At 58.4% G+C, this 57,671-nt stretch carries 44 protein-coding genes and 1 pseudogene (1 of these 45 cut by a window edge); 16 read left to right on the top strand and 29 right to left on the bottom strand.

The features are described from left to right. From A4R35_RS00515 to A4R35_RS00500, 3 genes are all read left to right on the top strand, one after another. Positions 1 to 567: the 3' portion of a TetR/AcrR family transcriptional regulator gene (locus A4R35_RS00515; RefSeq protein WP_112425511.1), read on the top strand. Its footprint begins 93 nt before the window's first position; 567 of the gene's 660 nt are visible here — the last part of the coding sequence; its start codon lies beyond the left edge, outside the window; it ends in the stop codon at positions 565 to 567. A gap of 318 nt (positions 568 to 885) precedes the next feature. After that, positions 886 to 1,836: an ABC transporter ATP-binding protein gene (locus tag A4R35_RS00505; RefSeq protein WP_112425507.1), complete on the top strand. Its 951-nt coding sequence runs from the start codon at positions 886 to 888 to the stop codon at positions 1,834 to 1,836. 63 nt (positions 1,837 to 1,899) lie between these two features. Then, on the top strand, positions 1,900 to 2,646 hold the full coding sequence (locus A4R35_RS00500; RefSeq protein WP_189361176.1) for an ABC transporter permease: 747 nt from the start codon (positions 1,900 to 1,902) through the stop codon (positions 2,644 to 2,646). A 347-nt stretch (positions 2,647 to 2,993) separates the two neighbouring features. Here A4R35_RS00500 and A4R35_RS00495 read toward each other — a convergent pair whose 3' ends face one another. Next, a complete protein-coding gene (locus A4R35_RS00495; RefSeq protein ID WP_112425503.1) occupies positions 2,994 to 3,953 on the bottom strand; it encodes a DUF6585 family protein in 960 nt (319 codons plus the stop codon). A gap of 1,008 nt (positions 3,954 to 4,961) precedes the next feature. Here A4R35_RS00495 and A4R35_RS24065 point away from each other — a divergent pair. Further along, entirely contained in the window at positions 4,962 to 5,129 is a 168-nt protein-coding gene (locus A4R35_RS24065; RefSeq protein ID WP_189361174.1) for a nucleotidyltransferase family protein, read from the top strand. A 167-nt stretch (positions 5,130 to 5,296) separates the two neighbouring features. On the opposite strand, the gene A4R35_RS00490 is transcribed toward A4R35_RS24065, so the two are convergent. The 4 genes from A4R35_RS00490 to A4R35_RS00475 all read right to left on the bottom strand — a co-directional run bounded on the left by A4R35_RS00490 (position 5,297) and on the right by A4R35_RS00475 (position 8,535). Continuing rightward, on the bottom strand, positions 5,297 to 5,695 hold the full coding sequence (locus A4R35_RS00490) for a tetratricopeptide repeat protein (protein ID WP_189361172.1): 399 nt from the start codon (positions 5,693 to 5,695) through the stop codon (positions 5,297 to 5,299). A 110-nt stretch (positions 5,696 to 5,805) separates the two neighbouring features. Then, complete coding sequence (locus tag A4R35_RS00485; RefSeq protein ID WP_223258125.1) at positions 5,806 to 6,396, bottom strand: serine/threonine-protein kinase; 591 nt, start codon at positions 6,394 to 6,396, stop codon at positions 5,806 to 5,808. Between the two features lie 265 nt (positions 6,397 to 6,661). Beyond that, positions 6,662 to 7,585, bottom strand: a complete 924-nt coding sequence (locus A4R35_RS00480; protein ID WP_189361169.1) for an alpha/beta fold hydrolase — start codon at positions 7,583 to 7,585, stop codon at positions 6,662 to 6,664. A 143-nt stretch (positions 7,586 to 7,728) separates the two neighbouring features. Next, positions 7,729 to 8,535, bottom strand: coding sequence for an MFS transporter (locus tag A4R35_RS00475; RefSeq protein WP_399355921.1), 807 nt, complete (start codon positions 8,533 to 8,535; stop codon positions 7,729 to 7,731). Between the two features lie 388 nt (positions 8,536 to 8,923). Between A4R35_RS00475 and A4R35_RS24515 the strand changes: the two genes are divergently transcribed. Next, positions 8,924 to 9,040: a tetratricopeptide repeat protein gene (locus A4R35_RS24515; protein ID WP_223258124.1), complete on the top strand. Its 117-nt coding sequence runs from the start codon at positions 8,924 to 8,926 to the stop codon at positions 9,038 to 9,040. Positions 9,041 to 9,807: 767 nt separating this feature from the next. Here A4R35_RS24515 and A4R35_RS00470 read toward each other — a convergent pair. From A4R35_RS00470 to A4R35_RS00455, 3 genes are all read right to left on the bottom strand, one after another. Then, positions 9,808 to 10,659 carry an FAD-dependent monooxygenase gene (locus A4R35_RS00470; protein WP_112425496.1) on the bottom strand — a complete coding sequence of 284 codons (852 nt, stop codon included), beginning with the start codon at positions 10,657 to 10,659 and terminating at the stop codon, positions 9,808 to 9,810. Between the two features lie 650 nt (positions 10,660 to 11,309). Then, positions 11,310 to 11,513 (bottom strand): hypothetical protein, encoded by a 204-nt coding sequence (locus A4R35_RS23790; RefSeq protein WP_146747054.1) that lies wholly within the window; start codon positions 11,511 to 11,513, stop codon positions 11,310 to 11,312. A 417-nt stretch (positions 11,514 to 11,930) separates the two neighbouring features. Then, a complete protein-coding gene (locus A4R35_RS00455) occupies positions 11,931 to 12,236 on the bottom strand; it encodes a MarR family winged helix-turn-helix transcriptional regulator (protein ID WP_112425490.1) in 306 nt (101 codons plus the stop codon). Positions 12,237 to 12,541: 305 nt separating this feature from the next. Here A4R35_RS00455 and A4R35_RS00450 point away from each other — a divergent pair, with 305 nt between their 5' ends. Both A4R35_RS00450 and A4R35_RS00445 read left to right on the top strand, forming a co-directional pair. Beyond that, positions 12,542 to 13,030: a quercetin 2,3-dioxygenase gene (locus A4R35_RS00450; protein WP_112425488.1), complete on the top strand. Its 489-nt coding sequence runs from the start codon at positions 12,542 to 12,544 to the stop codon at positions 13,028 to 13,030. A gap of 755 nt (positions 13,031 to 13,785) precedes the next feature. Continuing rightward, positions 13,786 to 14,328 carry a dihydrofolate reductase family protein gene (locus tag A4R35_RS00445; RefSeq protein WP_112425486.1) on the top strand — a complete coding sequence of 181 codons (543 nt, stop codon included), beginning with the start codon at positions 13,786 to 13,788 and terminating at the stop codon, positions 14,326 to 14,328. Between the two features lie 194 nt (positions 14,329 to 14,522). Here the strand turns inward: A4R35_RS00445 and A4R35_RS00440 are convergent, their stop codons facing one another. From A4R35_RS00440 to A4R35_RS00390, 11 genes are all read right to left on the bottom strand, one after another. Further along, a complete protein-coding gene (locus tag A4R35_RS00440) occupies positions 14,523 to 15,677 on the bottom strand; it encodes a Wadjet anti-phage system protein JetD domain-containing protein (RefSeq protein WP_112425484.1) in 1,155 nt (384 codons plus the stop codon). Continuing rightward, the gene (locus tag A4R35_RS00435; protein ID WP_189361165.1) at positions 15,674 to 19,024 is read right to left on the bottom strand and encodes an ATP-binding protein; all 3,351 of its coding nucleotides are present in this window, start codon (positions 19,022 to 19,024) and stop codon (positions 15,674 to 15,676) included. Before A4R35_RS00435 ends, A4R35_RS00440 begins: the two co-directional genes overlap by 4 nt. A gap of 82 nt (positions 19,025 to 19,106) precedes the next feature. Beyond that, a complete protein-coding gene (locus A4R35_RS00430) occupies positions 19,107 to 19,721 on the bottom strand; it encodes a DUF4194 domain-containing protein (protein ID WP_189361163.1) in 615 nt (204 codons plus the stop codon). A 2-nt stretch (positions 19,722 to 19,723) separates the two neighbouring features. Next, complete coding sequence (locus A4R35_RS00425) at positions 19,724 to 21,208, bottom strand: DUF3375 domain-containing protein (protein ID WP_112425478.1); 1,485 nt, start codon at positions 21,206 to 21,208, stop codon at positions 19,724 to 19,726. Between the two features lie 44 nt (positions 21,209 to 21,252). After that, the gene (locus tag A4R35_RS00420; protein ID WP_112425476.1) at positions 21,253 to 23,991 is read right to left on the bottom strand and encodes an AAA family ATPase; all 2,739 of its coding nucleotides are present in this window, start codon (positions 23,989 to 23,991) and stop codon (positions 21,253 to 21,255) included. Next, entirely contained in the window at positions 23,988 to 25,223 is a 1,236-nt protein-coding gene (locus tag A4R35_RS00415) for a metallophosphoesterase family protein (RefSeq protein WP_112425474.1), read from the bottom strand. The genes A4R35_RS00420 and A4R35_RS00415 overlap by 4 nt, the downstream gene beginning before the upstream one ends. Before the next feature lie 24 nt (positions 25,224 to 25,247). Next, positions 25,248 to 27,083: an ATP-binding protein gene (locus tag A4R35_RS00410; RefSeq protein ID WP_112425472.1), complete on the bottom strand. Its 1,836-nt coding sequence runs from the start codon at positions 27,081 to 27,083 to the stop codon at positions 25,248 to 25,250. Between the two features lie 48 nt (positions 27,084 to 27,131). Then, entirely contained in the window at positions 27,132 to 28,178 is a 1,047-nt protein-coding gene (locus A4R35_RS00405; protein WP_112425470.1) for a hypothetical protein, read from the bottom strand. Positions 28,179 to 28,197: 19 nt separating this feature from the next. After that, a complete protein-coding gene (locus A4R35_RS00400) occupies positions 28,198 to 28,920 on the bottom strand; it encodes an ImmA/IrrE family metallo-endopeptidase (protein WP_112425468.1) in 723 nt (240 codons plus the stop codon). A gap of 2 nt (positions 28,921 to 28,922) precedes the next feature. Continuing rightward, the gene (locus A4R35_RS00395; protein WP_112425466.1) at positions 28,923 to 29,543 is read right to left on the bottom strand and encodes a hypothetical protein; all 621 of its coding nucleotides are present in this window, start codon (positions 29,541 to 29,543) and stop codon (positions 28,923 to 28,925) included. After that, a complete protein-coding gene (locus A4R35_RS00390; protein ID WP_112425464.1) occupies positions 29,536 to 30,189 on the bottom strand; it encodes an RNA polymerase sigma factor in 654 nt (217 codons plus the stop codon). Before A4R35_RS00390 ends, A4R35_RS00395 begins: the two co-directional genes overlap by 8 nt. A gap of 541 nt (positions 30,190 to 30,730) precedes the next feature. Here A4R35_RS00390 and A4R35_RS00385 point away from each other — a divergent pair. Further along, positions 30,731 to 30,976, top strand: coding sequence for a hypothetical protein (locus A4R35_RS00385; protein WP_112425462.1), 246 nt, complete (start codon positions 30,731 to 30,733; stop codon positions 30,974 to 30,976). Between the two features lie 1,027 nt (positions 30,977 to 32,003). On the opposite strand, the gene A4R35_RS24890 is transcribed toward A4R35_RS00385, so the two are convergent. After that, a complete protein-coding gene (locus A4R35_RS24890; protein ID WP_262982306.1) occupies positions 32,004 to 32,135 on the bottom strand; it encodes a hypothetical protein in 132 nt (43 codons plus the stop codon). A 220-nt stretch (positions 32,136 to 32,355) separates the two neighbouring features. Between A4R35_RS24890 and A4R35_RS00380 the strand changes: the two genes are divergently transcribed. Further along, on the top strand, positions 32,356 to 33,858 hold the full coding sequence (locus A4R35_RS00380; protein ID WP_112425460.1) for an MDR family MFS transporter: 1,503 nt from the start codon (positions 32,356 to 32,358) through the stop codon (positions 33,856 to 33,858). A 267-nt stretch (positions 33,859 to 34,125) separates the two neighbouring features. Here the strand turns inward: A4R35_RS00380 and A4R35_RS00375 are convergent, their stop codons facing one another. From A4R35_RS00375 to A4R35_RS00345, 7 genes are all read right to left on the bottom strand, one after another. Continuing rightward, positions 34,126 to 35,958 carry a hypothetical protein gene (locus tag A4R35_RS00375; protein WP_112425458.1) on the bottom strand — a complete coding sequence of 611 codons (1,833 nt, stop codon included), beginning with the start codon at positions 35,956 to 35,958 and terminating at the stop codon, positions 34,126 to 34,128. 70 nt (positions 35,959 to 36,028) lie between these two features. After that, positions 36,029 to 36,877, bottom strand: a complete 849-nt coding sequence (locus A4R35_RS00370; RefSeq protein WP_112425456.1) for a thioesterase II family protein — start codon at positions 36,875 to 36,877, stop codon at positions 36,029 to 36,031. Continuing rightward, complete coding sequence (locus A4R35_RS00365) at positions 36,874 to 38,826, bottom strand: cytochrome P450 (protein WP_112425454.1); 1,953 nt, start codon at positions 38,824 to 38,826, stop codon at positions 36,874 to 36,876. Before A4R35_RS00365 ends, A4R35_RS00370 begins: the two co-directional genes overlap by 4 nt. 514 nt (positions 38,827 to 39,340) lie before the next feature. Further along, positions 39,341 to 41,737 carry a glycosyltransferase gene (locus A4R35_RS00360; RefSeq protein WP_189361161.1) on the bottom strand — a complete coding sequence of 799 codons (2,397 nt, stop codon included), beginning with the start codon at positions 41,735 to 41,737 and terminating at the stop codon, positions 39,341 to 39,343. Positions 41,738 to 41,917: 180 nt separating this feature from the next. Beyond that, complete coding sequence (locus A4R35_RS00355; RefSeq protein ID WP_146747053.1) at positions 41,918 to 43,141, bottom strand: hypothetical protein; 1,224 nt, start codon at positions 43,139 to 43,141, stop codon at positions 41,918 to 41,920. A gap of 616 nt (positions 43,142 to 43,757) precedes the next feature. Then, a complete protein-coding gene (locus A4R35_RS00350; RefSeq protein WP_112425448.1) occupies positions 43,758 to 45,830 on the bottom strand; it encodes an AAA family ATPase in 2,073 nt (690 codons plus the stop codon). 658 nt (positions 45,831 to 46,488) lie between these two features. Continuing rightward, positions 46,489 to 47,070, bottom strand: coding sequence for a hypothetical protein (locus tag A4R35_RS00345; protein WP_146747052.1), 582 nt, complete (start codon positions 47,068 to 47,070; stop codon positions 46,489 to 46,491). Between the two features lie 628 nt (positions 47,071 to 47,698). On the opposite strand from A4R35_RS00345, the gene A4R35_RS00340 reads away from it, so the two are divergent. The 6 genes from A4R35_RS00340 (at position 47,699) to A4R35_RS25145 (ending at position 55,250) form a co-directional block, all read left to right on the top strand. After that, complete coding sequence (locus A4R35_RS00340; protein WP_112433913.1) at positions 47,699 to 48,838, top strand: Druantia anti-phage system protein DruA; 1,140 nt, start codon at positions 47,699 to 47,701, stop codon at positions 48,836 to 48,838. Next, the gene (locus A4R35_RS24510; RefSeq protein WP_223258123.1) at positions 48,813 to 49,169 is read left to right on the top strand and encodes a hypothetical protein; all 357 of its coding nucleotides are present in this window, start codon (positions 48,813 to 48,815) and stop codon (positions 49,167 to 49,169) included. Before A4R35_RS00340 ends, A4R35_RS24510 begins: the two co-directional genes overlap by 26 nt. A 46-nt stretch (positions 49,170 to 49,215) precedes the next feature. Further along, positions 49,216 to 49,980 (top strand): DNA double-strand break repair nuclease NurA, encoded by a 765-nt coding sequence (locus A4R35_RS00335; RefSeq protein ID WP_223258122.1) that lies wholly within the window; start codon positions 49,216 to 49,218, stop codon positions 49,978 to 49,980. Positions 49,981 to 49,984: 4 nt separating this feature from the next. Next, the gene (locus tag A4R35_RS00330; protein WP_112425444.1) at positions 49,985 to 51,913 is read left to right on the top strand and encodes an ATP-binding protein; all 1,929 of its coding nucleotides are present in this window, start codon (positions 49,985 to 49,987) and stop codon (positions 51,911 to 51,913) included. A 927-nt stretch (positions 51,914 to 52,840) separates the two neighbouring features. Continuing rightward, positions 52,841 to 53,386: a hypothetical protein gene (locus A4R35_RS00325; RefSeq protein ID WP_112425442.1), complete on the top strand. Its 546-nt coding sequence runs from the start codon at positions 52,841 to 52,843 to the stop codon at positions 53,384 to 53,386. 1,360 nt (positions 53,387 to 54,746) lie between these two features. Further along, positions 54,747 to 55,250, top strand: a complete 504-nt coding sequence (locus A4R35_RS25145; protein WP_223258477.1) for a zinc ribbon domain-containing protein — start codon at positions 54,747 to 54,749, stop codon at positions 55,248 to 55,250. A 7-nt stretch (positions 55,251 to 55,257) separates the two neighbouring features. Here A4R35_RS25145 and A4R35_RS24505 read toward each other — a convergent pair whose 3' ends face one another. Continuing rightward, positions 55,258 to 55,659 (bottom strand): hypothetical protein, encoded by a 402-nt coding sequence (locus A4R35_RS24505; protein WP_223258518.1) that lies wholly within the window; start codon positions 55,657 to 55,659, stop codon positions 55,258 to 55,260. A gap of 172 nt (positions 55,660 to 55,831) precedes the next feature. Beyond that, a pseudogene (locus tag A4R35_RS25140) lies at positions 55,832 to 56,164 on the bottom strand (MauE/DoxX family redox-associated membrane protein); the annotation flags it as partial. 138 nt (positions 56,165 to 56,302) lie between these two features. Between A4R35_RS25140 and A4R35_RS00305 the strand changes: the two are divergent. Then, positions 56,303 to 57,671, top strand: a 1,369-nt coding sequence (locus A4R35_RS00305) for a CHAT domain-containing protein (RefSeq protein ID WP_146747323.1), incomplete at its 3' end; no start/stop codon positions are given.

Genomic DNA, 57,671 nt, shown 5'->3' with positions numbered 1-57,671 from the left:
GCGACTAATAAGGCCATTGCCGAACGCGCCGGTGTAAATCAGGGGTTGATCTACTTCTACTTTGCCAGTAAGGCCGATGTCTACTTTGCCACTGCCGCCTATTATACTGACCAGGTGATCGCTCAGCTTGATGCTATTTTTGCGCAGGTAGATGAAGCTGACTTGGCCAGTGGCCTGACTCAGCTACTGAAAGAGACTGTGCGACTTTTGTCGACCCCTCCTGCCAGCCATCTACTCCGCGTCATGTATCAAGTCGCCGGCAGTCGCATCCCTGATGGGGAGTTGAGCAATGAGGAGGAGCGGCGAGCCGTTAGCGGCCTGGCCAGACACCTGGCACAGCGATTTCGTGAATACCTGGAGAGGCAAATAGCGCAGAGGCAGATGAATACTATCAATCCTGCGCTCGTATCGTATATTCTGACGCGCACCCTGATCGCGACAGTCAGCATGCGTGGACCCGGTAATACGCCGTCGTCCAGCCTGGAGGGCTTAGCCGAAGCGCTGGTCGGGCTCTACGTCTATGGCCTGCTGCCTCGCCAAAACACACCTGGCCGGAGTAGTACCTGAAAGGCTGTGGCAGTCCAGATGGATGCATATTTTTGCCCAGTATTAGTTAGCTAAATAACTAATTAAGAGGTACACTCTGCATGACAGGCCTCCTACGCTTACCTCCACTGCTCTCAATGGGCATAATCGTAGCCCTTGCGGCTTACCTGGTGTATCGCCTTGTGCATGCTGGCACACTTCAACCACTGACGATCATCTTGCTCGCTCTTCTGGCCTTCATCTTCGTGCGCCTTCTCTTCAGGCTGAGGAGTCGAGGAAATGAGAGCGAGAGCAATGACTAACCTGAGCTTACAAAGAGGCACCTGAGAGGTACTCACTATGTTCACTTCAGCCACTCATAGAGCGCAAACAGTCGAAGAGGTCTCCCAGAGGCCAGCTATTGAGCTGGAAGATGTCTCACGGTCTTTCGGCACGGTGGAAGCGTTGCAACACGTCAGCTTTGCCATTCCTGAGGGCCAGGCTGTGGCGCTACTTGGGCCTAACGGTGCAGGAAAGACCACTGCCATCGGCCTGATGCTTGGCCTGCGTCGCCCCTCTCACGGTCAGGTGCGCTTGTTTGGCCTTGATCCCCGCGACCGCCGGGCACGGAGTCGCTGCGGGTGCATGTTGCAGGAATCTGGCGTGCCACTCAACCTCACGGTGCGCGAAATCATTACGCTTTTTCGCAGCTATTATCCCCATCCTTTGCCTCTGGCTCAGGTGCTTGAAATGGCTGGTCTACAGAAGAAGGCCATGACTCACGTGGGATCATTATCTGGCGGGCAGCGCCAGCGGCTCTACTTCGCACTGGCTATCTGCGGTGATCCTGATGTCTTTTTTCTAGATGAACCCACAACTGGGCTGGATGTAGAGGCCCGCCGCCATTTCTGGGAGCAGCTGCGCGCCTTTCGTCAGCTGGGGAAGACCATCGTGCTGACCACTCACTACCTGGAAGAAGCCGATACCCTGGCCGACCGTATCATTCTTCTTGATCATGGCCGGGTGCGTGCCGATGCCCCTCCAGCTCTCCTGAAAGCGCAGGTTACGAACAGGCGTATCGCTTTCGAGGTGAACGAGCCGCTGCCAGCCGGCTTCTTTGACCAGCTCCCGGTCTCCCAACTTGAAATACAGGGGCATCGTGTGAGTTTGCTGACGCCGCAGCTGGAAACGGTGCTGCGAGCTCTACTCACCCAGCCTGGTGAAATCACAAATCTCACGATCACTGAGGCCAGCCTGGAGGAGGCTTTTCTCCAGCTCACTCGTGCTGAATCTGAAGCGAAAGGAGGTTGAAGTATGCCCGCCAGAGTAACGCCAGGGTCCTCTACCCGCAGACTCGTTGCGCCTTGGAGGGCAATGCTCTGGCCGCAGGTGCAGGCGGAGGGATTGCGCCTGTGGCGCACCCCCAGTTTTCTGGTACCCGGCTTGCTGCTTCCGCTCGTCCTCTACAGCCTGCTGGGAGGATTGGGCAAAGCAAACAGCCTGGAGGGCGGGATCAGTCGGCACGCCTATGCTCTTGCCTCTGTTGCCACCTATAGTATCATCAATGTGGTGCTCTATTCCTTTGGGGTGAGCATTGCCAATGAGCGAGGACAGCGCTTGAACCTCCTGATGCGAGCTACTCCTTTGCCAGCTTCGATCTACCTGCTGGCCAAAGTGGTGACAGCTCTGCTCTCTGCTCTGATCATCTTACTTGTCCTCTGTGGCTTTGCTCTGATGGTAGGTGGTGTGCAGCTCAGTGCTATCTCGTGGGTCACATTGATCGCTTCTCTGCTGCTGGGTGTGTTGCCCTTTATCCTGCTCGGCTTTGCCATTGGCAATCTTGTCAACCCGGCGGGAGCGACCCCCATTATCAACCTATCATTTTTCATCCTGGCGTTTGCCTCGGGGGTGTTTGTCCCGCTAACGCAGCTTCCCGCCGCCCTACAAAACATAGCCCCCTACTCACCATTCTATCTCCTGGCCCTTCTGGCCTGGAATGCGGTCGGTGTGCACATCGGCACGATCGGCAATACTGTATGGCTGCTTGTTCTTTACAGCGTGATCTTCTTGAGTCTGGCAGTCTGGGCCTATCGTCGTGAAGAGCGGTACTCTTTTGGATAAACGCTCCTGACGCCTCTTTCTGTCCTCGACGCCTGCTCAGGCTGCTCGACCCGCCAGGCTTCCTCATTGCCGCCGCGGCGGCAATCTGCCTCTTGCTCGGACTAAGCTGGGGAGGAGAGACCTGCCCCTGGGCCTCTGTTCAGGTGGCAGAGCTGCTAATGGCCACGGCCCTGCTCTTTATGCAAGCCAAGCTATGCCTGGTCAGGCCTCCCTCAGCTCTAGTGCTGCCTCACTCATCTCGCTCTTGTTGGAGGCGACCGTGGGCTCGATCGCCGATTGCCTGCTGGTCTCCAAGCTCAGGCGCTATCGCATCGTCCCGCTGGCAGGAGCACTGATGCTGCTGGCGGCTAGGGAGCAGCCTGGTCGGGCGGCTTCCCCAGCTGGATCTCCTTGATTGCCAGCAGTACACTGACATTGGTCACAGTAGGCACATCCCAGCGCATGCGCGTCTGGTCACGTTTTTCTACCACGACGCAATAGTGGTCGGTCGGTCTGGGAGCCAGCGGATCATCCACAAAAGTAGGGAGTCCAAGACCGCCTCTCCTGATCTTGATCTTGAGATCGCCTATATCTGACCACGGCACCGTGGCTGAAGCCTTGCCGCCCAGCTCCGGCCTCAGGAGGCTCACACCGTTCTGATTCACCTGGAGGTCGCCGAAATCCAGGGTTTCGCCCGCGTTGAGTGCGTTGAGCGCGCGAGGCAGGAGACGGGCGCTGATCTGGCGATCCAGGAACGCGAAGAGCTCCCCGAAATGGCTCCACAGGTGAGGCTCCAAGACCACCTGTCTTCCACCGGCTCCCCGGATGTGCACGTCACAGGTATCCGGTCGCTGCCAGAGGACGAGGATGCCATGCCGTAAGAGGTCGTGCTCTGCAGGCTTCTGCCAGAGCGCATCGATCTGCTCCCAACGAAAGGCGTTGACTCGGCCTTTCTTGACGAGCAGTCCCTCAGTGCAGACATAGATTCGCCACGAATGAATCCTTCCCTTGATGATTAGAGCCATCAAGATCAGGAGGGGGAGCAACAGGAAAGCAATTCCCAGAAGGGCACTTCCTCCCAGGATCAACGCGAAGTAGAGCCATCCCAGCCATTCCTCGCGGACTCGCTCCCAGGCCCCGGTCACGAGGAAGACACCCAGTAGTACGATCGCAAACATTCCTCCGAGAGAGAGTCCACCCAGCATCAGGCAGCTGAGGGTGCCAAACCAGGCGCGTCCGACCAGCTGGGGGAACGAGCGAGTCCTATACTCGCGGAGGATGGGGCCCAGCTGGTAGCGCGTTACCAGAGCGGAAGCATCTTGAGACATGATGCGCGACCTCCACATGCAGCAAGGCAAACAGCGGCTGTTCTCGTTTCCGCCTCGGGCCTGGAGACGCCGCAAGGTGGACTGGTCTTTAGCTATGCCGGGCCAATGTGGAAGCGTTTCCCCTCCTGGGGAAACGGCAACGAGAGGCGCCTGAGTACCTCTGATCGCGCTGTGCCGGCTGAAGCTGGACAGGGGGCCTCGTTTCCGGAGCATCCTCTGGTTCAGCTCGCGCCCTGCCCACCCGGTCGGCCACTGCCCGCAATAGGGGATGCTCCTCGCCTTGCTCGACGAAGCAATCGTGTGCCTCAGATACTGTGGCATACTTACCTCCCTGTATCCAGAACGTCGGTGTAGGGTGCTTGGGGCGGCTCAGCGTGGCCGCTCTGATAGACGTTTCGGAAACGGAGAGGTCATCATCCCGGTCGCTCACTGGCTCCAGGGAGTGGAGCAGGAAGGAAAGGGAGAATCGTGAGGAATCGTTCACCAGAGGTGACAGAGGTGAGTCGGTCATTTGCCTGTGCTCCAGCCAGACGAGCGCCTGGCATCAGGAGAACACCTGAGCCTGAGCCGGGGCAGGGGCTGGTCGACCGCCAGCCTGTCCCCGCGTGTAGCATCATCTAAGAAAAAACAGGTATGCATGATAAGTATAGCTACACCTGACTTTTCTGTCAAGAGATGTCTCTTAAAGAAAGCAGGCGGATGGTGCCCGACGAGATCCCTGCGACATCTCTGGCTGACAGTCGAGGCGGGAGGCAAGAGAGGTGCGCCGTTCCCTCTGCTCCTTGGACGCCTGGATGGGGCAGCGAGATCTGTGGCGTTGTCTCCTCCTCCTTCTAATTGAGTGAAGGGGAGCTGCATGAGCCTTTCTCTCATCTGGCCTCTGACTGGCCCTGCTGCCGCCCGCGATGCGCCGCTGCGATCGCGGCACGCAGCCTGAGGGGAGCAACGGCGGTCAGAAGGACCATGAATGCAATCAAGGAGTGAACAGATGATGGTGAATCAGACCCTTTGAGCCATGAGCAGCGCCTGCTAATCGTAGAGCAGCTGCGCGATCGCCTGCTGGCGCGCTACGGTGAGCAAGTCAAGGCCATCGGCCTCTATGGCTCCCTGGCACGCGGTGATGATGGCCATTTCTTCGGATATCGAGCTGCTCTGCGTCCTCACCTGACAGCCTGAGCGGTCGGTCTACGAATGGTGGAGCGGATCTCCAGATGCAGCCAGTGCACGATCCCGAGGCCTTCATGGCGACGTTGAAGCCGCTGGTCTTCCCGTTCAGCGCCTGTTGGAGCCTCGGATTGGTAGGATCGAGGCGCAGGGCCTCATTCTAGTCGGCGAGGGCCTGCTCAAACTTGCCCAGGTAGTAATTGGGCCAGACCGCGGTTGGTATAGGCGACGGCCAGGCTGGAATCGAGACGGATGGCTTCAGTATAGTCAGCCAGGGCACGCTCAAAGCTACCTTGCTTGACGCCGAGGTCGGCGCGGCTGACATAAGCAACGGCATAGGCGGAATCGAGGCGCAGGGCCTCGTTGAAGTCGGCTGGGGCCTGTTCGACGTCGCCCTGCTGCTCGTAAAGAGCGCCATGGTGGCGATAGGCGACGGCATCAGAGGCAGAAATGGCCTGTGACAGGTCAAGGCTCTGCAGGCGAGCGGCGGCCTGCTTGAGGGCGGCAGCAAAGGCCTCGACGGAGGGAAAACGCTCCGCAGGCTGCTTAGCCAGAGCGCGCAAGATGACCGCTTCCACCGCTGGGGCACCTCCGGGGCGCGCTCGCGCGGCGGCGACGGCGTGTGCTGATGTTGGACAGCCAGCTCGGGGTAGGTCCCGCGGAAGGGAGGAGCCCCACAGAGCCATTCCTAGACCATGACGGCCAGCGCATACTGATCGCTGGCACGCTGCGGCTGCCCTACAAACTGTTCTGGCGCCATGTAGACGGCGCTGCCTTCTGCTCCCGCGTCGGGCGTGAGGGCGGTGGCGAAGCTGGTGGTCAGCAGCCCAATGCCGAAGTCGCTGAGCAGGAGGCGGCCCACCGCATCGAGCAAGACATTGTCGGGCTTGAGATCACAGTGGATGACCCCAGCGTCGTGAGCGTACTGCAGCGCAGAGGCGAGCTGGCTGACGGCGCGCAGGACGGTGGACAAGAGTAGACGCGAGCCGCGGGGAAGGTGGTGGCACAGGGAGCCGCCGGGGGCGTAGGCCATCACCAGGAAAGGAAGCGAACGCTCGCGCTCAAAACCGAGATCGAGTAAGGGCAGGATGTGAGCATGGCGCAGGCGTAGCAGGGTGCGGGCCTCGTTGAGGAAGGCCTGCAGATCGTCCGGGGAGAACTGGCAGGAGGTGAGGAGCTTGAGGGCCACGGGGGCAGAAGAGGACTGGCGCCGAGCAGATGGACGAGCTGATAGCGATCGAGAGGCTGACCGGAGAGATCTGGGAGCATCAGGCAGCACTCCTTTCCAGCAACAGAGGCCGTATTGTTTGAATGAGTAAGCGAGTCGCAGACTGCGGTATCGACATAATGGAAGCAGTATAGTGCAGAGCGGTTAAAACAGTCTGCAAGACATGGATAAGAGAGTCAGACATTTGTCAGGAATACGAGCATAGCACATGCTCCTTGAGCAGTCAGGACGGCTGTGCTTGTAGCACATCTGATCAAGATCTTTATCTGCAGGAGCCGCGATCTCGGCGCGTTCTCCCTGTGGCTGGGCCGAGGCGCTAGAGAATCGCCTCGGCAATGACGAATGCGACCTTTTGCGGGGCATCTTCTTGCACATAGTGGCTGGCGTTTGCGATCCGCACCACGCTGGCTCGCGGCAGGAACTCGATCCAGGAGTCCAGGGTCGTGGCATCAAACAGGTAATCCTTCATCCCCCAGAGCAGCAGGGACGGGACGGCATCCAGTGTCTCGCGCAGTTCCCTGGCCACGTCTGCACTCTGCTGAGCGATCGGCTCGCTGGTCGTGCGTGGTATTTGCAGCGGGAAGGCGAGTACGCCGGCCCGATCTTCGGCATGCAGATGAGGGGCCCGGTAGGCGGTGCGCACCTGCGCGGTCAGGGCCGTATGATGGGCCGTTCCGCCACCAAAGAGGAAGTCGCGCAGCATTAGATGGCGCCGCCGGTACAGGTAGTCCGCCACGAAGCGGGAGCGACTGACAAAGCGAGCCAGCTTGAGCGCAGGGGTCTGACCCAGCCGGCCTGGGAGTACCGGGCTAAAGGTGTTGCAGACCACCAGTCGTCGTAGCGAGACATGCGAAGCTGAGAGCCACCACAGACCAAGCGGCCCTCCCCAGTCATGGACGACCAGCGACACCTGCTGAGCGCCCAGCGCCTGCCAGAGCGCCAGCAGACGAGCGACATGGCGCTCAAGCGTATAGGCGTCCAGCCTGTTCGGCTTGTCAGAGCGCCCGAATCCCAGCAGATCGGGGGCGATCACCCGCTGCCCTGCGCTGATCAGGGCGGCAATGGCATGCCGCCAGAGAAACGACCAGGTCGGGTTACCGTGGAGCAGCAATACCGCGTGAGTCGACCTGGGTCCCTCGTCGATGTAGGCACAGCGTCCCTCTGGCGTGGTAAAGTAGCGCGGTTGATACGGCCAGAGTCCGTCGAAAGTCCAATCGATCTGAACTGGTGAGCGAGTCACGACACCTCTCCGCAGGCGTTCCTGCCTATTGTTGACTTGCTGTCAGGCATTATACCATCTTTAGCAGCGTGGAGCTCCGGCCTCGCGGCTCAAAGGTCGCGCCTCCTGCAACCTCTCGCCACACCTGCCCGGGGCCGGCTGAGTCAGCTCAGCACATGGCTGAGCTGAAAGCTGTATCCGGGTGGCCGCGTCCCTCCAGCAGTATAGAGCGGCAGACTGCTACCCACCGTCAGCGGGTTGTCACCGGCGGCCAGCAAAAACAAAGGAGCAGACCGGCATTGAAGGCATTCAGGCCACGCAGATTTTGCAGGTAGACCGGAAAGAGGAAGAGTCCTCCGAAGAAGGCGAACGTGATCAGGACATTGACGATATTCTTTGACAGGAATGGCCCATTGGCGAAGAGATGCAGGTCCAGCAACGACTGCTTGTTGCGCCTTGAACGGTCCAGCTCGACGAGCAAAAAGCAGCCGAGCAAAAAGCCCACCGAGAAGAAAGCCGAGCACTTTTCCTGATCCCCAGCCGTCAATGCTGGCATCCGAGAGGGCGTAGAGCACAGCCGCCAGACCGGTGGAGGCCAGCACGAAGCCCGGGACGTCAAACGGTGTTCGTGTCTCTGCCCGCACTTCGCGCAGGAACAGAGCGGCCAGCAGAAGCCCAATGATGCCGATGGGAACGTTGACAAAGAAGATCAAGCGCCAGTCCACGTAGGTGACAAAGTAACCACCAAGCGTCGGGCCGACGGCGGGTGCCAGCAATGTGGCAATGCCCAGCAGGCCACTGGCCAGCCCTCTCTGGTGGGGAGGGAACTCGCGGTACAGGAGCGTCATGGCCAGTGGGAAAAGAGCAGCTCCTCCGATCCCCTGCGCAACGCGAAAAAGGATGAGGATGGGCAGGCTCCAGGCCAGGCCGCAGAGAGCCGAGCCGGCGGTAAAGATGGCGAGCGTCAGCATGTAGAAGCGTTTGGTGCCCAGGCGATCGTGGCACTGATCTCTACGGCAGGCAACACGGCCACCTGCTGTGCTGCCGCCTGCCGCTACAGCAGAGGGATGGTGTCTGACCGATCATGATCGGTGACAGCGATCAGCGCCAGGCCTGGGACGTGCACATATTCCAGCAGGGCGGCGCCGCAAGAGGTGGTCGCACATGACTTCTCCTTGCTGAGACAAATCCGTTTGTACCTGCTGCCATCGCCGGGCTCCCTTGCTCTAGGGAAAGGAAGGTTGCCAGGGAGTGGAACGAGCTCGCCAGCCAGGATGAGGAGGCGGAATAGTTCCACTGTCAGCCAGGCTTCCGACAGACGAGCAAGAGGGGACGCGCTGATGTCATGCTCCCCATTGCATGCAGCAAGGTGACCTCTCCCATGTCCTCGCCGACCTCAATGAGGCCCTGCGCCTCGATCCCACTGCTCCGACGATCAACCTGGCGCTGAACCAGGTCCAGCAGACCACGGAATAGCAACGTCGCCGGGTGCTCGTCAGCGTCGTATAGTATTCCAGCGAGGTCAGAGCTCGTACTCCTGCTTCGTAAGTTCTAGATCGCTGGCGATCATGTAGCCGGGAATGCCTGACACCAGAGCCAGAGATCAGGATTGCCTCAGGGAGATCAGATCCCGGCGGCGTTGAGGATACACTGAGGAATTGCTGAGTGCTTCTTGAGGAAGGGGTGCTACGATAGACAGCAGCCAGCCGGATGAACTTTTCGCACGAGAGGGACCAAAGCGATATGCCACTGCTAGATGTGCCAGGTAAAGCCGCTGATTCCCTCTCCCTCAGCAGGACGACCCAAGGCGAGGGGGGCCCTAGCTGACCGCTCTGCCTCGGGTCTGTGCCAGGCTAACAGACGCCGCGCTGCTCGTCGTAGCAGCGCTATAGTAAGGACGGCGAGACCGAGCAGGACAGCGGGAATGAGATAGTGCGTTGAGATGCACGTGACCTGGTTGGGTAGCCAGTTCAATAATCTGCCGTCCTTGGTTCTTTGCTCAGTGTGGTCAGATACGATTATGGCTCGTGCGAATGGAAAGGAGAGAGGTAAGATCAGCATAGATGAGAAATTACTCGTAGTAATCGATTGATTACTCTATGAATCCTGAGTCTACCTCGATTTACGTAGCTTGCTTGTTTGATTGAAATAGTGGAATCATGTAATCAGACGAGAGCAGGCGAGTGGGATCGGAAGCAGGCAGCCATCTTAGATGGAGCGTGCTACGTTCTGGCGCTTATCAGCTACGGGTCTTGTGTGACGACTGGCGTGCTCCAATCGACTCGATAGGAATAGATCCAGTCGGACGCTTTGGGACTGGCGAACAGCTTCAGAAAGGTGGGCATGGTCAGGTCCCGGAGCCACACCTCTAGGGGTTTGACCTGATGTTTGCCCCGATCGCCGTTCACATCCATTTGATACATCTTGGTGGTGCGCTCCCGGCGCAGGTGCTCATAAGAGGTAAAGGCCTGCTCCAGATCAGGAACATCGCGCAAGCATTTGGCCAGGATCGCAGCATCCTCCAAAGCCATCGATGCGCCCTGTCCAGAACTGGGCGAGATGGCATGAGCGGCGTCATCCAGCAATACCACTGGACCCCTGTGCCAGACTCTCGGCTGTTTGGGCAGCGTGTAGGAGAGGAAGTACGGGAAGGTCTCATCCGCTTTCTCAATAATTTCCTTGATGATGGGCAGTTCACCCGCATACTTGGTGAGCATCTCTTGCCGCCGTCGAGTGTCTGTCATATCAACAAAAGCTTCTCTATTAGTTTCTTGCTTGTGCAGCCAGTTGGTAAACCAGTAGACATAGCCAGTGGCTGGATTGAGATGATAGCCGAAAAAGGCTCGTCTGCCGAAAACAAACTGAACGGTCTCCGGCGCAGAGGGCAGCTTCATGCCAGAGGTGTAGCCGCCACTATTGATCAGTCCGGTATAGACCTCTTCAGGGAAGACTGGATCAACGAATTGACGAGCGCACGAGTGGACCCCATCGCTGCCAATCAGGAGATTACCGCTGGCGCTAGTGCTATCCTGGAAGGTCGCCACCACGTCCTGGCCAGTCACTTCAATATGCTGAAGCCGCTTGCCACGTGTGATTTTTACCCCCTAGCGCTCGGCTCCCTCCCAGAGGACCCTGACCAGGGGAACACCTTCAGGAAAACACTCTTGAAGCCTTCCGTCTGCTCTAGTAGCCTCTCCCAGTCGCTTGTTCTTTCCAGTCAAGATCATCGCATGGCTCACCGCAGACCCTGGCGCCAGGACCGCGTGATCACGTCCGAGCTCTCTGAGCAGAGCCACACCGCTGCTCGCCAGGATCAATGAGAATCCTTCAGGCAGCTCCCTGGCCTCATAGACCTCTGACTCAATACCTGCACTATTGAGAAACAGGACTAGAGCAGCTCTTCCAATCCCGGCTCCGATAATGAGAGCTTTGTCGAGCTGCTTATGCATCACTGTCTCCTTTCAAACGATTTCTATTCATTTCTTGAGTGATTAATCAATTGAGCCTTGACGGTTCGAGCGATCGCTGGTATGCTCAGGCTCTTGCCCTGTTTCGCTTCCTGGCAAAGCAAGTTCGGGGCGAGTCATTTTCCAGATCCGTCTCCCCTCGCTCACCTTCCGTTAACGTTCCATCGTTGATCTCCTGAATGAGCTGGCGTACAAAGGTGAGCTTCGTTTCGAGCAAGGCCAGGGTATACAGGTCCTCAGTGAGAAAGAGACGATCCATGCCAGGCTGCTCACCTCGCTCAATCCGCCGAGCGCGCGTTACTGATCTGCTCCTGGAGATGCTGCACCTGTTTCTCAAGCCGCGCGGCGACTTCTGCTGGGGGAAGATGGCCTAGAAACGCCAGCGCTGCTGCAAACTGGCTGTATTCTGTGGCCGGCGTACTAAGCAGCACACCAAGCCAGTCTGAGGGAGAGCGCGCTTCGCCCCGCAGCGGTCGTCGCATACACGGTACGTTCAGGGTAGCGCCCTTCACGCTGTGTGCCCACCGACTTAATCAGCCCCTCGCGCTGCAGCGCCTTAATCACCGAGCACAGTAATTCAACGTGATCACGGTAGCCAGTTCGCGTTGGCGCATCACCGATGATATCTCGTATGGGTGCATAAGCCGCTCGTTCAAAAGGGAGAGAACGGCCAGAGCCAACAGATTTGAGATTTTCCGCTTTGCCATTGCTCCCTTTCTCTTCCAAATATTCGCTATCAACTATCCGAAATAGGGTATATGAAACATAGATAGTAATTGCCAAGGGAGAAGGGTCATCAACTCGCTCGGCGGTAAGAGCTGGCGCCGGGCCTGGATAGTGACCTCCAACTTCCCGAACCAGCTCTGCTCTGGCCACGGCCAAGGTGTGCGTAATGTCAGTCAGGGGAGTCTGGCGTCCTCACCCTGGGACTCGATGAACGTGACGAGGTCTCGCAAGGCGCTGCGTAACGCTGCAAACCGCTCGTGGCCCAGGTACTGGGCCCACTCGCTTTCCAGTTCCGCGATGGCAGCACAGGCGACTCGCTCCACTTCACGACCACGCGGCGTCAAGCGAACGAGCCGTGCTCGTCCGTCTCTTGGATCAGGAATCCGCTCAATATACCCTCGTTCCTCAACGTAGTCTACAATTGCTCCCATCGATTGCTTGGTCATCTGGGCCAGGCTCGCCAATTCGGTCACTCGCATGCCCTCCGGCGCAGCTGCTGTAACAAGACAAAGTGAGTGGGACGGAGGTCGGTATATCCTGCTTCCATGAGGCGCTGATAGACTCGCGCCACTGTCTGCTGAAATGGGATGCGTAGCAAAGCGCCAATCATCCGAGGTAAGGGCTGAACGCTCTCCATTGTCTTCCCTCTTGCATTTCTGGTAAGTTTAGCTTACTAGTTTGCCGGATGGCCCTCTCACATTCAGACTTTGGCCTGCTGGCTGATCCGTGGAGGCGAGAGGGCGCAGCCAGATCACCCGCTCGCTTCCGGAAGGAGAACCATCCTATGACCTCAAGCAATGCACCCTACATCCTCACTCGTGAGGAAGGCCAGGCTGTCTGGTTTCTCGGCACGCTCATGCTGTTCAAAGCGACCGGGCAGGAGACCACTCAGACCTTCAGCCTGATCGAACAGACCTTGCCGCCGGGCTTTGCTCCACCTCTGCATGTGCATCATGCCGAAGATGAGGCTTTCTATATCCTCGAAGGGGAACTCACATTTGTCTGTGGAGAACAGCGCTGGCATGCTGAGGCTGGAGCTTTCATTTTCCTGCCCAGAGATATCGCTCATGGCTTCCTGGTCGAGGGGAGTCAGCCAGCCAGGCTCTTACAGTTCACCGTTCCAGCCGGCTTCGAACAGTTTCACGCCGAAATGGGCGAGCCGGCCCAATCGTTGACGCTTCCTGCACCCACCCCGCCTGATCTTGCGAAGATGCAGGCCCTTGCCGCCAAATATCACTTTGAGATCGTCGGCCCTCCTGTAGGGCCAGAGTAATGCTGCAGCGGGGGGATGCACTGATCGGATAAAAGCTTCTCCAGCTTCATCAGCCGCGATTGGTCTCCAGGCCAGGAGGAAGCAGGAAATCGGGGGCCATCTTTTCTGGCGCCGCCCGGCATTGCGTGTAGGTCTGGGGGTGTTCGACTGACTGCGTCCACTGTCGAGGCCGTGACCACGGGGAAACGAAGCTGGCCTTGTTCAGATTGCTGGTGCTGGATTGGAAAGACCTGCCAGCGCTGGTCTCACTACATGCGCCCATGCCGGTCCAGATCAGCATCCCACCGCTTCGCCAGGCTGATTAGCGTGTTATCCTATGGGCAGGCTCGAGCAATACTAGCTGTTGCGGATGACCTGACCTGCCTGTCCCCCCCCTGTGGGCCTGAGTCGGAGATGAAGAGCCGGTTCTCCAGAAGGCCCCGCCCTGGCCTTGGCGTCTGCCACTTTGGCCACGGTGATCACCCCGCTTATCTTCCAACGGCAGCGATGCCTCTCCTTTCTCTCCACTGATCGGGGCCCGGCTGAGTGAGCAGTTTCGTATCCCCGCCGGGTATGCTTGAGCCTTGATGCTCACAGGCACATGTGGTAACCTGAGGGAGTCCCCGAGCGCAGCTGTGGCAGTGCGATAAAAGACAGCTCCGGCCCTCCTACTCGTAGTGGTAGAGAGCGCAGGTGTTGCTTTAGGGTTGATAGGGCAAAAGTAGAGGTTACGAACACATGGGGCTTGCTGACCTAGTAATCAAGAGAGGATGAACATGTCAAAAATTGTTGTTTCGATGTTCGTATCTCTGGATGGCGTTATTGAAAATCCTGGCTGGACTTTTCGATTTACATGTGAAGAATCACAAAAATATAAATTTGATGAACTTTTTCGGTGCTCTGCCCTCCTGCTGGGACGCAAGACCTACCAGGGATTTGCAGCCAGCTGGCCAAGCATGCAGGGAACCGGGGCGTATGGGGAGCGCATGAATAGTCTGCCTAAGTTTGTGGTCTCTACCACGCTCTCGAAAATGGAGTGGAATGCCAGCTTGCTCACAGGTGATCTCACCGAAGCGGTCTCCCAAATTAAGCAGCAAGCAGAGCAGGATGTGTTGATTTTCGGAAGCGGAGAACTGGTCCATAGTCTGATGTCTCTGGATCTGATCGATGAATATCGGCTGATGGTCTTCCCTATTGTGGTGGGCAGGGGTAAGCGCCTCTTTCCAGAGGAAAGCGAGATGAAGACGCTGAAGCTGATCGAGAACCGGGCCTTCAGTTCCGGGGTTGTTGTCCTCACCTACCGACCAGACCGGTCCTAACCGGAACGAAGCTAGAGGCCGTCCACTTGACCCTCTGCCATCTCTGCAGTCATGGGTCCCGAGCGATCGCCAGCGGGATCCTTCAGAGAACGATGAGGAGCTGCACCAACCCTCCTCTTCTCTGGCCTCTACGGCACTCCTGCCTGTGGCCTGGCAATGCTGGGACCTCGATTCGCCACTCGAACAGCACAGCACTAGGGCCGCAACTGCTCCTGCAACCGCTGACAGGCATATGTCCAATCGATACGCTCTTGCTCTAAGCGGATATTCTCCTCGGCAAGCTTTGTCAAGAGGGCCTGCTCTGCAGCGCTCAGCGCGGGCAGCTGGCGTACTGAACACGGAGTACCCTGCACCTGAAATGCAGCGAATCTGGCCAGCGTTTCCTCATCCATCATAACCGCGGTCACCTTGGGGAAACTGGAGCGCAGAGCAGAGAGAATCTGAAAGCCCTGCGCATCAAGATCGCCCCAGTAGAAAAGTGGGCTCTCCTTCAGCCACGTCACTGCCTCTAACAGCGTGACCTGAAAGCCACCACCGAAGATGACAATCGTCTCGGGGAACGAAGAAGGCAGCGCCTGGAAGGTGAGCAGGTTTTCGACAATCAGACAACGCTGGCCCCGCAGCACCTCCAGGCGAGCCAGTTCGGAGAGAGGGAGACTGAGATCAGTCAGGGGCAACCCATAGCGCTTGAAAAACTGGTCATCCAGCAGACGGATTCTGATCAGCGTTTCGCTCTCGCGCAGGCCAAAGCGCTGAGCAAAGGTCCGACCGTCCTCACGAATGGCTAGCGGAGGGAGGATCTGGCGCAACAGCCGGGTAAGAATACCGGTATGCCGCTCAATAAATTTGGTGTCGACTGGCACACTGAGAGCACGCGCATAGAGTTGAGGCCGGGGATGCTCCAGAAAGCAGCGACACACCAGCAATAGCTGAGGCCAGAGACCATGATAGCGGATCACCTGCTGCGGCTGAGCGCGCAGCCAGGCCTCCAGTGCAGGCACTTCGGCCCGAATGAGCGCCACATCCGCACAAAACTGCTCGAATTCCTCGCGTTTGCCTGTAAGCCAGAGCAAATCATCGGCACGCTCAATGATGATCCTGGTTGGGATAGTCTGCGTGCCTAGATGCCGCAGCCGTACAGTGCGCATCTCAAGACGATAGCCCTGTCCCTGGACCTCACGCGAATGAGTGATAAGCTCTTGAGTAGCATGCAATAGCTCATGGTAATCCTGGGAAGGCAGCCCTGCAGAAAAGCTCTGTGGGAAGAAGGGCTTGTCCTCCACCCAAGCGCTGAGAAAATCTCGGTAGAGCCGGTGCGCTCTCTCCTGGACGAGAGCATAGTTGATCATGATGGGGACAGCTCCTTCTGCTGTGAATAACGCTCGCGATACTGTCGCAACTGAACATCGCTCATGTTGTAGACGAAAGGACAGCTCTCTTCACTTTTTCTCACGATCAGATGACAAGAGGAAATGAATGGCTCAATAACAGCGATTTTCTCAAGAGGCGTCACCACGATCAACTGAAAACCAAGGCTGCGGAAGAGTTCTAGGGCCAGGAGAGTGTTAGCCTGATCAGAGCGGCCAAAGGCTTCATCAAGCACAACTAGACGCAAAGCGGCATCCCTTACCTCTGGCCGATCAAGCTGATATTGATAGGCGGTGGCCGAGGCCAGAATGCTTGTTGCCAGCCTGGCTTTCTGGCCGCCATTCAGGCCCGCTGAGTCGGAGTAAGAGTTGGCGACGATGGGCTGCGGCTGCCCACGCTGACGCTCCTCCGCTCTGAATTCAAGCCAGTTGCGCACATCGGTGACGCGCTGAGCCCAGGCTTCCTCGGACTGCAAGCGCTTGAGCAGGCCCTGAATGCGTTCAAAGCAGGAGTGGTAACTCTCCGGGGTCAGCTGGCCTACATCGGGAATACAGGCTTTGAGGGCGCGACGGAACTCCACAATCTCCTGGTTGCGGGTCAGATCAGCACAAAGCTGCAGATAGGTACTGGCACTGTAGGGAACCGCTGCTAGCGCAGCGTTGAGCGTCTCCAGGCTTTCGCGGATCGCTTGCTCGTGCTGGTACAGCGTGGCCTGAAAGCCGGTGATACTGGTCACCACCTTCTCGTTGAGCAAGGCTTTAAAACCGGCACGATGGCGCGGCAGATCATCCTTTTGAATACGCTCGTAGCAACGCCGGTAGTCTGGCAACGCGGCCAGGCTGTCATCTAGCTGCTGCCTGAGGGCAGGATCAGTCTCCAGGAACGCCCGCATCCGCTCGCGAATCTCCTCTGCCATCTTCTCACTGTTCCCCTTCAATGGACTCAGGCTTTGCTGATAGGTCCTTGCCAGCCTCTGCTTGATCTCACCAAGCGTATCTAGACTCAGCGCTCTCTCGTTTTTGAGATCGCGCTCAATGCGGACTCTGGCCCGTTCGCGCCCCTCCGCCGTCAGCGGTGGCGTTTGGCCAAGCAGCCGCTGGCAGGCAGCCAGCTCAGCCTGATCGCGCTCCAGATACCCTCGCAGCATCCCAAGCTGCTGCTCTTTCTGACGAAGCGTCTCTTCTTTCTCCTTAATAGCTTCTTGTAAAGCAGCTCGCTGGCTTTTTAACTGATTGAGGTACTCGGAGCGACCACGCAGTTGTTCCAGCTCTCTCACCAGCCGCTGACATTCTCGATCAACTGCATACCAGTCAAGGCGTGCAAACGTCTCGACATCCAGTAAACGGCGCAGTTGATCACGTTGCTGCTGCCGGTCCTGCTGCTCTCTTTCAAGAGCCTCCTTCTCGGCAGTGCAGTGGTCCAATTGTCGCTGGCTCGTCTCCAGCTCCTCGATGAGAGCACGCTGTTTCGAACTATTATCCCAGCCCAGAACGTAGTTACGGGGATCACCCAAGGGGGTACGATCATCCTTTTCATGGCGACTACGGTTGTGTTTGATCTGGCCCTGGCGTGTCAAAGCGCGCGGGGCACTCCGGAACTCCTCCAGGCTCTCACAGCAACGATAATTGTAGAAATCAATCAATTCCGTTTCAAGCCAGGTGGCAAAGATAGGATTGGCGTGCTGGCGAATCTCTAGCTTGTGATAGAGCGATTGGGCGGTCAGCTCACCACGACGGCCCGGACCCTGGCCGGGCTGAACACAGCGGTAGATCAGATGCCCTTTGAGATCGGTCTGCTCAACATAGCGGCTGACTTCCTGATAATACTCCCCGAGCACTAATAGATGGCGCCCGAAACCGCGCAGCAGACGCTGAATAGCCGGTTCCCAGGCGCGGTCTGTTTCTCGAACGCGCAGCAGCTCGCCGACAAAGGGCAGCTCCTCTGTGGAGCGCTGCAACGCGGCAGCCAGGCGGCTGCGTAGCAGAAGGTCGCTCTCCGGCAACTGACTTCCGCGCTGTTGCAGGGAGGCAATCGCTTGCCGCAGTTGCTGGCAGTGCTCACTCAGTCTTGCTTTGGCTGTGACCAGCTCATCGCGTCTGGCAATGAGCCTGCGCTGATGCTCCTCTATCTTTGCTTGCAGGTGCAGCGCCTGTTCCCGCGTGCGCTGAAATGTTGGCTCATCGCTAAAGCCGACCAGACCAAGCGCCTGAGCTAGCGCCGTATAGCGCTGAGCCTCTCGCCGGCGCCGCTCTCGCTCCTCTTGAAGACGCTGCAGACGCTCGCTCAGCGTGCTCAGCTGCCGCTCAACTTCATCGCTCCGGATCTGGGCATAGATCTCTCTCTCTTGATCACGCAGCGGCACCAGCATCTCCGTCAGCGCGGCCTTGCTGGCCGCCAGCTGCTCATAGCGCCGCTGCTGTTCGACAAGAGCTTGCTCCAACAAATGCTTTCGGTAGCCTAAGAAGTAATATTCCAGAAATTCGCGTGCCTCCTCGGTTTCTTGAATACGCCGTTGCAGGTCCTCGTAACTGTCAGCCTGAGCGATCAGTGGAGTCAGAATAGCCAGCTGCCGCTCTGCCCGCTCAATGGCTGCGTAGGCACGCGTCAGATTGACATAATTATTGTAAAGTTCTTTTAGATCTTCATGTATATCATACTTTTCCAGCATATGATTGCGAATAAACTGGTTGAGTGGACCGATGTCCTTGACGACCGTGATCTGGTTGAACAGATCCATCGCCTTCTCTGAACGCAGATGGAAGAGGTGCTGGAAGCGGCGACTGTAGGGGGAAAAGTGCTCGAACAGTTCGACTCCTGCGCTTTTGAGCTGCTTTCGCAGCTCAGAAAGCTTGAGCGGCTGCTGAGGAGAAAAATGCTCAGCAATAGAGAGCGCAGTGCGGGCCACAATATAGAGGCGTCGGAGGGTGTCTCCCCCTTCCCACCAGAAGAGTTGAGCCAGCGTGATCTCTTCTGGCGCTTGCTCGGGGATCAGCCGACGGAAAATTGCTAGCAGCACACTATGGCTGTTGGTGCCGCGCAGATAGATGTTGCGAGAGCTAGAGGAATCGACATCCTGCAGCTTTTTCCAGGCCCCGCGGATATAGGTTCGTTCGTTACGCTCCTCGGCCTTGTGACCACCTGCCGCCTGGTTATAGAGGCGTTTACCAGGGGGAACCATGAGCGTCAAGAGGGCGTCGACCAGGGTTGTCTTGCCCGCCGCGTTAGCCCCGGTGAGCAGGGCAGAGCCTCCGAGCGGCTCCAGGCGCGCCAGGCCATTAAAAGTGCCCCAGTTATAGACCTCCAGCACATGAAGACGGAAGCCCCCCATACCTGCTGCTGGCTGTGCGGCAGGAGAGGCCGAAGCGGGGATTGGCTGGGCTGTCCCATTCCAACCTTCTGGCTCTCTGCTCTCAGAGTTCTTCCGCTGCGTCTGCTCCATCCACTCTTTGTTTGCCATATTGCCTTAGCCTTTCTTTGAGCTGCTCAAGGGTCTCGACATCCAATTTGGCTTTGAGCAGGGGACGTACCTCATACATGGCATCCTGACCCTGCCCATGCGCCCGCAGAAAGTTTAGCTCAATCAAACGCTCGATGGCCTTCTCGATCTGCTGCTCCGTCTTGCGCTCATCATGCCGCTCAGGCAGATACGGTTTGCACCAATCGACTAGCTGCTGATACGAGCAGAGCAGCGGCTCCAGCATGAAGCTATCCCGCTCACTACAGAGCAGCCTGTCTCGCAAAACGACACAGAGCAGCGTTGCTATATAGGAGAGGCGATCGCGGCGAGTCAGGCGAGGGAGCCGCAATGAACGGCCTTCATCGTCCTCTATTTCTGGCTGAAGCAAGTAAGCCAGGCCGCTGTTCTCGTCAACGCGCAGTTCCAGGCCGATCTGTTCAAAGTAGGCCTCGATCTTCGGCTGGTGCTGGAGAAGGTCGCTCCAGATGTCATGATCGTCGCTAAAGACAGCCCCTTGCAGGAGTCTAAGGATCACCGACGCATAGGGAAGGACACGGCCGCCTTTCATGGTCACCCTTCTGCTCGCTGGTAGAGGACGCGCGGGACCAGCCAGCAGCGCGAGGCCCCGCATGCTAGTCCCGCACAGGGGGACGGCAGCACAATGAGATCATAGCTCGTAGGATCGATCAGATGAGCAGGCTCAGAGGCAGCAATGGCCAGATAGACTAGCAGTTCGGCCAGGCCCGCCTCGGGAGGGTAGCGGACCAGCAGCTCAGCCAGCGTAATCGCCGGCACCTCCTGCAGAATCTTCCTGAGACGCCCGCGTAGCAGGCTCTCGTCGACGTGGACTCCGCTGAAAAGGGCATTCAGATCTGCTGCATCTGGCTCATGGCCCTCAACCGCCAGGGACCCGGCGCAGAGTAGTGGCTCCTCGGCTGGCTGCCAGAACCCCCTTTCCAGGGGGAGATAAACCTGGGGCGAGCCTTCTAGCTCTAGCAGGGGCTCGTCAAGCGGCAAACTATCCTTCAGTACAAGGGTCTGGCGCTTGATAGCAATCAGCAGCTCTTCCAGGCGACGCTGTTCCTCTCTGATCTGCTCATCGAGTAGCCGGCGCAGAGATTCGGCCAGCTGGTAGTTCGAGAGGACAATGCTCCAGCCTGCCTCAAAGAGCGCCATCGGGAGGCGACGCAGCAAGTGATCCTCTCTGCACCGAGGTGTAACCGCTTCAAGCGAGAGCATACGCTCAATAAGCCTGTAGAGTTCCTTATACCACCAGGGCTGACTGATGAAGCCCCAAAACGAGTAGAAACTCTGCCCCTGCTCCGATGACTTAAGAGCCTGATCTGCATCCAGGACATGGTGAATGAGTTGTCCTTTGTGCACCTCTTGCTCCAGGCTGGCCTGCGTGATGGAGTCGGCCAGCTTGCGAAAAACTTCCTCAACGCGGCGAAAGTCATGCAGCAGCTCACGAGCCATGCGCCTGACTTCCAGGAAGCGCTCAACGATCTGCCAATCATCTAAGACCGGCACACTGCCGCTCTGACTGATCCTGGCAATCTGCTGCTCGATCTCTCTGCGCTGCTCTTCAAGTCGAGCAATGCGTGCCTGCGGGTCAGTCATGCTCTGCTCATCCATCTCACGAAGCAAGCGGATGATCTGCAGGAAACGCGACTCAGTGCCGATAAAAGGCAGCTCCTCTAGGGTCTCCAGCCAGCTCAGGGTGCGTTCTGTCTCCGCCGTCAGCTCCACTCGATGCTCTCCTTTGCCATCCCCACGTCGCACCTGCAGAAAACGATGTTCCTCGTCGCACCACTCGTTCAGATAGGCCTGCGCAGACCGTGTGTAGCTACCCGGCCTCCGCGCGTTCAGCTCCTGTAGATGGGCTTCAAGCCTCTCCAGAAAGACGCTAAGTGGAACAGAAGAGCACATATCTTTCCTAAAGATGCTAAAGAAAAAACTGATAATCATGGAGGCGTTTGTCGCCTTGAGCAGCCGAATGCCAGGGGATTCCTGCAGGATACACTCAAGATAGTCATATTGTGTAAAATCTTGCATCTCTTCTCTCTCCTGAGCTACCAGAAATCAGCGCCTGCCTAGTGTTACCTGACAGAAACCCTACTGCTGCCATCTTGGAGATCGACATAGTACTTGTGCTCAAACTCATCAAAGAATTCGCGTTGATGCGAGATCACGATGATGCGCTTGAGAAGGCCCTCAAAATCGCGCAGGGCCTGAATAATCTCTGCCCTCCCTTGCTCATCGAGGCTGCCAAAGCCTTCGTCGATCATGACAGACTCGACGCGCTGATGCAGGCTGCCGGCATAGCGCCCAATCGCCAGCGCCAGACTCACGGCTATGCGAAACTGTTGACCACCGCCGAGCAGCTTGACTGACTGGGGGCGTTGAGCATCCACGGCGCTATTGATCACTCGCAGCTCCAGTGCCTTGCTTTCTGAGGCGTCCCGGCCTGCCATCTCTGCTGGCCCCTCGTTTTGAGGTAGAAGCAGCTGCAGGCTACCATTCGAGATGTGCATGAGTATATCGTTCGCGTGATAGATGATACCCCGCTCAGCCTGCTGGATCAAATAATGCTGTAGGTGCTCACGGCCAAGCAGCACGGCAAGGCGCTTATAGCGACGATGTCGGGTTTCCGCCTTCTGCAGCTCTCTCTCCAGTTGCTGGCGCCTTTGAAACTGTTCGCGTTGCAAGGCAAGCTGCTGACCCTGGGCTTGCTGCTGCCTGACCTGCTCTTCATAGCACAGATGGATCTGCTCCTGCTCTTGCACCACCTCAGCTGCAGCCCGCCGAGCCGCTGGCGGTATCTGCTCAAACTGTCGCTTGATGTCCTGCAAACGCTGCCGGTCCTGTTCGTGTTGGTAGCGCGCCCGAGCCAGCTCCTGCAGGCGCTCTCTGGCCCCCTGCAAGCCCTGCCTCTCATCTTCCCAGTCGGCCACGTGCTCGGGAGCAAGGTCAAGCGCCCGACTGCGCCAGTCCGCTGGCAGCATAGCCTGCTCGTCACAGATGCGCTGCTGGCAATGGGTGAGATCGCGCCCGGTAGCAACGAGCTGATCCCGTAGCTGCACGCTCTCGGCCTGGATAGTCCGGCGCAGCGTCTCCAGATGGGTAAGGCTATCTGTCCGCCTGCCAAGCTCTTGCTGCAGCTGCTGGAGGCGCTCCTGCTCGCTCTGGCAGCATCTCTGTAGAGCGTTCAGGTCCTCTGGCGTTGGATAGCTGCCAGCCGAGAGATGGCGCCTCGGGTCAAAAGGCAGATTAGGAGCGCCGACAATGCGCTCAAGGTAGCTGGGAGCCAGCTGAGCAGAGATAGTGAGCGCATGGTCCGCTGCTACAGCCTGCTCACTACAAAGTTGCTGTCGCTCCTGCTCGTGGCGGAACGCACGATCGCGAATACTCTGTATATCAGATTCTATTTGATGCATTTGATTACATTGATGATTATACACATTTTTAGCTTCTTTTTCTTTCAACGCTGCCTGCTCATACTCCTGCCTGACCTGTAACAGTTCGGCGTTGAGGCGTGCGCGCTCGCGCTCAAGGTGCTCTGGGGTAAGCGGCTGACCGCAGTAGCGACAGACCTGGGTCCCATCGACTTCGTTGAAGCGTCGCAGACGCTTCTGGCTCTCGGCCAGCAGAGTTTGACAGCGTGCGCGCTCCTCGCTTGCGGCGAGGAGCCTTGTGTCAGCGGCTTCGCACTGAGCACGCAGCAGACCCTCTTGCTCCTGCAAACGGGCCAGGGCCGTGGCGTCCTGCTCCCGCTCGCGCTCCAATTCTGCCAGGCGACGTGCCGCCTGTCTCCATCGCACTCGCTCGCGAGCGAAGGCCTGCAAGGCCACACGGGCCTGGTCCAGTTTCATCAGCGTATCGATGCTGCAATCATATTCTTCATACAGAGATCTTTTCATCTCTAATTGATATTTTTTCTTCTCTAAATTCTTTTGCATATGAAGCAGCTTCTGGATGCTTTGTAGGGGAGGGAGCACCCGCTCCAATTCTTCCAACCGGATGGCGTCCTGTTCAATCTGATGGGCCTGGCGAAGCAGGTGCTCATAGCTGGCCAGTGCCTCCTGGAGTCGCTCCTGCTCTTGCAGCAGACGCTCCCACTGCTGAGCGAGGGCCTGGAGTCGTGCGAGTTCAAGCTGCCGCCTATTCAGCTCATTGCAAAGGCGCTCGCTTGCTAGGAGCTGCTCCTCTAATTGGCGAAGCGTTTCCTCCTGAATGGCAGGCAGGCCCTGCAGCTGGCTTTTCAAGGCTCCGATCTCCCCTTCATACTGTCTCTGGTAGTCGCAGGCCCTCTTATGGAGCCTCTCGTAAGGTGTGAGATCGATGATCTGGCTCAGCAGCGCGTGCCGCTGCGGAGCATCTGCAGTCAGAAGCGCATCAGTCTTGCCCTGGCGCAGCAGGACCGAGAAGGTGAAGCTCTGGCAATCGAGGCCAAGGAGCTGCTGCGTCCAGGTTGCCAAATTATCCTTCTTATCGGTACCAGGAATGGGTTGCCAACTCCCCCCTCCAGCAAGGCGATAGGCCTGTTGGGTCTTCTGGCCACGGCGCTGGACGGTGCGCCGGACACGGTACTCCTGGGAGCCGACGGCAAAGTCGAATTCGACCAGTAGTTCGTTGACCTGGTGATAGATCAACTCCTGTTGGTGCTGCTTGCCCAGGCGCGATTCGCCATAGAGAGCAAAGCAGATCGCGTCAAAGATGGTGGACTTGCCGGTCCCGTTAGGGCCGCAGATCGCCCAAATGGTAGAGCCATCGAAGGAGATCACGGTATCATCACGGTAGGACATGAAGCCTTTGAGGCGCAGACGGTGGGGTCTCATCGCTCTTCTACCTCCATAAAGAGCTGCTCGGCGAGCTGCAACATGGCCTCGCGTTCAGGCTCAGGGTCATCTTTCAGGCACAGATCGAGGTAGTGACGCACCGTGGCCAGCACATCGCGGCTCTGCTGGAAGGTCAAAGCACTGCTCGTCACGGTGCCGCTGCGCACATCTCTAATCTCGCGCTCGTACCAGCGTGGGAACAGCCCTTCTATGGCCTGACAGAGGCGCTCGCGCTCGCCGACGCTCATCGTCGATGAGTCCCAGTGCAGAATATAGCGCACCAGGGCCCGCTCGTGGTCGGGATAGAGTGCGGGGAGGGTAGGAAGCTCCTGGGCGGGATTGCGAACCTCCACCTCATAAAAGGGGGCGCTCTCCAGAGGCAGGAGGCGCGGCGGCTCCACAAGGCGCCCATCTTTGATCTCCAGCAGCACGACGCTTTTCTGATCATCCCGCTCGCCATAGTCCAGACGCTCGATACTGCCTGCATAGCGCATATGGACGGCATTGGGCAGTGCCGCCTGGGGACAGTGCACGTGGCCCAGCGCCACGTAGCTCCAGGGAAAGGAGAGGTCGCTCGCTTCCAGGCGCACCTCATCGCTTTCCTCCAGATAGTGGCCGGACGGGGCCAACATCCCTCTGGTGAGAATGTGACTCACGAGGACAGAGGGCCAGCGCGACTCTAGCCCCTGCTGCAGCCGGGTGAGGACGGAGCGGAATTGCTCCGCGATGGCGCGATTGCGTTGGGCCAGCGTCTCAAAGCGCTGTCCGGCCTCGCCGCGGAGATAGGAGCTGCTCGGATAGGGCATCAGCACGAACTGGACCACCTGCCCGTCGCGATCGCTCAGCCTGAGCACTCTGGCTCTGGGCACCAGGTAAAGCCGTCCGCTGCTGTGAAGCTCATCGCCGTGCTGGCTGGCAGGCATCACCAGATCGAGGGCATCGCGCAGCGTGGTAAAGAAGACCTCACTGTCGTGATTGCCGCAGATGGCAACGATGGTGCCACCGCGCTCGATGAAAGGCTTGAAAGCGATCTTGATGATCTCGACACCCGCCTGTAGCTGCTCAGCATGGCTGCGCTCGCGGAAGAGGTCCCCGGCGACGAGCATGACATCGACCCGCTCCTCTTCCAGGTAAAGAGCGACGCGGTTGAGGGCACGCACAAGATCGGGGTTGCGCTGCTGCCGCCCCAGGCGGCTATTGAGATGCCAGTCAGCGGTATGCAATATTCTCATGCTACTTTCCTCCTGCTCGCCAGTTCAGCGCTCGATGAGGTCATCCTGGCCGTCGCTGGTCGCACTCAAGGATGAGAGCGCTTCTTCGGCATTCATGGCCCAGACTGGGAAAGGGACACGCACGAGCATGGGCTCGCGAAAGGCATCCTGAATGATCAGCTTCTCGTTGATGCGCAGGTTCAGAGCGCGCTCGCGGGCGCTCTCGCTGAGAAAGCGCCAGACAGGGGTGCCCAGCTCCAGGGAGCCAGTTCGCCCAAGAACCTTGATGGCAGCGTTCTCGATGACTTTCTCGGAGACCCTGGAAGCCTGCTGCTGGGCACCGAGCAGGATGATCCCTTGCGAGCGCATTTCGGCGGCAACCGTTTCGATAAGCTGCGTGATGGGATCACGGGCGCCGCGGGGAGCGAAGCGATTAAGCTCGTCAAGCATGACGATGTAGACCAGGCCGCTAACGACCCCGGAGCCGCTGCGCGCCTCGACAAGTTGACGGAAGATGGTGGCAACGACGAAGCGCTGCATCTCGGGCATACCAGCCAGCGAGAAGAGATCGATGACCAGCGGATCGCTGGTGTCGGCACGCACGACGTCGAGCGGCCTGCCCTGACGCTCATGGCGGCGCAGGACGCCGCTGCTCTCGGAGACCAGCAGGAAGAGGCGCCGATAGAGCTTCTTCCAGGTTTGGAGATGGTGGTTCTGGCTGAGCTGCGTCCCCTCTTTACCTTCACTCTCGTTATCTCCATCTGCCCGTTTATTGGATCGCCTGTTCACCCACTCCAGCAGCTCCTGGAAGGTCTGAGGGCCAGAAGGACTCAGAGTGCGAACGAGGGAGCCATCTGCGCGCCGCTGCTCCCGCGTTAAGAAGGCCTCGACATCGAGCACCAGGGCGCCGAAGTTGGGGTCGCTGGCGTCTTCCTCGGCAAAGAGGTAGCGGAAGAGAGCGCTCTCAATGATGTCCTGCAGCCCCCAGCTGTAGGGAATGACCCCCTCACTGCGTCGCGTGTAGACGGGCAGACCACTCTCCTTGCTGGCTGGCGCATAGAAGGTCACGTTGCGGAAAGGGCGAGGATCACTCACACCCAGACGGAGCCAGTCAGCTTGATGCTCGGGACCAAAGTGCTTGCATTGGCGATCGATGAAGAAGAGGTCGTAGTTTTTGACGTTGAAGATCACGGGCACGACGCGCGTGCGATCTGGCTGTGAGGGTGCCAGGCGCTCCAGTTCACGGCAGTAGTGCAGGAGCATCCAGACGACAAAGAGGAGGAAGCTGGATTTGGTCCCACGCCCGGTCGACCCAGTGACGTTGAGGTGGCCGCCGTTGAGGCCGAGCAGATAGTCGAGATCCAGCAAGCCTGCTCCAGCCAGTGGCTCGCCGCCGTTCTTGATCAGGCCAATCGGCAGCTCCCGCCCAGGGCGAATCTCACCGGCGGCGTAAGCAATAGCTGCCTCCCTCTCACCCGCCAGGTACACCTTGCTACGCTCACGCGGCGGCGTCAGGACTCGCGGCTCAACGGCCAGGATGCTGACGCGCGCATAGGTGTAGCCGTCGCTCTCGAAAGGCGGATCGTAATCGATGTCGCCGTCAGCCTGGTCAATCTCGTCATCCATGCTGCGCTTGCGACTGCGCCTCACGACTTCCTCGACAATGCCGTAGAAACGATAGCGGCGATTGGCAATCACGCTGTCGCAGTAGACTAACTGCGTCTCCTCTACTAGCGCATCCCGTTTGACCCAGAAGAAGAAGCGACGGCTGGTGGCCTCCTGGCCCTGAGGGGAGCCGACAAGACCCAGGCAGTGGGGTTCTTCCAGCAGGTCGTATTGCTCATCCGCAGTCTGATGGGCTTCATGATCGATGGTTTGCATCTTCTTCCGTCACCTCCTGACGCATGTATTACCTGGAAGAGCGATGATTTATATATTGGTGTAACGGTAAAAGCGCTGCACAAGCATTTCATTGGGAGTAAAGAGTGCTTCCAGGGTTTCTTCAACCCGCTGAATGGGATAGATCGAGATGGCGGCGCGCCCGTAGCTATGGTTTTTGCAGCGGTAGCTGTAGATGATGTGCGAGAGATAATCGATATAGCGTGGATCACCTCCGATGAAGCCTTCATAAAAGGAGCGGGAGATTTCCAGGCGTACCAGGCCCCAGTAGGGCAACTCGCTCCCTAGCGGGTTCAGTCGGAGGTACCAGGTGACCAGGGGTAGCTTGCCGCCGATGCAGAAAGCCGGCGTACGCTGGCCCGGCTCCAGTTCGTAGAGCAGGGGCAGCTCACGCGAGGGGAGATAGACGCGCGCATGCGTTTTGATCAGGCCGACAATGGGCGCGCTGTCCTGGTCGAAGGCCCCAACACACGGCTCCAGCCGCCCATCGACCAGGGTGGGTAGCTGCAGATTGCAGGCCAAAGCGCGGCGCATCAACAAGTCCATCTCTTCCTGCATGCGGTTTTGCACAGCGCGACGCATCTGCTCGAAGGAGTAGCTCATCGGCGAGGGATGGCAAGGTAGGAGACGCAGATCGTGTTCTCCTAGAGCGGCGGCGAAGCTTTCGACTTCGTCCCAGGGAAAGCCTTCGACGGCCAGCGAGACCACACGTTCAACGGCCTCGTACTCGCGCCGCAGTAGACCTGCCTGATCGATGAGTGCAGCCGCACCGATTTCAGCCAGACGCACGGGTACGGGAAAACCCTCGCGTGTCTGCAGCCAGGCGACGGTGCGGCCAACGTTCTTGCCATCAACGAAGCGCCTGGGCCACCAGGGCCAGTCAACAGGCGGGCGAGCGGATAGGACATCGATCCCTGCCCAATGCTCTCGCGAGCGCTCGTAGTTGAGAAGCTCTTCTCGCACCTCCTCAACAATGACCTCGTTCCCCTCTTCGATTAGCCAGGGCCGTGGCTGGTCGTTGCGGACACGCCGCGCCCCATTATTCTTTAAAAAATCCAAACCTCCGATCCGTGTCATGCCGCTGCCTCCTCCCTCTCTAAGATGTGGTAGTGAATCCCTTGGCTACTCTGCGTGGCAAGGGAAGCAGCTGCAGCTCTTTCAGACGCAGCTGCATGGCCTGATCACTGACCAGCAGGCAGGTTGCAAGAGCCGAGACGAAGTCAGCTTCGCTGCTCCAGAGGGGGAGGCGGGCCGCCAGGCCCCGGACGATCTCTTCAGGCATGAGCAGCAAGGTGGCAAAAATGTTGGCCTCTCGCTCCATTTGCCAACGGGGTGGAAGCGGCGCGAGATCGTTTATATCTCCTGCCAGAACGCTTATAGTCGCGGAGGTCTCACTGCCTGCCAGAGGCAGTCTTTCGCTGATCTCGACATGGTGGTGCCGTCGCTCAGCCTCTTGCAACGCGGGACGGAAGTGAAGGAGATAGTGCCCAAGCTCGTGCGCAGCCGAGAAGCGTCGACGGACCAGCAGATCCCGACGCTCGACAAAGATACAGCCATAGCGGCTGCCGGCATGGATGAAGCCTGCCAGCGGCTCCTGATCCTCGTCAACAGGTACCTCCAACAGCCCCCCCTGAGTGAAGAGGTAGCGCAGTGCCGTGGTGCGCGTGAGATCAGCCAGCTCAATACAGAGGAGATTCGAGGCGTCAATGATTTCGCCCAGTGGGGCAATAGGGTAGCGTAGGGTGGGGGGTTCCACCTGAGAGCTGGCATAGAGTTCATCAATGAGCTGCATGACGCGCTCAGTACAGAAGTCTTGCATACCTAAGCCTCCGGCTTCCTATGCGTGCGCTGTTCCTCTTGTCTGCGCTGCCAGGCTGCTCGCTGCTGACGAGCTGCTGCCAGACCAGCCTGACCCTGCCTGCGTTGCATGGCCAGCATGATAGCCTGCTCGCGAAAGTGCTTGAGGAAAGGAAGGGTTGGCTGTAACCCGAGCCGCTCAAAGAGGCGCCTGATATTCTGAAGACTGAGATCATCTGGTAGCGCTGGCGTAGAGCCGGGCAGCTGCTGGAGAAGTCTCTGCAGCTCTTGCTTGATTGCCCCTCGGCTGAGAACGTTCTCCTGCATGCGGATGAGTACGTCGCGGCAAGTCAGAGGAGGAATCTGCACCTCTTCGCCTTCATCTCTGACGGCTGATGGGAGATACTGCCAGACGATCTGGCGTAGTTTTTCTAACTCTTCTTCCTGCAGAAAGAATTGCTCTTCTTCGAGGTAATATCTATGAACATCTATAATCATCTGTTCCAGCTCAGAGTCTCCCATCGCCTCTTGTAAGATTCTGTCCATGGTATCAAAGTCGCCTCGCTCGAAGGCGCGCAGGTAGATATAGAGGGCCTTCTCACGCGCCAGCTGCTCGCGAGAAATGGGCCGTCGTTCGTTAGCCATGACGTTCACCTCGTCTCTGCTTTTCTTGCGCTTCGAGAATGGCTTGCAGGCGCCCGAGGGCGCGACAAAAGCGCACGCGAGTCGCCCCTGGACTGATCTTCAAGAGGTGCGCAATTTCGTTATGCTGGAAGCCATAGTGAAGGAAGAGGCTGAGAATCTGACGATCAGCCTCCGAGAGATTGCTGAAGGCTTCTCGAAGCCCTTCACGCTGCTCCAGCTCTAGCGTTGGGTCAGCAGTGGTCAGTCGCTGGCTAAATAGGGTGAAGAATGCCTCATCATCCTCATATTCCCCCGAAGTGATCTGCTTCAGCGGCAGGGTTCGCCGCTTCTCCTGCTGATGTTGACGGCGGAACTCCTTGAGGATGTTGTGGGCAATTCTTAAGAGCCATCCCTGGAGATTGACTTTATGACCAGGCTGCTTATTTGCCAGCTCAAACGCTCGCTGGATGACGCTCTGGAACAGCTCATCGGTTTGTTCCTGAAGCTCAGCGTCGTTGCCAGCAGCTATCAGACCCGATCGAGCGACTAGCTGGCGCAGGATACCATATAACAGGCGATAGTTGTTTGCATCCTGCAGATACTGGGCCAGTTCCGTGTGGAGATTTGAACCAGAGATCAGCAGGGATTCCCTATGTTGTTCATCCATGCGTCCCCTCTTTTCTACATCAGCGTTTCTCCGAGGGTTCTACTCTAAAATGAGTTAAGACCCATCGAATGTTACACTAGAACAAAAATACCAGTTCCTGAGGCGGACCCTCTGGTGCTCCGCGGAGTTTCACAGATAAAACGGTCTGTTTTATGGATATAAAAGTAATTATACCCAGGCGCATCAGAAGCCAGGATCAGCTAGCCCTTTTGTCTTTATTAGTCGCTGTTGCCAGACGAGATCGTTCTAGCCGGCAGTCAGCAGTGAGGTCCTGTCTCGGACGGTCTAGGTCCTGCTCCAGGCAGCTGCTGCCTGAATAAGCAGTCATGCCGCCAGAATCAGCGAAAGCGCCGGCCCGGGTTTGAAACATCCCATAGCGCCAGCTATGAGCGCCTGGCATGCCAGTCAGAATCAGCCAAGTCGCCCGTCGGGGTTGAAAGAAACACGAACCAGGCCCGCGGAGAAAACCCACTCGCACCAGCCGGGCCTGAAGGCACTGTCCACAGCGGGCAAGGAGGAGCATCTGACGGAAGGACCGTCAATGTGTTTCATCTGTCAGAAGGTACAAGGCGATATTGCGCTTCCTGGGAGGTTCATCTGCCAGGATGAGCTGGTGCAGGTCATGCACCTGGTCCCGGGTCCTGATGGGTCTGTCTCTCTGGGAGAGCCGATGATCGAGCCGTTGCGCCATGCGCCAGGACTGGCTGATCTGACCAGCGAGGAGGCTCAAGCGTTTGGCCTGCCGCGGAAAATGGAAGAGCTGTTGAGGGGAGAGCAGAACAAATAGCTGTCACTTAAGCTGTCTTGAGGACAAAGGGCGGCTCCCCTGTAGTAGGGAGCCGGCCACGTGACTCGGGAAGAGGGAGCGGGAGACGGGACTCGAACCCGCGACAGCCTGCTTGGAAGGCAGGTACTCTCAAGAAGAGCAATCAACGTCCCCAATCGGCTCTAGAAGCCAGTTCATACAACTCATCTACATCATGAAAAGAAAAGAGGCAGGGATACATAGACAGAAAGCTGCCTTCCAAGGCAGATCCTCTGAAAAGAGTATATCCTGAGAGCTTCCTTCAAGCAAGAGCAAAGACTCTCGTTTGACTGCCCCCCGTATAGCCTTGCAAGCAGTGCGCGTCCACAGGTGTTGATCCAGGGGCCTCCCCCAGAAGTCCATCTCCCCACCCGCTGCACCAGATCAAGCACAGAGAAAGATTCTCCCGGTCCGTCTCAGAGAACCTCCTCTCATATTGGCGCAGGGAATGACCAGCTCCACACTCATACCTCACTCCAGCGCCACTCTGACAAAGAGCCAATCAGCGCCTGCAGCCAGAGCAACGAGCATCACAGGACATGGCCCTGTTGTCTTTGAACCTCTTCCGAGATCTGCCGGAACTGAACAACGACAAAGGTCTCCACCTGCTGCCTTCCCTGGCGGCTCCCGTTGCGCACCCACTGCCAGTCCCTCACTCTCCCACTCTCTTCCCGCTACGCTCCCGCTTCCTTCCCAGACGTTTCCCACCGCCGTCGTGTACGCTCATTCTCCGTCGAGTGCACCGAGATCACCTAGGATGAGCAACGTGGCCAGGAAGGGCCTCCCCCTCCCCCACCAAACCGCAGAAGGAGTCTATCGGATGCCAGTCCTGCCCCGGTTTATCGAACTGCCACTCCTGGCGCGGGCTTCTCTTGGGGTGAGGGCCGATGATCGGACGCCGGTGTGGATCAGGAAGGGAAGAGGGCAAACGCTTCTGCTTCACTCCACTCCCTTCACGACCCTGGCCAGGATCTCCCGGTGCTGTACGGCTGGTCTCAGGAAGAGCTTGTCAGGTCACGTTCTGGGTTTCTGCCATCAGCCCCATGCTGACCTGCTCGACGCATTCGCCCACGGCGCCGGCTTCAGCCGCGGCCTGGGGTCGCTCATGCTTTCGATAGCTGTCGCCTCCTGTCTCGTCCACAGGCAAATAGGTCACCTGGGAAGCGGCGTTCGATCAGGCTGCGCGATCTCCATTCAGGGGGCAAGACACGTCAGTACGGGCCATGTTCTTCGCAGCAGATGGAGAGCTGGTGGCTTCTGCTACCCAAGGAGGAGCCAGCCAGCAGTTTTGCCTCTGCTTATCCCACCGCAGAGCCAGGCCATAGCATACTCCTCCATACAGGAAAGGAGCGATCACCACCATGCAACGACGAAGAGGCATCCTGGCACCAGGAGCGCTGTTCCCCCTTCCCTTCTGGATTCTATTAAGCGGTATCTTCGTGAACCGGTTCGGCAGCTTTGTCGGGGTCTTTCTCCTGGTGTATCTGACGGCTCAAGGCTACTCCCCAGCGCAGGCAGGCATAGCTGCGGGAGCCTATGGACTGGGCAGCATGGCCGCTGCTCTCCTCGGCGGCACTCTGGCAGACCGCCGGGGAAGACGGTGGACTATCGTGGTCGCCATGTTCTCTTCCGCCGCAGCTACTCTGGCCTTATCACAGGCACGTGCCTTGCCGGCGCTGGTGGGCCTGGCGACCCTGGCTGGCCTCTGTGCTGCCCTCTATCGTCCGGCGGCCAGTGCCTTGTTGACCGAGCTGGTACCGAGAGAGCAGCGCCTGCCCGCCTTCGCCTGGTACCGGTTTGCCCTTAATGTCGGCTTTACCGCTGGTCCTCTCCTGGCTGGCTTCTTTGCCAGCCACTCCTTCTTCTTGATCTTCCTGACAGATGCACTCTCATCCGTCGTCTTCGGCGTGCTGGCCCTGGTCGCTCTGCCCGCTGGGAGCGGTGGCGCAGCTCAGGAGCAGCCACCGACAGCAGCTGGATTCGTGGAAGCGCTCCATCACGATCCTCGTTTTCTGCTCTTCCTGCTCGGTTCCCTGGCAGTGGCCATAGTGTACTTCCAGCATCAGTCCACTCTTGTTCTGCAGGTGCACAGCCTGGGTCTGTCCAACGCTGCCTATGGAGCGCTGCTTTCGCTCAATGGCCTGGTGGTAATCGTGTTAGAGCTGCCTCTCAGCCAGGTCACCAGAAAGTGCCCACTGCTGCCACTGATTGCCATAGGCTGGCTGCTCACAGCTCTGGGATTTGGGCTGGTCGCCTTTGCCTCCAATCTCGTGTCCCTGGCCTTGACAGTGGTGCTCTGGAGTGTGGGCGAGATCCTCCATCACCCCGCCTCTGCAGCCTACGTCGCCGATTTGGCGCCAGCGCACTTGCGTGGCCGCTACCAGGGTGCCTGGGATGTCACCTGGAACCTTGCTCAGACGGTCGGGCCGCCGTTGGGGACCCTGGCGTTTTCCTGGGACGCGCCCAGATTCTGGTGGCTGTGTGGTTTGCTGACCAGTGTTGCTGTGCTGCCCCTTGTGCTCGGAAAAGCGCCAGACCAGACGCCCGCGCAAGCAGAATGTCCCCGCGCGGAGACTCCTGCGCTTCGGAGGTCGGGTCCCGCCCCATACCCCGCTCGGAAAGAATCTGGGCCCCCAGGGAGACGCTCGCGTGCACTGCTCAACTATCTGGCCCTTCTTCCACGGGGCACTGATGTAGACCTTCGTATCATCCAGCAGGTGATACGCTGCTCGTATCCCCAGGCACGTCATCTGGCAGAGGCCCTGGAACGGCAGGGCTATGTGCTTCGTGTGGCGGGATCACGCCGGCGCTATTGCCTGCATCCGTCCTACCGTCCTGCAGCCGTGCGCCTCCGTCGCCAGTGAGAGCAGGAGACGGCTGCTTCCGCACCATTCTTCCCTATAGTCACCGATCATCCTCACACACGTTTATCGATTGCTCTCACTCGTTTCATTTCTTTCCAGTATGATCTGTCTGTCTGGACAGTACAGTCTGTCAACCTGCCTGCCGCACCATAGCACTCCATCCCTCGTAGGGTTCTGAAGCTCCCACTCTCTCTGAGGAAACAGCAATCACCTGCACATGGACGCCAGCCTTGTTCATCGGAGTTGCCATCCGCCTCACGGCCCTGATCAGTGCTGTGGAGGAGTGACTGCCCTGATGGGAACAACAGCCAGCCGCTGGAGCTGTCCCTGAATCCCGATCACCCCCCCCTGCACCAGACCAGTCGTTGGATCTTGCTGCCCGACGTAGGCTGTATTCGCACTGGTAAGCATCTCGTCCAGTAATGAGAGTGCCTTTGCCTGCTGCAGTTGAGCATCGCTCATGGTGACAAGCTGGACCGCGTCCTGGCGGATGCGTTGCATCAGGATAGCAATGGCCTCTAACTGCCTGTCTACGTTCGTGGCAATCTGCTGCTGGGAAGCTATATGGCCAGGAGCATTGATGAGACCACTCAAGTGCAGGTTGATGTGGGCAAGATAACTGGGAAGCGCCTGGTTGGGGTCAACCTGCAGGAGACCGATGCGACCTGCCTTCGGATCGACCAGGATCGGGGTACCAGTGGGAGTATCACGCCCAACGTAGGCAGTGCCATCAAGGTAGTCCAGGATGCGGATCACCTGCCGACGCAGCAGCCCCGTATGAGTCCCGGAGGCCCAGTCATCCCTCGCCGCACTTGACCACTCCAGGAGCTTTTCCGTATTGCGATAGAGCCAGAGGGCCAGACCTCCAGAGAGACCAATGTGTTGAAGCTCAGGATCACTGGCCAGCAGGTGCCGCAGGTGCGACAGGAGACTATAGTGCTGCTCGTCCCCCGGAGTGGGCGTGTCGGAAATCGCTCCAAGAAAACGCCAGGTGGTCGAGTCGAGAGAGGGCGCGATCGGAGGATGAGCTGCATCCTCCTCAGTCACCAGGAAACGGCTGTACTGAGCGAGCAGATCCTGGTGAGAAGGGCTGCGATAGGTCAGCAGGACGGCTCTGCCCCTCGTTGACGAGAGCGTGCCCAGTAGCAGCGGAGGTGTCTGATCATCTGACCGGTCAGGAAGGAGCCAGGCATACTCGGCTTTGGCAACCGGCACAGCGGGGAGCTGGTGGAGCGTGAGGGTGATCACATCGTTGAGACCTCGCGTACCCAATGGATCGAGTTGACCACTACTGCCAAATGCCAGAGTCCCTACGAACATAGCCGTTGGAGGTTCCACCAGCGTGGCTGATGGAGAAGCGACCAGCACCGAGCAGAGGAGTGCGAAGAGCACCAGGATGATCATGCCAACAAGCGCGAGCAGCGCCAGTTTTGTACGAGGGCCCAGGCCGGGCAGACGTCGCTTCTGCGTCTGCCCGGGAGCTGAAGGCGGCGGCAGGATCGTTTCCGGCAGCGGTGTCTCCCCCGAGAGAAGCCAGCTGGCATCCGCCGGGTCGAGAACACCTGGCATGTGACCAGACACTGGTTCCTGATTCTGAAAAGACGGGGATTGCCCGGAACTGATTGCTCCAGCGTCTGAGTCGGAGGCGACAGGAGACGAGGCCCTGGTCAACCTGACGCCAGACGTGCTCTGGCTTTGCGATGCTCCATCTGGTAAAATGGCCCTCGACCGCAGCGCAGCGTCAGTCCTCAGTACCAGTTCCAGCGAAGGGAAGAGCTGCATTCCATACTGATAAGCAAGGGGAGCCAGCGCCTCCAAGCGGCTGTCCGGTACAACGATCCCGACAATGGGTGGTGCCGAGACTTCAGCAAGACGCGCGAAATGCTCATTACAGCTCAGGGCGGGACCATGCTCGGGGAGTGCGAGGATCATCGGCTGTGATTGCTGGGCGATTCCCGCCCGGATGATCTCGAAGGAATCCTCCGGTTCAACCTGGAGCAGAGTCAATGCTCTTGGCGCAATCATGGTCGCCAGGTGTACCAGGTCCTGCTGTGCGTGTGCGCTCTCTGTCAACAGCGCGTGCACATCATCTATCTGCATATGTACTGCTCTCTTTCTTCTACTGCACACCTCTCAAGAAAGTCACCAAGCAGATCGAACGATGCTCTCCTCATCGCTGCACGGGGGCAGGGCGTGCATCGGCAGATATCTGTTCGCACGTCTTGCAACAAGCTCTAACAATCTGCTCCAGCAGGAGAGTACGATCTCTTGCGGGCGCATCACGTACAAAGAAATGATCTCCTGGAAATTGCTGGAGCCGAAACGTGCTGTACGTATGCGCTTGCCAGGCTACCAGTTCGGGGAGGCCCACGAACACATCCTGTTCCCCACCACAGACCGTGATCGGGCAATCGAGTGCAACGTCCGGGACATAGGCATAGGTTGCTTCCAGCAGCGCGTCGGCCCGCAGCTTGGGGAGGATAACCGGCAGGAGACGTGCATCGGCCAGAACATATTCAGGAGTTCCACCCAGAGCGCGCACGTGCTCGATGACCTCTTCATCGGAGAAGTGCTCCATCCCCTCAAGTGGGTGGGGGCCTGGAAGATGCGGTGCGCGACAGGCAGCAACACAGAGCGCCACTGGTGACAACTGATGCCGCGTAGAGAGCGCTCGCGCCAGTTCAAAGGCGATCAGCCCTCCGAGGCTTGCTCCAAAGAAGGCAAATGGCCGATCCAGCCAGGGAGCGAGCGGAGAAGCAGCCAGAGTTGGCGGGACAAGCGTGTTAATGAGCATGGGCATAGAGGTGAATAGGGGGTATTCTCGAATCCGATGCGCACGACCAGGTAGCTGGATCGGGCAAATTTCCAGGTGATCACGCACCGCCTCTGGTAAGAGATCAGGCCAGCGCTGAAACAGGGTATGATCGCCACCGGCATAGGGAAGGCAGAACAACCGCAGCGCGGGCTGGCTAAGGCGCCGCGGACGACGCACCCACTGTGCAGGATCTAGAGAGATCATACAGACTCCCCCTCGGCCTGGCCCCTGCAGCCAGGCTCATTCGACGGCAGGGCCACGATCAGCGCCTCAATGATGGATAGGAGCTCTCCCAGGACAGGATGATCGAAGACTACAAACGGATCAAGATCGATCTGAAACTGTTGATGGAGGCTGGTCAGGAGGGTCGCCACGTCGAGAGAGTCACCGCCAGCCTCAAAAAAGTCGGTCTGGCCATCGACCTGACCTGGGTCGAGTTGGAGAATATCAGCAAACAGATGGCGCAGGCGTGCCTCCAGATCTTTCTCATCCCTGCCCTTTTCCTGCTCGCAGTGTTTCCTGTGCTGCAGGCCATCGTGCCGAGCGTTCCTCTGCTTCGCGTGATCACAGTGGGTCGGCCCGACCTCTCGCATCGGCGTAGATCCCTGCTGACTGGGCCGAGCCACGATCACCTGTTCCTGTCGGTCAGCCCCCTCAGGAGTCACCACAACTCGCTCTGGCTGCACCTCAATGCGCAACGGGCGGTGCTCGCAGCAGGCCAGATCAAGTGAGAGAACTGCCGTCGCCCCATCGGGGGCCAGATCAAGCACATAGGGCCGCCGGATTGGCGATTGCTTCCTCAGACCCTCTCGTCTCTCGCCGTGCCTCGTGCTGGCCCAGAGGTGGTCCTGGCCCTGGGTACCTGCGCTGAGAGCGACTGGCAGCTGCTGCAACAGGCGGAGGCCCCCCCAGTTCTTCCAGCACAGCGCCTGTTCTGAGACGGCCAGGCGAGCTGTCGGGAACTGCCGGAGGAATGACGAGGTGGCCACCTGGACCAGACGCAACGTGTGGTGCTCTCCCAGGCAGGTATGTTGCCCCCAACCGAAAGCGAGTGGCGGATGGCTCTGGTCGCGATCAAGCCTACAGGCATCTGGCTCTGGAGCGTACACCAACCGATCACGATTGGCTGCTGCCAGCACGAGCAGCACGATCTGCCCCCGCCGGATGCGTTTATTGCTCATGACGACCTCCTGCAGAGCCTGACGAGCAAGGACGTGCTGCGGACCGTCAAGCCGCGCAACCTCTTTGAGGAACGGGGGCCAGAGTGCCGGCGCGTGCTCAAGCTGCTCGTGAAGAGCTGGCTCTCGCCAGAGCCATAGCAGCGTCATGGCGATCAGGTGAGCCACACCGCGAGAGCCTGCAGCCAGCATGGCCAGCAGCGTGGCCGCCACAATCGCGCCAGAGCAGGCTTCTTGCTCTCCTGAGTGTGGGGCACCTCGATTCCTTCCCAGGACCTGCAGCAGGTAGCTAACCAGGTCGCGCTGAGGATGGAGCCTTCGTTCCTTCACCAGATGAGCGAAATACTCCAGCGCCTCTGTCAACCATCCAGACAGTTGCTCTACCTGAGCTGTTGAGCAGCCAGCCCACCCAGAGAGAGCCGCCTGAGAGGCGTCAGACCAGCGGGAGAGAGATGCCAGCGAGTCGGACGGCAGGGTCAGGAAGCGTGCCAGAGCCGCAAGTGCGAGTGGCTCTGCAAAGTCCGAGAGGAGATCGATGCCAGCCTCATGGGGGACATGCGCCAGAGCAATGACCTGCTCATCGACCAGCTCTTGCAACGCCATCGCCCGTCGCTCGGCCATCTGCGGGCTGCAGTGCGGCTGCAGCGCTCTGCGGAGCTGCAGATGCAGTGGGCCAGCCAGGAACGGTAAGGCCAGCCTGAGCACATGATCCAAGGCCCACAGTTGTTGAGAAGAGCGCCCGTTAGTTCCGGCTGGCAGATACGCCAATCGTGCACCAAAGCGCCCTCGCCTGTCACTGAGAATCGCCCTGGCCTCCTGATATCCGGTACAGATCCAGCGTTGCCCGTGTGGATCAAAGACCAGCGACCCGAAGCGTCGAAGGGAGGCATAGCAGGGAAAAGGATTGGCAACGATCGATGGATCATCCAGCTGACGAAGGCAGGCATCGATCGTCTTTCGGGCAAGCGTTTTCACAGAGAGACTCCTGGATGCTATAGATGAACAGCCTACGAATCATTGACCCAAAGAGCATGTAGAGAGACAGGAGTAAAACATGCTTCGCGCTCTTCAGGCACGACATTGAGGCAGCGCTGCTTCGCATCCTGCCCTTCGCCTGGGATGGCCTGCGTGGCAATACGCGCACTTCCGAGGAAGGCGGATCTCGCAAGCGGGTGGGAACACTCCAGGGAGGGACACGACCGGTCCCTCTCTCCCCTTCCCGTCCCGAATCGAAGCGAGGAGGATAAGAGAACGTTGGCACCTGTTGTATCACGACAAGCGATCTTCTTACTGTAGCACAGGCTTCCCAGTTATGTCAAGGAATACACTCGTTGATAAGACGACAGCATATGATAGAAGAATGTCATACCTTTGTAGTACATACCGGGCAAGCAGCCTTGCGAGCAACGTTCGGACAGAAATGGTCCTGATGAAGGCCATCGATTCACTTCTCTGACAAGAAGGTGAACCGGAACGACGATGACTCGGATCATCGCATCCTTCCCGGCTGTTGGGTGGACAGTGGTACCATAGCGGCCTGCCGCTGCACGACGATCGCCGCCAGTCGAAACAGGATAGGGTGCTCAATGATCTCCTCCGGACTGAGGCGAATCTGGAGTCGTTCCTCTATCGCGCACAGCAGGGCCGAGAGAGTTTGTGCGTCCCTGCCGCTCTCAAAGAAATGCGAGGTTCCTTTGATGCACACCGCCGGTCGATCCAGGACCTGAGCGAAGAGCTGCATGAGTATCCGCTCGACAAGGACCTGCAACGAGGGGTTCTGTTGAGCTGAGAACAGCCGATCAGTGGTCCACTCAGTGGGTCCTCTCAGGGCCTGATTGGCGTCGGACGGGAGATGGAGCGAAACCGATGGCCCCAAGGCATGGAACCTGAGAACGCCAACCTGGGGAACCACCAGTTCAGTCTTCCCATGAGCTGCATCGTTACCGGAACCAGCCACAAGCGAATGACTGTGGCATCCAGCAGAATGGCCGCGGTGTTGAGATGCTGACCATGCACTCTCCTGCAGCAGCGAAGGGGGCGGGGGTGCAAGGCGACGCGTTGAGAAAGGGGAGCCATTCGTGCCCGGCAGCCGGCGAGGAATGAGCCAGATCCCTTCGGCTGCCAGGGCACAGACGGGAGCCATCCCATAGATCAATCCCTGCAACAGGAACAGGACAATAGCCAGGACGCTGGCAGGCTGTAGGAGACTCATGCCGAGCGCCCCTCCCACCAAGACGGCTGAGAGCAGCGTCTCCTGAGCCGTGATCAGCAAGGCTCGTTGCCATCTCCGATGCTGGGGGCGGATCTTGGGAGTCCGCAAAAACACCCCTTTCTGGCGGAACAGAGCTGTCAGACAGGCCTGGCAGGTGACCCAGGAAAGCGCGTAGAAGAAGAGGAGCGCTCCGATCGCCTGACCAGGCTTACAGCCAGTTGCCTCTCGCAAGCCCCATACCGTTCGAATGCCCGTGGTCAGCAGCAGAAGCACTGGGATCAGCCAGATGGGAGGGAGCGGCAAGAGCATGTGATGCCCCATCAGTGTAGAAACACCGACAGCCCCCCCCAACAGGAGAGTCGAGCAGAATGTCAGAGCCTCGGTTAGGTATTGGAAGCCGATGCCCAGGTAACAGAGCCGCTGTGTCAGCGTCAAGTGATACCGTCCAGGGGAAGAGAGTCCCAGCAGGGGGCGCCAGTGCTTCTTGAGTAACTGCATGGTCCCAAACGCCCAGCGAAACCGCTGCTTCTTGAGCGCGTCGAATTCAAAGGGCATGAGTCCAGCTCCATAGGGACGGTGATCGTCGACGCCCTTCCAGCCCTTGCCAAGCAAGCGGATCGAGAGCTCGGCATCTTCTGTCACACAGGTCTCATCCCAGAGGCCCACCTCCTCCAGGCTACTGCGTCGCACGAGTCCCATCGTGCCCGTGCACATGATGCTATGGGGTTCACGCCGACTGGCCAGGTACGTGGCGAAGAAGGCAGCATACATATAGTTCAATCCATCAAAATAGGGATGGCCCTGCCAGGCTCGATAGTGTTGAGGCGTTTGGACAAAGGCCACGCTCGGATCGACAAAGTGCCGTACTGTCGCTCGCAGGAACTGGGGATGGACCAGATCGTCAGCGTCAACGACCGCGATCAGTTCTCCCCACGCTGGCAGGCGCCTGGTCCCCTCATTGAGCGCGCCCGTTTTGAAACCTGGCCACTGCTCCAGATGGAGAAACTGGATGCGCTGGTGATAGCGTTGACAGAGACGCGCTATTGGTTTCCAGGTAGCTGGGTCAGGAGTATGGTTATCAATGACCTGGATCATCCACGGCCCGGGATACTGCTGCCGCAGCAGTTGCAGAATGACACGGGCCACCAGTTCGGGCGGCTCGTTATGGGTAGGGACCTGCACGCAGCAGCCCGGCCAGTGCGACGGTTCTGGCGCCGCGAGCATGCGATCGCGCTCAGGAAAATGACCTCTGCCAGGCACGTTGAGCAGATCAAAGATAACAGGAGCGGTCGCCACCACAGAGAGCATCTGGGTTCCTCCCATCAGAGCGCCGACCGCCCGGGAGATCCCTGACGATTGGAGAAAGGTTACCCCCAGCGGCAACAGACTGGCAACCGTCTGCAGCAAAAGGCAGGCCCCAGCGATGAGGGCCCAGGCGTTCCAGGCCCCTCTTCTTCCCCAGAGCCAGAGCAGTACAGGCAGCAGCAGCACGGCACCCGGCAACCAGGGTTGATGAAACCACTCCGCGGCACTGCCGCCTGCTAAGGCGACCAGGGCCAGGAGAATGACTCCATTCGTCCGTGATTCCCTCACGAAGCGGGGCATCACGCCCAGCATGGTCACGAGGACAGCAAGGGTGGTAGCCAATAAGTACGGCTCGATCCAGGAAGGCATGGCTATCGGACTCCCCTTTATCTTGCTGCTGCAGGTGACCTGCCCACGGCTCCCTGGCTGATTCGCCCTGTAGGCAGGTTCCCACATCTCTTGCTGAGAGATGGATCAATGAGGCAGCCTGACAGGCTGCCTCTGCAGGCCATTGTCAACAGCCCGCATGTCCAGCCTGGCCACGCTCCCCTATGCGGGTTGAACGATCGGGGGCAATGTCCCCCCAGGGGAATCCAGCACGTAATTGGAGACCAGCCAGCCTGTGCCCCCCATCGGCGCATTGGCTCCCTGGCTGGCAGGTGGTACACGCACGAGCAGTACTCCCATCCGATGGACACGCGGTTGCTGGCTGGTCGGGTCCTTCATCAGCCCCTGCTGGGACTGGCCTGTCTGGGGATCAGTCAGGGACTGCCACAGCGTAAACGTGACCTCTACCCACGCAAACTGCTGCTGCCCCTGGATGGCAAAGGCACGCAGGCGAGGCTGTGGATCGATGACCGCCTGAATCAGGCGTTCTCCCACCACAAGATCGTAGAGCTGATTCGTCGTCACCCGGACATCCTGCTGCCGAAACCGCTCACGAGCAGCGGGAGTGAGCAGAAACACTGCTGCTGTCAGCGTTCCTCCATGCTGGGCGCGAGTTCCGACAGCGCGATAATCCAGGCTCATCTCGCGATCCGTAAACGTGACAGCCGTCCGTTCAGCAAACAGCGCATCCCCCAGCGTCAGCCCCGCACCGGTCCACCCCGCGGGGAGGGAAACAGGTACCCAGTTGCCCAAGTCACTGGCACCTGTCGCGGTTGGCGAGAGCGCCTGAGGAGGGTGCCGGGACGGAGGAGCTGTAGCCACCGGTGACAAGGCACGACGGGTCCGAGGTGTGGCTCCAGGAGTAGAGCGCTGCTGCGCAACCGTTGTTGCCTGCGTCGCCGTTGAATGGGGCGAAACGGCTGGAGCCAGCAGAGCAAGCCCCAGAAAACCCACCGTCAGGACGACGACAACGCTGATCAGACCAGGCTTGAGCCACATCCGCCGGCGCGCACCTCCTGGCAATGGACTTCCTGGTAGAGAGGACGACGGCGTTCTTCCCGCCCCTGATGTCCCTGTCGGAGCTCTCTGCTCCGAGGCCAGGGCGGGCAGCGGTTCAGAGAGTTGAAACGGGAGTGGAAAGGCATCGTTCCAGCTTGCATGGTCCACCTCTGTCTCCAGATCGGGAGAAGCCCCCTCCTGGAGGACGAAGGAGGAGAACGGGTCATCAGAATCGCTCCCAGCAGCTGGCTCATGCCCATCACGGGTATCGATAGAGCGCGCGCTCGCAGCGGGGGTTGGCGACAGGGGTCGCTCCCTCTGGTGATCAGCCTGGAGCAACGGGCCGGAAGCCTGCGCTTCAGAAGTGCCAGGTGGTTCGCCTGTCATTGGAGGGTTCTCCTTTCTTGCTGACGTGCCTGACAGCAGAGGAGGGGCTTTCCAGTCTGCCCGTTAGAAGAGCCAAGGCAGACTCCTTACCGTGGTCAGCTTCCTCCTCCACAAGCGCAGCCTTCCCCTCCTCCGTCTCATCGATGAGCCTGGGCCGTGGAGGGCCAGCTGCACTCACGGAAGCAGTCTAGCGCACTGGGCCCCGAGGGCAACGGGAGCAGCCTGGGAATCTCCTGGGAGCCAGGCGGGAAGCGTCTGGGAGGAAGAAGGAAGAACAGGGCTGGGTGCATAGCAAGGAAGTCCAACAGGGAGTTGCTAGCCGAGCTGTGGCAGGAGACCAGTCGGTCGGCGTCAGACCACCACTCTCGATTGGGGTTGGAGGTCAGACCCAGCACTGCGGCCAGTCAAGGGGCAACGCCCCAGGCGTAGCCTCTATTCCCTGGCGGTTTCCGATGTGAGGTATGCAGCACTCGTCTGGCGTTGCAACCGCTCCAGTCCTTCACCAAGGTGAACAATACCATACCCAACGGCCAGGTCTTTGAGTCAGACCAAGACCTGCTGTTCTCGCATCAGCACGAGACGGTCGCCAGGCGGAAGAACAAGGGGACACCCTGCCTCAAGACTTGCACGCACTCCACGTTTCGAAATATTTCATAATCCTTTCTAGCACCTGCTGCACAATTTCTGGGCATTTACTGTTTTTGGCGAGGAACCTTCCCCGGGCCACCTTGCTTGAAAACTGCGCGGCTTCAGTACGTATGTTCATTGGAATATCATCACTCAGGGCCTTTTCAAATCCCTGGTCAGCCTGTCTGGCCAGGGTGAACACCCCGAAAGATTCGAGTTGCTGACTCCAGCTCTGGAAAGCCTGGGGATCCTTTCCCACTCCCTCAGGAGGAGCAGGCAAGGTCCGACCAGCCACTTCCAGGATCTTACGCATCTGGGAAACCGGGTCCTTTGAGTTGTTCCAGAGCAAATCCCCATCGCCAAGGATAGCCCAGGGGATGAACAGCTGCTGGAGAAGGGCAACCCATAGCACAAAATTCGTCTTGCCGTCCACTGAGAGAACAAAAACGTCCCGGTTCAGCAGGTCTGGGTACCATACTGGCAAGGCCTCTCGCTCAGTTTCTCCTTCAACCAGTATCACGGCCTGGCTAAAAAGGAGTGCTTTGGCTGGGGGATTCTCATTGAGGAACCGGTTCAATTTAGGCTCTGGAAGCAGGCTGCCACTGAACGTCGAGCGAACTGTCCCTTTCGCTTCGCCTCCAACAGAGAAACGGCTCACACGAGTGAGCCTGTCATTCGGCACGAGGTAGGGGCTATGAGTGATCAAGAGCACCTGATTCGCTGGAAGAGAGAGATCATACTGTCCATGCTCTTCGTCCTGCTCCAGCAAGGCGAGAAAGCGAGCCTGAATTGAGGGATGCAGGTGCAAGGCTGGCTCGTCTAGCAGTAGTACTCGACCAGGCCCTTCTACAAGCATGGTAGCGAGCAACAGTGCCTCGACTTTGCCTGCTCCACTGAAGTGGAGAGGAAGATCCCCCCAGCGGTTGGGCACGACTATTTCCACCTCCTGGCCTGACGACGCAGACTGACTCACTCCTGAAACCAGCCGTACCTCGCATTTTTCACCTGTCAAATAGTTAAAAACATTCTGTATGTCTTGATATTGTTTTCTTTGATTTGGTAAGCCATTCTTCTTGCGAAACAGCAAAAGTGCCAGGTGTTCACTCGTGTTTACACTTGACAAGGAGCTATCTGTCGCTGCACCCAGCTGGGAATGGACGGCAGGGAGGCGAAGTTCATCGAGCGCCAGGAAGGATTGCTGCGCCAGGCGTTGGAAAAGTAGATGTGCATTCGTCAACTGTCGTGAGTCGGCAGGTATCGCCAGCGATTTACGGAGCGCCCGATGAGTGGCAAGCTCTGAGGGGGGGACAATCGTTGAATAGTCCCCCACCTGAAGGAGAATGCCTTGATTAGCAGGGATCCAGGCAGGAACGTCAAAGGAATGGAGTTCAGGAAAGGATTCGCCCCCTCCTGTGCCGGAGAGCATCGTCAACAGCTCTTCCTGCTCTGCCGATTCGAGCTGAGTAACCCAGGCAGTAAACAACGACGCTACGGGCGTTGAGGTCGGCGAAGCTCCCCCGTAGAGAATCCCTCCCTGACTGAGATCAAGGCGGAAGGAGAGTGCTCCCTGGCGAGGCGCCTCATAGCGACAGCGCCATCCCCACTGTCCATCGTAGGTGAGCACAAGCCGTCCTCGATAGAACCAGGTCAGCCAATTGCGGGAAAGCTGTTGCTGAACCCAGGCATCGAATCGCTTGAGGCCAGCAGGAGTAGCAGAACGTTGCTGGGCCTTCAGAGCCTCATCGATAGACGACTGGTCACAGAGAACCGCTGCGAAGAAGCGCACACACCAATCCTGTTCTTGGACGGTATTGAGTTCAATCTCCAGGGTGATCTCGATCGTTTGCGCCTCAGCGCCTTGATACCCTGCATGTTCCCACCTTGTAGCAGCCTGAGATTGGTCCAGGGCCAGAGCACCTTGCACGCACTTGAGGGCACGAAAGACATTCGTCTTGCCAGCACCGTTCGGGCCTACAAGCACGTTCAGCCGAGGATCAAGATCCGGCCATGAGAAAGAGGCAAAAGAAAGAAAGTTTTTCACAGAAATCGCACGAATAATCATCGATTGTCCCTTCCTGAAGGGGATGCGATTGAGCTGCTTGCTGCTCTCAGGCAGAGAAATACTTCTATCTGTGCTCCGCGCTCACCGGTTCCTCTTGAGGGGAAGCAGTGAGATCGTACTCCCGCACGGGGGGCTATCTGGACGAAGAGTCCAAGAGTATCCCTTTACTCCGTTGAAGTCTCTTCCGTGACATTTTCAGTTCACATCACCATTCTTCATTATTATACATGAAATTTATCATGAAAAGCACGCAGATATCCAGATAGGTCTCCTATCATGGTGCAAGCCTCCAGGTGTCAGAGGATTGCCGAGCGTCCTCACCTAGTGGACTGCAACGGCAAGTCATGGCATCTACTCAGCAGACGCGGTTTATTTGACCAAGCAGACCACCCGTCCGTCTGGATCTCCCCTGTCCCTGGAGAGAGAAGATCTCGCTTCCGCAGGTACCTGATCTTCCTCTGGCATCACATGCAGGGGATCCCCAATGCCTTTTTCCAGTCGGTGACGGGGAACAGGACTCCTGGCCACCTGGCTTCCCCCATCACGCTGCACAGGCACGGTCATGCAGAGAGGTCGAAGAGAAGAGTGGTCAACGCCTGTCTCCACGAGAGTGAGGCACACCCCTCACGCACCAGTGTCTCCCTCTTCCTTGGGCTGCTCATGTACAGTATTGCTTGACTACCCGGATATAGATTGAAAAGGTATCAGCTCCTAACAACAGGCAGCGGGCATGGATAAAGATGGTCGTCGGGACGACCGAGAGTCCCTGGGGAGGATGCATCAAGGCCTGATTGTTCTCCTCACTAACCTCATTGTAGGCCTGATCCGCCGTCGTATTATCCTGGTAGACCCACAGGCCCATATTGCGAGGCTCACAAGGGCCGTTACAGTCGGAGGTGTCGCCAAATGTCACCGAGCTGGTCGCCGGGACCGAGACGGAGAAGGCACCGCCAGTCCATGCAGAGATCGTGATATCGTGTTGGATGAAGAAGGGATGAGCACCGGCGGCGATAAAGTCTCGCAGAATGTCCTCGGCTGTGTAGCTCAGGTCCGATGTCGGGGTAGGCAACGGGTTCGGCAGGATCGTTGCAGCAGCAGTGGTACTCGACGATGACGCCTCGCTGACAGCCGTGGAAGGGGCGGTGAACGTCCTCCCCAGACTTCGCCAGTACAGCGTTGCCGCCAGCGCCCCGGCACTGGCGGAGACGAGCACCAGACAGAACAGGAGAAGCAGAGTCATGAAACGCATTCTCGTGTGCCCCGAAGCAGGAGGTGGCGGAGGTAGTGGTGGAAGCTCCCATGTTTCATCATACGGATATGGACCGGCAACAGCTGTCGCTTCGGAGAGATCATTGCTCATGGGAGACTGGGCCGTTTCCTGGGGCAGCATCGTCGGATCATCCGCGGACATCGCTCACCTCGTTTTATGAGAGTACCCCAATTCATCAGTCTATACACAGAGATTACCAATGGAACATAGTTAAACACATTGCTCTTCCATTACGCCCGAACTTTTCATCAAGACTGATCTACATCTTTTATTAAGGAATTATAGGCATGGTAGGAATGGCTGTCAAGGATCGGGGAATAAGGAGGCTGGGCCGTCTCTTGCAGAGAGGGTGGAGAATGCCACTGCCAGCGGGCTGAGAGGGAGACTGTTGGCGCGAACAGCCTGTCTCTGCTTTTTTGAGCAGCGCCACGGCTTCAGCAGGTCGGAAGAAGCAGCTTTCTTATGGAGAGGGCCTCCCATTCGGCACGAGGAGTCAAACAAGACCTTTCCCTTTTTGTTGCAGCAGGGAAAACTCTTGAGTATACTTTCACATAAGATCACTGCCTGGGATAGGGCCAGTGCTCTCGGAACAGACCGCATGGAACAGCAACGTGATGCATTACGCCGCCAGGTGCTGGCGGAAATCGAACGGCTCCAAGCCCTGGAAGCACAGAATCCCAAAGAGACGTACCGCTCCTGGCACGCCCAGGCGGTCCAGCGTGAATTAGCCAGGCAGCAGTACTGGATCAGGGCCACCTATCCGAAATATGAGCACTTCTTCGCCAATGGCAGCGATCTCTCTCCTCAGAGCATCCGTCCCATCCTTCTGGAAGTCGTGGAGGAATGGCAGGCTGACCTCTTTCGCCTGGCCCGTCTCACCTGGTCGCTCCCCTTTACGCGCGGGTATGGGCGGCGTCTGCGCTTCCTGATCATGGACGCTTCTAACGAGAAGCTCATCGGCATCCTGGCACTGCAATCGCCGCCGTTGGATTTTCCTGTACGAGATCGTCTCTTCGCCTATGCCCCTGGCCGCAAAGTGGAGCTGGTCAATCAGACGATGGACATCTTCACCCTCGGCGCTCTTCCTCCCTACAATCGTCTGCTTGGCGGCAAGTTGGTAGCTCTGGCAGCGGTTTCAGATGAGGTCCGCTTGGCCTACGAGCGCAAGTACACAGGACGCCTCACGCAACTGGAGCAACGCGCGTTGCCGGCGCGGCTGGTAGCCCTGACCACAACCAGTGCCTTTGGCCGGAGCAGCCTCTACAATCGTCTCTCCTATCGCGGTCAGGTCATTGCCTATTCCATTGGCTACACCGAAGGGTATGGCAGCTTCCACTTTGCTCCCCTGTATCCCACCTTGTGCGCTTTCCTGGAAGAGCAGGGACGCTATCACTCCGGTGGCTTCGGTACGGGGCCACGGATCACCTGGCAGAACGTGACGCGCGCTCTGGATGCGCTCGGCCTTCCAAGACAGTTGCTCAGGCATGGGATCAAGCGGGAAGCCTTCCTGTTTCCACTGATCAGCAACCTGCAGGCGTATTTTGAAGGCCAGGACTCGGAGCCGCACTACTATCAGCGCCCCTTTGCAGAACTCGCAGCCTGGTGGCGCGAGCGCTGGCTGCTTGGGCGGGCCGCTCGCGTGGACGGCTGGCACAGGTGGAACCGTCAAGAGATCCTGGCCATGCTGACGACGGTTGAGAGGAGTGCGAAGCATGGAACAGCCGATTCACCCATCTGAAAGAATGTTTCAGGATCTACCTGCAGCGCTTGTTGAAGAGGCACTGGCCCGGACGCACCAGGTGGGCCAGCAGGTCTCGGAAGCCCTCCAGCGTATCCGCTCGCAGCGCGAGACCTACCGGCAGCAGCTGCAAGAGCGCGGGCTGATCCAGCGTGATGGCGAGGTGCCCTATGCGCCGATTCCGACAACCTGCGGAGTGGATGGCGCCTATGCCATCGAACGCCTGCTGGCCACGGATCTGGTTGCCGCCGCTGCTGTGGCCGTTGAAGGGTTATCCCCCCCTTCCAGAGCAGCGCTATTGGGAGCAGCCTCAGCATCAGGTCATCATTGAGGCAGAGCCTCACTCGGCTGAGAGCCAATTGCTGGTCCGGGCTTGTATGATGGCGATGGAACTCTCCCTGGCTGTGCGCGCGCCCCACGAGGTGGTGTTTCTGGATGGCTCCTTGACCACCCCGCTGATCTCCTTGAACGAGGCGCTCACTGCGCTTGCCCGTGGCCTCCCTCCTCTAGCACTGAGCAGCCATCTGCTGGGGCAGATTGAGCCTGCTCTTGACTGCTATCAGCAGATTCTGCGCTCCGAGCGCAGTGATAAGCACTGGGTGGCGGCCCCAAAGTATACGACCCGACGTGAGATCGGTCGCTTGCTCGATTGGCCAGTGGCCTATGACGATCGTGGCATGCTGACGACGATCCTCCTTCCAGGTGAGCTGACCCTTCCCCAACCCCTGCAACCACCCGAGCAGAAGTGGCACTTGAATCTGCATGCGCTCCCATCGGCTCTCAAGGAGCATGCCCAGCGCCTTTATGAGGCAGTGATGGCGGCTCTCCAACAGATCTCCGTGGTTTACTATCGGCCCTTTGCCTGGCTGCCAGCGCTGCGTATCGAGGTGAGTACCTCGATTGCCAGCAGTCCTGAACGCCTGGCACTGGTGATCCAGGCCCTTCGCCATCAATGCGGGACGCCCTCGATTCTTGAGCCGTACCCACTCTATCTGGCCGATCGCATGGTCAAGTCGCTGGCGAGCGGCATTGCCGCTTTCCGCCAACTCACCAGCCAACAGATCGCTGAACAGTCCCAAGGCGAAATGCTCTCTGAGATCTTCTTGGCGCTTCATGGGTATCGTACAGATACAGGGAGATAGGACGATGCCACCTTCTCTGAAGAGACTCCTAGAGCTTTTAAGCCAGGCCGAGCGCATCGGGGTGATCGGCTCCCCTTCTTCCACGAGTCAGCTCTCGCTTGAGATTCTAGGCAGCGCGGCTACCAAAAAATTGGTCGGTGAACTGGCCTTCTTCCACTATCGGCAAGAGAATCGCGATCACTACGCCTTTGGCCAGATCACCGAGGTCAAGATGCGCAATATCTGGCATGAAGATCCAACGATGCGCAGTCTGATCCGCCAGCGTGGAAAGGTCGAGCCGATCAGCGAGCGCCAGGATACACATCAGGGGGAGATGACCATTAGCGCTGTTTTCGCCGATCGGGGCGAGCGCTACCAGGAAGCGATCATGGGCACTGTGCCCCCTACCGGGACCCCCATCTATATCGCCGATGATGCGATTCTGAAAGCGCTGCTGGCGCGTTATCAGCCGCTCCTGTTCTACTTGGGAACGGTCTACGGCTCAACACCGCGGCTGCCGCTCTGGTTTAAACACTTCGGTAGCAGCGAGGATGGGGCAGGAGAGGCCTATCACATTGGCATTTTCGGTAAGACAGGCTCTGGCAAGTCTGTGCTGGCCAAGATGATCATGCTGGCCTATGCTCGCCATCCTTCAATGGGCTTGATGATCTTCGATCCCCAGGGGGAGTTCTCAAGGGATATGCAATTGACTCAGGCCCCTACCCAGATGGGCCAGGTGCTCTGCCCTGCCGTGCTCCAGCCCCTGCAGCGCTTTCCTCGCGTCTATACGCTCCAGTCCATCCGTCTCGACACCTGGGAGACCTTCTTTGAACTCCTGACAGAAGCCGAGTTCTTCTCCCAGCTTGGTATTAAGTCCGCCAATTATCAGGAGGTCGCCAGGGAGCAATTGGAGACGTTCTTCGGACAGCGAGGGCCAGATGGAAAGCGGAAATACAGGCTTAAGCGCCTCAATGAAGAGGTACTCAAAGCAGCGCTCAAGTATCTGTCTGAGCAGATTGGTAACATCTACGCGCAAGAAGCTGGTATCAAGCGGGTGAAGGATACTATTCAGAGAACGCTGCGCGAGATCGACGCTGCGAAGGCCAACGACTTTCTCAGTCAGCCAACTCCTCTGCGGATCTGGAACCGCATCACCGCGCTCTTCCAGGCGACAGACCCCGGTCGACGCACGCCCACGCAGATCATTCAGGAAGGCCTCCGAGGAGGTTCCACCGGCAAACGCCCGCTGGTTGTAATCGACCTCTCCTCCCAGCGCCCCGAGGGTATCAGTCAGAGCGACTGGGATAACAAGATCAAACCCCTCATCCTGAATCGCTTCATCAGTGAGCTGATCAGAAACGCGGAGGAATACTACCAGCAAAACCACAGCTTAAACGCGCTTGTCCTCTTCGATGAGGCTCATCGCTTCATCCCTCACAACAAGCCTTCGGAAGAGCGGCTAGAACGCGTGAAACGTCGTATTGTCGACGCGGTGCGCACCACGCGCAAGTACGGACTGGGCTGGATGTTCCTCAGCCAGACCTTGTCGAGCCTTGACAGCGAGGTGGTGCAGCAGCTACGGGTTCTCTTCCTGGGCTTTGGCCTGAGCATGGGCACCGAGTACCAGCGTCTGCGCGAGATCGTTGGCGACAGAGAAAGCTTGCACCTGTACCAGCAGTTTCACGACCCCCAATCTGCCTTTGACCCGGCCTTGAGAGAATATGCTTTTATGACGCTTGGCCCGGTCTCTCCCCTCTCGTTCGCAGGGACGCCACTCTTCCTGCGGGCCTTTACGAACCTGACGGACTTCCTGCAGGCCAACAATCTCCAGATAGCGTCCCATGTCGAGAGCATATTCCCTCAAGAAGGTCTCTGGGCCACCATTGAAGGTCCAGAAGAGGCAGAGAAGGCAGCGGTTCACGAAGACGAAGCAGAGGAGGAAGAGGAAGATTAGCCTGTGGCCAGGCAGAGCTGCTTGTTCGCTTGTGCAGAGACTGATGAGCAGGGGAGATCGTGCTCTTCCAACGGGAAGGCCATCCCATTACAGTGATGGGACCCAGGGTAACGAAACTCCAGGCCCTGCACGTGGGCAGGCAAGGACAGAGCTATTCGATCAGCGGTCACAGCCGCGCTGACCGCGGCTTTGCTGGTCACTCGGCCTGGCCTATAGCGAGGTCGTCAGCTGCCACGAGGAAGTATCTGGCATGAGTCACATCTTTTCCTCTTGGTTAAGCTTTCATCGGAAAGCGGGTTTACCTGGTGAATATTGACGAGGAGCTACTCGTCCTGGGGTCCTCACTCGGCTGATCTCCATCTTTCTTCATCAAGAAGGGATTGCCGCCAGCGGTTGAGATCAAGCTTAGCATGCTGGTGTAGGCTTTTATGTGATCGACCATTCTGGCTCTTGATCCCTTGTTCTTGGCCTGCTTTCTGCTGGTGGGCAGCCAAGGGACTCAAGGGAGAACTGGTCAGGAGCCGGAGCGCTAGGGGCAGCACAGCCCTGCTCAGGAACGCCTCATCTTCACGCCTGATTACAGCATACTCAGCAGAGATTGCCCTGCTGTCACTGGGACAACGGCTCTCGGTGATCCCGTTACCCTCAATCAAGAGGGCCGTTTGTGAAGGAGGCAGATGCCCCTGTAACCCCTGCGTGAGATCGATCGGGTACGCTCTGCAACCAGGAGGGGCCAGGCGGTATAGCCATTCCATTGTCAAGCAATGGTCAAAAGCCAGCGATCTGTTACCAGTCGAGGGGGCCTGGCAGGTCTTGCTCACCCCTCCGGCCTCCAGGTCATACCCATCAGTCAGGCAGCTACCATAACAGTAGTGAATTGGTGGAAGAGCACTGCCTCGGCTGCTCTAGACAGAGAAGAGAACGGCCGTGCCCTTGCGAGTGCATTGCGCCCGCTTCGCTACCAGCCTGGGCCTGCTCATCGTCTTGTGGGGCTTCATGCTCCCAGCGTCCTGGTCGCAGCTGCTCGCCGAGTGCCGGCACCTGCTTACACCCGGTGGCTTCCTGCGCCTGACCGAGATGGAGGAGCCGCTGACGACCAGTCCCGCCTTCGAACGGCTCATGGCCCTGGGCTGTCAGGCGCTCACGCGGGCGGGCCAGAGCCTCTCCCCCACCGGGCAGCATCTGGGGATTACGCCCGTGCTGCCCCGGCTGGTGCGGCAGGCCGGCCTGGTCGATGTGCGCCTGCGGGCCACCACCATCGAGTGGTCGATGGGCACCGAGCAGCACTATCCGGTCTTCAAGGACGCGCTCATCGGGCTGGAGCTGGTCCAGCCCTTCCTGGAACGCCAGGGGCTGGCCACGCGGGCGGAGTTGACGACCCTGTCTCAGCAGGCGGTGGCTGAGATGCAACAGGAGGACTTCTGCGCCCTCTGGACGCTGCTCACCGTCTGGGGGCACGCCCCGGAAGGGTAGCGATCGTGTTTTCTTCGAGGGGAGTGGTCAGCTCTGACCAGATATCCGGTCAGCAGGGACGCCTCCCGCGGTGGGAACGCATCATAAGGGCACCGCCCAGAGCGCTGCTGCTGGGCACTAGTGGAGCGTGGAAGAGTCGAGCAAGCCCCGCTTCACCGGCTGCTTCCGCCCGCATGCTGTCTGGTGGGGGCGTTGGCCCGGAGATAGAATTACCAGAATAACCGGACGGGCCAGGCGGAGTGAGAAGCGAGAAAGGGACAGGTAGCAGGGAGTGATCACAACGGTGGCCCTTCGAGCGAGTGATGGCCCCACAGCAACGGCACTTCTCATGAGTGGGAGCGGAGCCCGTACTGTCGCCCCCTCCCTGCATCGCGCACTCCCTCTCCCAAAAATACACAAAAAAGGCTCAGACACTCCGAGTAGGGAGAATCCTGCCAGTGGGGAATACCTTGGACAAAAGATGACTGGAGGGAGGGACTGTCGAGGGATGGCTCTCTCCTATTTCTGGTTTCTGGGAGAAGGAGGCCGTCCTCAGACGGAACGGGGGTCTGGTCTCCCGCGGTCTTGATCATCTTTACTATTGCTATTGCTGGGGTCCCCCTTGAGATCACGCTGGCCGGCCAGGTTGTTGGGTCACTCGCAGGCGAGGCCGCTTCAGTAGTCGGAACACTAGCGATCTGGTGATCCATGATGCCGCGCAGCGGCGCTCCCAACAGGGTCTGAACATGAGCGTTGACTTTATTTATGCGCTGCTGGCTCCTGCCTATAAGCTTTCTTTGCCTCTCTCAGGGAGAGAACGCAAGAAAGCGGGCGATCCCATCCACGGCCCAACCCCGCGCAAGAGAGTCTGGTACCCTCGTAGTGAGGAGAAACGTTCTGCCATGAACCTCCCCACTGGGTCGCTGCGATGCTCGAACGGGCGTGACAAGGCACCTCTTGTCTGGGATCGGCCTTGGGAACTGCCTCAACCAGAAGTCTTCCCCTGGACAGGCAACGAATATGGAAGCCATTGCTCCCTATCAGGTTGAGACACCAGCCGAACCCATTGGGGAGAAGATAGCAAGCAGTGATTGAGGAGAAACCCACCAGGCCGTGGCCTTTGATGGAGAACAAGTTCTTCTCCTGAATGGGCGACTACTCAGGTCGAACTGGCCATATTCAAACAAGCTCAACGCTATCCCGCAAGCGAACATCGATATGAAGAAGGAAGAGTCACGCCGCCCTCAGAAGCTTGAAAGATCAAAGCAGAAGCAACTCAGGAAACTCAACCACCAAATCAAAAGAGGTTGAACCCAAGTAGACCACGCGACTCATCACCACACTGCCTCAGACAGGCGTGCGGACGCTGATCATCGATGATATGCAAGACATCAGGCAGAACAATGATATTCGCTCTGCGAAGAAGCAAAACATCCATCAGTGGTTGGATGGCAGGACGCGCCATATGCTTACATATCAGGCTGAGAGGCTTGCAATGAGCGCCGTCTTGCAAGAAGAAAGATACACGGGCACGACGAGCCCAGCGTGTGGACAGCGAGGCAAGAGTGCGGTACAAGGGCAGTTATTCCAGTGTCCTCGGTGCCAGTGGGTCTGTCACCGTAATAGCGGTGGCAGTACCAACATCTGGGCAACGTATCAAGGGGTATTGAGACGCTGCAGCGCCGGCGTTCTTGGGTCGTCAGCTGGTGCCAGGAGAGCACTGACAGGGCCAATCTACAGCAGGGGATGTTCCAAACAAGTACGCGCCTGCTTGTTGGTGCAGAAACGGCGCCAGGCCGCTGTAGACAGCAACCCGCGTAGCGCCATGCCTGGCGAGTCTCCCAGCTCCAGCGGCGACTCAACGCGCATGGTCCCCAGCAGGTGATAGGTTGTCAGTATGCGCCCTCCTTCCAGGTGAAGATGTGCGCGTTCGTGAGCAGAGCCTCTTCTCTGGACGGGACGGAGAACGGCGCTGTGCCAGGATTGCACCTCTGCCCGTATGCACTCAGATCATAAGGATGGCAGGGCCGATACCAGCACTGGTAAGGGAGTACCACGTGACATAGCACGCACTCACGCTTCAGCACAATGTGCTCATCACTATAGATGTTGGCCCGAGCAAACGTCAACCTCGGCCCGCAGTCGTCGAGCACCTGCAGCGTTCCCTGAAACGGAACCGTCTCCTGACGTGGAGTGGTCAGCAACAGGAAGGTGCCGGCGGCGAGCTCCGCGCTCTGCTGCGGAGGCTCCAGGATCTGGATGAAACCGCCGTGTTTGCCCAGGTATAAAAACATGTTGCTTCCTCGCACTGGCAAAGACTGTCCACACCGCGGTGACGGTCAGCAGAAGTGCCAGGGCTATCAAGGCGCAGAGGAACCCGAGCTGATAAGATGGATCGATCAGCAAGGCTGGAAACAGCCCACGGAGGGCCGGGGCTGGAGCCAGTCCTGTGCTCAAAGCCACCACCCCTAAGCCAGCATTGCGCAATAAGGAGCGGGGGAAAGAGCTAACCTTCCCCGGGTCAGCTTCTCCAAAACAATGACAAGTCAGAGGAAGGTGGCGCCACCAAGCGCTAGCCAAGGCGGCAGAAAACACTAGGAGTAAGATAAGCAAAGCGGAAGCCATCCAGCGGGCTGCTATTCCGAGCAGCAAGGCCAGGGCGCAGCCTATCTCGACTGCTGGCAAAAGTCGCGCCAACTGGTGAGCGAAAGACTTCGGCACAAGCTGAAAGGCCACAATGGTAGCGGAGAAGCGCTCCTGTAGTCCCGCTACCGTTCGCAGTCTGGCAGGAGCGACCAATTCTTTTCAGTTTTTCACTAAAAATCAATCAAATTTCTGCAGAGATTTTCTGTTGATATTTATCATTAGTTATGTTACTCTAAGAGAGTAGCAGTGTTCTGTATCGGCTGGCCTTTCATTCGTGAAAGGACGGGAGCGATGGTGCGTGCTCAACAGATCAAGGTTCTCCTGGTCTTTGCCAATCCCCTGCCCGGGCAGCGCCTTGAACTCGACCGGGAAGAGCGCCAGATCAGACAAGCGATTGAGCGCTGCATCTATAGAGAGCGCATTAAGCTTGTATCGCGTCAGGCAGCCACGACAGCGGATCTACAGCGGGCGTTGATAGAAGGGTCGTATCAGATTGTGCACCTGGCTGGTCATGGGATACGAGAGGGAATTTTTCTGGCAGATGAGCGCCACGGCTGTCACCTGGTTCCTCCGACTGGCCTGGCGCGACTTTTCCAAGGACATCCTGCCCTGGACTGCGTCGTACTCAACATCTGCTATTCCCTGGCCCAGGGAGCAGCGTTGGCCTCGGTCCCTTTCACGATCGCCATGGACCAGGAGATCTCTGACGAGGCTGCTATCGAGTTTGCCCGCGGCTTCTATGATGGATTGGGGGCAGGAATGTCCTATGAGGAGGCTTACGAGCAGGGCTGTATTGCTCTTGCTCTGACAAGGCCGCATGAAGCAACGCTGCCGCACCTACTCAGGTATGGCCAGTGTGTGGCCCCCATGAACGAAGAGCAGCGCGAAGAGAGCAAGCAGGAGATCAGCGCCCGACGCGAGCGTCCCTATATCCGGCCTGGCCACTACCTCATCGGCTGTGCCTTTGATCTCTCTGGCTCGATGCAAGCCAGTATCCGTTCTGAAGGTGAGAAGGAGCTGAACCGTCTCCAGAGCGTTGAGCTAGCCTGGCGCGAGCTGCTGTTAGAAGCCAGGAACAGCCTGCGGGAGAGCCGGGCCCGCTCTCTGGACTCCTCCATTGATCTCCTCGCCTATGGCTTCGGCTTGCGCTCGGTACCCGTGTGTGACCTCTTCAGCCTGCTGAAGGCCATTCGGGAACAGCTTCCCCAGGCCGAGATCGAGGATGCCGCGGCGGCCAAAAAACAGAGCTGGCGGCGCCAGCTGAGCGGTTATGCTGAGACAGGTGCCTTGCTGAAGAGTCTCGACCTGGGTGACCTGCTCAGTAAAGGCCAACGGGTGATCAATCGGATTGGCGAATACAGAGCGATCAAGGAGATGATCAGAGCCAGACGGTCGACGATTCTGGCCAGGGCAGAGGCACTTGGGGACACAACACTTTCCTTAGATGAGGCGCTCGATCTCATTGATGTGCCTGCACGTTGGCGCATTGATTTGACGGCCCTCAAAGAGCTGGTCTTTGGGGCGACGCCTTCCAGCGAGCTGTTTGAGGAACTGATCCGGCGGTTTCAGGCAGAGCAGCAGCAACGCTCAGCGCCTCCCACTCGGACCTTGCTGCTGCTCATCTCCGATGGCAAATTTGCCCAGCAGGACCCTTTGCCCC

This window comes from Thermogemmatispora tikiterensis (assembly GCF_003268475.1).
Taxonomy (GTDB): Bacteria; Chloroflexota; Ktedonobacteria; order Ktedonobacterales; family Ktedonobacteraceae; genus Thermogemmatispora; species Thermogemmatispora tikiterensis.
This window is presented reverse-complemented; position numbering and strand designations above follow the sequence as displayed.

What these genes read in the sequence shown, in the direction of transcription:
- A4R35_RS00360 (WP_189361161.1), bottom strand. Translation starts at nt 41,737, where the DNA reads ATGCCTTCCTGGATCGAGCCGTACTTATTGGCTACCACCCTTGCTGTC.
- A4R35_RS00395 (WP_112425466.1), bottom strand. Translation starts at nt 29,543, where the DNA reads ATGGCTAACGAACGACGGCCCATTTCTCGCGAGCAGCTGGCGCGTGAG.
- A4R35_RS00410 (WP_112425472.1), bottom strand. Translation starts at nt 27,083, where the DNA reads ATGCAAACCATCGATCATGAAGCCCATCAGACTGCGGATGAGCAATAC.
- A4R35_RS00495 (WP_112425503.1), bottom strand. Translation starts at nt 3,953, where the DNA reads ATGTCTCAAGATGCTTCCGCTCTGGTAACGCGCTACCAGCTGGGCCCC.
- A4R35_RS00445 (WP_112425486.1), top strand. Translation starts at nt 13,786, where the DNA reads ATGTCAAAAATTGTTGTTTCGATGTTCGTATCTCTGGATGGCGTTATT.
- A4R35_RS00435 (WP_189361165.1), bottom strand. Translation starts at nt 19,024, where the DNA reads ATGGGGGGCTTCCGTCTTCATGTGCTGGAGGTCTATAACTGGGGCACT.
- A4R35_RS00420 (WP_112425476.1), bottom strand. Translation starts at nt 23,991, where the DNA reads ATGAGACCCCACCGTCTGCGCCTCAAAGGCTTCATGTCCTACCGTGAT.
- A4R35_RS00340 (WP_112433913.1), top strand. Translation starts at nt 47,699, where the DNA reads ATGGAACAGCAACGTGATGCATTACGCCGCCAGGTGCTGGCGGAAATC.
- A4R35_RS00440 (WP_112425484.1), bottom strand. Translation starts at nt 15,677, where the DNA reads ATGATCAACTATGCTCTCGTCCAGGAGAGAGCGCACCGGCTCTACCGA.
- A4R35_RS00415 (WP_112425474.1), bottom strand. Translation starts at nt 25,223, where the DNA reads ATGAGAATATTGCATACCGCTGACTGGCATCTCAATAGCCGCCTGGGG.
- A4R35_RS00455 (WP_112425490.1), bottom strand. Translation starts at nt 12,236, where the DNA reads ATGCGAGTGACCGAATTGGCGAGCCTGGCCCAGATGACCAAGCAATCG.
- A4R35_RS24510 (WP_223258123.1), top strand. Translation starts at nt 48,813, where the DNA reads ATGGAACAGCCGATTCACCCATCTGAAAGAATGTTTCAGGATCTACCT.
- A4R35_RS00385 (WP_112425462.1), top strand. Translation starts at nt 30,731, where the DNA reads ATGTGTTTCATCTGTCAGAAGGTACAAGGCGATATTGCGCTTCCTGGG.
- A4R35_RS24515 (WP_223258124.1), top strand. Translation starts at nt 8,924, where the DNA reads ATGCAGCAAGGTGACCTCTCCCATGTCCTCGCCGACCTCAATGAGGCC.
- A4R35_RS00370 (WP_112425456.1), bottom strand. Translation starts at nt 36,877, where the DNA reads ATGATCTCTCTAGATCCTGCACAGTGGGTGCGTCGTCCGCGGCGCCTT.
- A4R35_RS00505 (WP_112425507.1), top strand. Translation starts at nt 886, where the DNA reads ATGTTCACTTCAGCCACTCATAGAGCGCAAACAGTCGAAGAGGTCTCC.
- A4R35_RS00345 (WP_146747052.1), bottom strand. Translation starts at nt 47,070, where the DNA reads ATGACTCTGCTTCTCCTGTTCTGTCTGGTGCTCGTCTCCGCCAGTGCC.
- A4R35_RS00390 (WP_112425464.1), bottom strand. Translation starts at nt 30,189, where the DNA reads ATGGATGAACAACATAGGGAATCCCTGCTGATCTCTGGTTCAAATCTC.
- A4R35_RS25145 (WP_223258477.1), top strand. Translation starts at nt 54,747, where the DNA reads ATGCAAGACATCAGGCAGAACAATGATATTCGCTCTGCGAAGAAGCAA.
- A4R35_RS00430 (WP_189361163.1), bottom strand. Translation starts at nt 19,721, where the DNA reads ATGAAAGGCGGCCGTGTCCTTCCCTATGCGTCGGTGATCCTTAGACTC.
- A4R35_RS00350 (WP_112425448.1), bottom strand. Translation starts at nt 45,830, where the DNA reads ATGATTATTCGTGCGATTTCTGTGAAAAACTTTCTTTCTTTTGCCTCT.
- A4R35_RS00475 (WP_399355921.1), bottom strand. Translation starts at nt 8,535, where the DNA reads ATGCTGACGCTCGCCATCTTTACCGCCGGCTCGGCTCTCTGCGGCCTG.
- A4R35_RS00425 (WP_112425478.1), bottom strand. Translation starts at nt 21,208, where the DNA reads ATGCAAGATTTTACACAATATGACTATCTTGAGTGTATCCTGCAGGAA.
- A4R35_RS23790 (WP_146747054.1), bottom strand. Translation starts at nt 11,513, where the DNA reads ATGCGACGACCGCTGCGGGGCGAAGCGCGCTCTCCCTCAGACTGGCTT.
- A4R35_RS00405 (WP_112425470.1), bottom strand. Translation starts at nt 28,178, where the DNA reads ATGACACGGATCGGAGGTTTGGATTTTTTAAAGAATAATGGGGCGCGG.
- A4R35_RS00400 (WP_112425468.1), bottom strand. Translation starts at nt 28,920, where the DNA reads ATGCAAGACTTCTGTACTGAGCGCGTCATGCAGCTCATTGATGAACTC.
- A4R35_RS00375 (WP_112425458.1), bottom strand. Translation starts at nt 35,958, where the DNA reads ATGCAGATAGATGATGTGCACGCGCTGTTGACAGAGAGCGCACACGCA.
- A4R35_RS00450 (WP_112425488.1), top strand. Translation starts at nt 12,542, where the DNA reads ATGACCTCAAGCAATGCACCCTACATCCTCACTCGTGAGGAAGGCCAG.
- A4R35_RS00335 (WP_223258122.1), top strand. Translation starts at nt 49,216, where the DNA reads ATGATGGCGATGGAACTCTCCCTGGCTGTGCGCGCGCCCCACGAGGTG.
- A4R35_RS00500 (WP_189361176.1), top strand. Translation starts at nt 1,900, where the DNA reads ATGCTCTGGCCGCAGGTGCAGGCGGAGGGATTGCGCCTGTGGCGCACC.
- A4R35_RS00330 (WP_112425444.1), top strand. Translation starts at nt 49,985, where the DNA reads ATGCCACCTTCTCTGAAGAGACTCCTAGAGCTTTTAAGCCAGGCCGAG.
- A4R35_RS00380 (WP_112425460.1), top strand. Translation starts at nt 32,356, where the DNA reads ATGCAACGACGAAGAGGCATCCTGGCACCAGGAGCGCTGTTCCCCCTT.
- A4R35_RS00355 (WP_146747053.1), bottom strand. Translation starts at nt 43,141, where the DNA reads ATGACAGGCGAACCACCTGGCACTTCTGAAGCGCAGGCTTCCGGCCCG.
- A4R35_RS24505 (WP_223258518.1), bottom strand. Translation starts at nt 55,659, where the DNA reads ATGTTTTTATACCTGGGCAAACACGGCGGTTTCATCCAGATCCTGGAG.